This window comes from Nocardioides eburneiflavus (assembly GCF_004785795.1).
Classification (GTDB): domain Bacteria; phylum Actinomycetota; class Actinomycetes; order Propionibacteriales; family Nocardioidaceae; genus Nocardioides; species Nocardioides eburneiflavus.
On the sequence record NZ_SRRO01000001.1, the window covers coordinates 2,151,172 to 2,208,171 of the forward strand.

A 57,000-nucleotide genomic window follows, 5' to 3' on the forward strand; every position below is an offset into this window, starting at 1 on the left:
TCGACGAAGGACTGCGAGTCGTCGTGGCGCAGGCCGGGGTAGTCCAGGGCTACGTACGCCCCCCGGAACGGGTCGATCGGGTCGACGGGCGCGACCCGCACGAGGTAGGTGTCGCCCGCGAGCCGGGCGGAGAGCTGCGGGGCGACGCCCAGCCCGACGAGGACGAGCTGGCTCACGGCGATGACGCCGGTGGTCACGGTGCGGTTCATCGGTCGGTTCCCTTCGGGGATGCGGAGCCAGTGGCAGGGTCGGAGTCGAGCGCCGAGGCGAGCTCGCGGCGCGCGCGGTCGAACAGGAAGCCGGTGCCGAGGAACACGGTGCCGAGCACCACGAACAGCCAGGCGCCGGTGACGATCGGCGCGAAGACCGCGAAGCTCTGGAAGGTCGTGAAGACCACGAGCCCGACCATCGCCATCCAGGTGAGGGGCGGGTGGTCACGCACGGTGCCCAGGGCGACCAGCGCGACGGCGAGGACGACGTAGGCGAGGACCGAGACCGCCGCGTGGGCCCAGTCGCCGGCATCGATGTCGGAGGTGTCGGTCCCGGTCGTCCAGAGGCCGAGGAGGGTGGCGGCGACCAGCACGACGGCCGCGCCCAGCGGCTCGAGGATGCGCGTGCCGGGCCTGGTGAGGGCCGCGGCGACGGCGGCGGCAGCGGCGACGCCCAGCGCGCCGAGCAGCCAGCCCGACCAGGTGATCCCGTCGCCGCCGATGTCCGGCACGGCCGCGACGAACATCGCGAGGAGCGCCATGCCGCCGGCGACGGTGCGCCAGGTCCAGGCGAAGGCGTCGATCCACCGGTCGTGGAGCACGGCGAGCGCAGCGGCCAGGACCGACGCCGCGCCCATCAGCACCACCACGCTGAGTCCGTCCTGCGAGTCCCACATGGGCTGCATGAACCACCAGGCGACACCCGTGACGACGCCCACGGCGAACGGCATGTACGCCCGGGTCAGGTAGGCGTGCACGAGGGCGCCGGCGGCCCAGAGGCCGACCAGGCGGGGCTCGTACGCCGGCACCTGCAGCGACTGGGCGGCCTGGAACACGACGGCGCCGGCACCGAGGGCGGCGAGGAGGCGTACGGCTCCGACGAGCGGGGCGGACGCGCGGCGCGCGGCGAGCACCTCGCCGCCGACGAGGAACGCGAGCCACAGGGCCGCGATCGCGGCGAAGCGGGTGACGGGCGACAGCTGGTCGAGGTTGGCGGCGACGAGCCAGATGAGGCCGACGCCGACGAACCCGGCGCCGAGGTAGAGGAAGACGCGGCCGATGCTGGTGCGGGTGTGCTGCTCGGCGGGGTAGCGGGACGAGACGCGCGTCGAGATGCGGGTCGCCTGCTCGTCGCTGATGATGCCCTGCGAGGTCCAGTCGGCGAGCTCGGCACGCAACCAGTCGAGCTGGCGCGGGGTGACGGGGCGGGTGGCGAGGGACGTGCCCCGGGCAGAGGTGTCGGTCATCGCGGGGTCCCCTCGAGGTTGTCGGGGGAGCGCAGCGGAGGAGAACAACGTCGTGGGGTGCTCATGCTTCTAGCGTTCTCCTGCCGGGCCGGCTTGTCCTGAGTACATCGACCCATCTGTGCCGTGCCGTTGGGCCACGCGTCGCGCCCGGTTGCGCAGGCGTTCAGGTCGCTGTGGTCTACAGGTGGGGTGGCGAGCAAGCACCTGACCCGGGCCGGCGTCGCGCTGGCCGTCCTCGGCATCGTCGCGGGAGGCACGGCGTACGGCGCACACGAGCTGCTGCACCGCCAGGCCGCACAGGCGCGGCGCCGGATCGGCAAGCCGCTCGGCGAGGACCCCCCGCCAGCTGACCGGCACTGGAAGAAGAAGTACGGCGCGCCGGTCGACCTGCTCCTCCTCGGCGACTCCGTCGCGGCCGGGCTCGGGGCGGAGAAGCCGAAGCACACGCTGGGCGGGCGGCTCGCCCGCGGGATCGCCGTCGGCGCCGAGCGCTCGGTGCGGCTGCGGACGGCGGCGGTCGTCGGCTCCGAGAGCAGCGTGCTCGCCGCGCAGCTGGCCTCCCTGCCCCCGGCGTACCGCCCGGACGTGGCGGTGATCGTCGTCGGTGGCAACGACGTGACCCACCGGGTGCCCGTCGCGGAGTCCGTACGCCACCTCGCCGAGGCGATCGACCACCTGCGCGCGCGAGGGGCGGAGGTGGTGGTCGGCACGTGCCCCGACCTCGGTGCGCTGCGCCCGGTGCCGCAGCCCCTGCGTGCCCTGGGGTCGCGGGCGTCCCGCCAGCTCGCGGACGCCCAGCGTGCGGTCGCGCTGGAGCGCGGGGCGCGCGTGGTCTCGCTCGGGGACGTGGTCGGGCCGTTCTTCATCACCAACCCCGACGAGATGTTCAGCCTGGACCGGTTCCATCCGAGCGCCCACGGCTACAAGCGCACCGCCAAGGCCATGCTGCCCTCGGTCCTCGCCGCCCTCGGCGTGGTGGAGGAGGTGCCGTTCGGGCACCACGCGCCGGGGGTCCGCGGGTCAGGCTAGGGTTCCCGGGTGCGCACCACTGCTCGACGAGCCGGCCAGGCCGTCAAGAAGGCGGCCCGCAAGGCCGGCCGGATGCAGGCATCCTCGGGGGCCGAGGTCGTCGAGCCTCCCGCCGATCCCAGGGCCGAGCGTCGCCGGCGCCTGCTCGCGAGCAACCTGACCGAGCTCGCCATCGAGTTCCGCACCGACAAGTGGGGCGTCCACCGCTACACGCCCCACTACGAGCGCCACCTCGAGCACCTGCGCGGTGAGTCGTTCACCCTGCTCGAGCTCGGCATCGGCGGCTACAAGAAGCGCCGGAGGAGCGGTGCCTCGATGAAGATGTGGCGCTGGTTCTTCCCCAAGGCCCGCATCGTCGGCCTCGACATCGAGGACAAGACCTGGCTGACCCGGGGGCACATCCACGCCTACCACGGCGACCAGACCGACCCGGAGGTCCTCCGGCGGATCATCGACGAGCAGGGCGCGCCGCTGGTGGTCATCGACGACGGCAGCCACATCCCTGCCCATGTGCGCGAGTCGTTCAGGATCCTCTTCCCGCTGCTGCCCGACGGCGCGATCTACTGCATCGAGGACATCCAGACCTCCTACTGGCCGGCCTGGGGCGGAGAGCTCGACCCGCGGGCACCGGGGACCTCGATGGACCTGGTGAAGGACCTCGTCGACGGCCTCAACCACGAGGAGTTCCTCCTCGAGGGCTACGAGCCGACCTACACCGACCAGTGGGTCCGTGCCGTCCACTGCTACCACAACCTCGTGATCATCGAGAAGGGCGACAACCGGGAGGGCAGCAACCGCGACGACGTCGCGCACGAGCTCTACGGCTCCTCGGAGCTCCCCGAGGGATGACGGTCCTCCGTCGCCGCGCGGAGGCGTACGCACGCCTGAACCGGCCTGTCTAGACAGGTCGGCAAACAAATCCCCACAACGTCGATAAGGGTGGCCTCACCCCCGCTAGGTTGCCCCTGTTCTGCCTGCGCTGGGGGGTGCGGGCAGGGCCGGTGATCCGACATCCGTGCCGGGTCACCGTCACAACCTTCGCGACGCCTCGAGGGCGTCGCACCTGCGGGAGGAAATAGTCATGCCCTTTTCACGCCCACGCGCGGAGCGCGGAGCGGCGGCTGTGGAGTTCGCACTCGTCGTGCCGCTCCTGCTGGCGATCGTGTTCTCGATCATCGACCTCGGGTTCGCGATCAACCGCTACACCGTGCTCAACAACGCCACCCGGGAGGGAGTGCGCGCCGCCAGCCTCAGCGCCAGCAGCAGCGAGGTCGACGCGGTCGTCAACGACTCGCTGGCCGACCTCGAGGGGACGGTGACGGTCCAGGTGTCCTGCGAGACTCCGCTGGGCGGCAACTGCGGGTCCTGGGACGCCGACCACACGACCGGCGGTGTCGCCGTGGTGACCGCGACCTACGAGCATGCGTGGCTGACGCCGATGGGCAAGGCGCTGTCCTCGAGCCTCACGCTGTCCAAGACCAGCAAGATGAGGATCGAGTGAGCGCGCTGCGGGCGCGCAGGAGCGGCGAGCCGGACGAGACCGGCGCGGTCGCGATCGTCGTCGCCCTCCTCGCCGTCGTGATGTTCGGCTGCGCCGCCCTCGCCGTGGACATCTCGTCCCTCGCCATGGAGCGCCAGCGACTCCACGACCACGTCGACTCCGCCGCGCACGCTGGAGCCTTCGAGCTGCCGGCGAGCGGCACCAGCGCCAAGACGTGGGCGGTCACCATGGCCAAGACCCAGGACGCCGGGATGACGCCGGACACTGAGCTCTTCTGCGTGGTCGCCTCGACGGGGGCCAGCAGGCAGGTCGCCTCGGGGCAGATCCCCGCGACGTGCGACCCGGGGACCTACTCCAGCTCACAGGTGCGGTGCAACACGAAGATCTGCTCGATCCCGTGCCCCGTCACCGCCCGGTGCAACACCATCACGGTGAGCGACTCCAAGGTCGTCGACTTCGACTTCGCGCCGGTGATCGGGCGCGACGAGGGCTCGACCGGCTCGGTGTCGTCGTCGGCGTGCCGGGGCTCGTGCGGCGAGACCCTGCCCAACCCGATGGACATCGTCTTCATGGCCGACCGCACCACCAGCATGGCCGAGGACGACCGCGAGGACATGCAGGCCGCGATCATCGACAGCCTGGGGGTGATGGACCCGACCCTGCACTACGTCGCGTTCGGGGCGATGCACAAGAGCAAGGCCACCTCGTCGTGTGCCACGGCGGCCACGACCGCCTCGGACGGGCCCAAGGGCGGCAAGTGGATCGCGATCGACTTCAGCAACGACTACAAGGCCAACCGCGACGCGCCGATCAGCTCGAGCAGCAAGCTCGTCACGGGCGTCAGGTGCATGCCGAACGGTGCCGTGCCCGGCCTGTCCACCGGCAGCTACGGCACCCACCTCGCCTCGGCCCTCAAGGGGGCCTCGCGCTACCTGCTCGGCCTCGACCCCAACAACCTCGGGTCGTTGCCCAAGCGCCCGGGGACGGCGAAGAAGGTGCTGATCTTCGAGACCGACGGTCAGCCCGACGAGCTCCTCGAGGAGGGCAGCACGTCGATCACGAGCTCGGGCGACATCGGGGCCGGGCGCAACTCCTACGGCAACGGCAAGGGCAAGAAGGGCTGCGACAACCTGACCGCGGTGGCCGAGCAGGCCAAGGCGCGCGGCGTCACGGTGCTGGTCATCGGCTTCGGTGACGCGCGGTCGGCGTCGTGCGAGAAGCCCGGCGGCCGTACGCCTCGCTCGCCCTGGGTGCGCGACTACCTGGCCGCTGCCGCCTCGCCGACGCCGTCCGGCACCCCGAGCAAGGCGGACAGTGACTGCTCGACCTCCGCCGAGCGCGTGGCCGAGAACAAGGACGGCGACTACTTCTACTGCGCCGCCAGCGGCACCGAGCTGGGGCCGATCTTCGCGACGGCGGTCAACGCCGTCACGGAGAGCATCAAGCTCATCCAGATGCCCTGACCGGGAGGGGCCGGGGAGGGACCGCGGGAGGGGGGTGGAGCAGCGCCGACACGGGGCGGTCGCTGCTCCACCCCGGGTTCGTGGACGCGTTTGCACTCTCATGGTGCGAGTGCTAAACATGACGCTGGCACTCTCGTCATGAGAGTGACAACGACCCAGGTGACGCTGAGGTCCGCAGAAGCCGACGGGAATGGATCGCCGGCGGAGCGGATCGTCCGTCGCGGGCAGCCCGCCGGGAGTCGTACCCACAGAACTCACGTCGACAGGAATCGCGAAGAGTTATGCCGAAGCTGATTGCTTTCAACGAGGAGGCCCGCCGCGGCCTCGAGCGGGGTATGAACACCCTCGCCGACGCGGTCAAGGTCACCCTGGGCCCCAAGGGCCGCAACGTCGTGCTGGAGAAGAAGTGGGGCGCCCCCACGATCACCAACGACGGTGTCTCGATCGCCAAGGAGATCGAGCTGGAGGACCCCTACGAGAAGATCGGCGCCGAGCTGGTCAAGGAGGTCGCCAAGAAGACCGACGACGTCGCCGGTGACGGCACGACGACGGCCACTGTCCTGGCCCAGGCCATGGTGCGCGAGGGTCTGCGCAACGTCGCGGCCGGCGCCAACCCGATGGGTCTCAAGCGCGGCATCGAGGCCGCCGTCGCCGCCGTGTCCGAGCAGCTGCTCAGCATGGCCAAGGACGTCGAGACCAAGGAGCAGATCGCCTCCACCGCGTCGATCTCCGCCGCTGACACCACCGTCGGCGAGATCATCGCCGAGGCGATGGACAAGGTCGGCAAGGAAGGCGTCATCACCGTCGAGGAGTCCAACACCTTCGGGCTGGACCTCGAGCTGACCGAGGGCATGCGGTTCGACAAGGGCTACATCTCGGCCTACTTCGCCACCGACCTCGAGCGCATGGAGGCCGTGCTGGAGGACCCCTACGTCCTCATCGCCAACTCCAAGGTGTCGACGGTCAAGGACCTGCTGCCGCTGCTGGAGAAGGTCATGCAGTCCGGCAAGCCGCTGCTGATCATCGCCGAGGACGTCGACGGCGAGGCGTTGTCGACCCTGGTCGTCAACAAGATCAAGGGCACCTTCCGCTCCGTGGCCGTCAAGGCCCCGGGCTTCGGTGACCGCCGCAAGGCCATGCTGCAGGACATCGCGATCCTCACCGGTGGCCAGGTGATCTCCGAGGAGGTCGGCCTCAAGCTCGACACCGCCGGTCTCGAGCTGCTCGGCCAGGCGCGCAAGGTCGTCATCACCAAGGACGAGACCACCATCGTCGAGGGTGCCGGCGACCAGGGCCAGATCGAGGGCCGGGTCAACCAGATCCGCGCCGAGATCGAGAAGTCGGACTCCGACTACGACCGCGAGAAGCTCCAGGAGCGCCTCGCCAAGCTGGCCGGCGGCGTGGCCGTCATCAAGGTCGGCGCGGCCACCGAGGTCGAGCTCAAGGAGCGCAAGCACCGCATCGAGGACGCCGTCCGCAACGCCAAGGCAGCGGTCGAGGAGGGCATCGTCGCCGGCGGTGGCGTGGCGCTCGTCCAGGCTGCGGCCACCGCGTTCGACAAGCTGGACCTGGTTGGCGACGAGGCCACCGGCGCCAACATCGTGCGCGTCGCCACCTCGGCCCCGCTCAAGCAGATCGCCATCAACGCCGGCCTCGAGGGCGGCGTCGTGTCGGAGAAGGTCGCCAACCTGGAGCCGGGCCACGGCCTCGACGCCGCGACCGGTGAGTACGTCGACATGATCGCCGAGGGCATCATCGACCCGGCGAAGGTCACCCGCTCGGCGCTGCAGAACGCTGCGTCGATCGCCGCGCTGTTCCTCACCACCGAGGCCGTCGTGGCCGACAAGCCCGAGAAGGCGCCGGCCATGCCCGGCGGCGACATGGGCGGCATGGGCGGCATGGACTTCTGATCGGCCAGCCGGGCGCGCTTGCGCGACCGGATCGTCCACGCCCCACACAGCACCACCAGCAGGGTCCCCGCTCCGGCGGGGGCCCTGCTGCCATGTCGGGGCGATGGGGGAGGCGTACGGTCCGGGCCGCCGCGCGTGCGGCGGGTCTGGTCCCTGGATCGCGCGTACGAGGGCCACGACCGCCGCACGTGCGCGCGTCGCGCCCGCGGACCCACTGGTAGGAATGCCGCATGCGCCTTCCCGTTCCCGGCCCCCGTGACGTGCTGTCCGCCCTCGAGCGAGGCGGTGACCAGGTCGAGGCCCTGCTCGGTGCGGTCCCGCGGGCACTGGCGCTGCTCGACGACGCCGAGCGGCTCCTCGTCCGTGCCTCGGCCGCGATCGAGCGGGTCCGCGAGGTCACCGAGGCGGCCAACGTCGTCGTCGTACGGGCCGGCGGCGTCGTGGACGACGCAGGCGTCCAGATTGGTCGCGTCACCCACCTGGTCGACGAGCTCGAGCCGTCCCTGCTCCGGCTGCAGCCGACGCTCGAGACCCTGGCCGACACGACGCACCCCGACGAGGTGAAGGCGCTCGTCCGGCTCGTCGACCACCTGCCCGAGCTGACCGCGCGGGTGGAGGGCGACGTGATCCCCGTGCTCACGACGCTTGGCACGGTGGCGCCCGACATGCACGACCTCCTGACCGTGGCGCGCGAGCTCAACGACATGCTCGCCAAGATCCCGGGGATGGGGCGCATCAAGCGCCGCGTCGACGAGGAGGAGGGCGAGGACCTCACCGAGGAGACGGTGAAGTGAGGGGGGTCGAGCAGCGGAACCCGCCCAGTGCCCCACCCGTCCCACTGATGGACGACCCGGGCACCACCTGCCCGACGCACGCCGACTGACGAAGGGACGCCAGCCATGAGCCGACACGAGAGCCGATTCCGCACCTCCCGCCTGCTCCCGGGCCTCGCAGCAGTCGTCGCCCTCGCGGTCTCCGGCTGTGGATCGGCCGAGGACACGGCGATGCCCGCCGACCCTGCCGCCAGCGACACCTCGAGCCCGTCGGGCGACGAGACCCTCGCCCTGACCGCCGACGGGTCGGCGACCGCCAAGTGCGCGATGCCGTCCGCGGAGATCCTCGCCACCTTCGACACCGCCTTCGAGGGCACGGTGACGTCGATCGACGACGGCACCGTCACCCTCGAGGTCGATCGCTGGTACGCCGGCGACGAGGCCTCGACGGTGACCGTCGAGGCGCCGAGCAAGGCCCTCGAGGACCTCCTGATGGCCGTCGACTTCCAGGAGGGCCGGACCTACCTGGTCAGCGCCGACGACGAACGCGTCACCCTGTGCGGGTTCACCGCCGAGACGTCGCCCGAGCTCGAGGCGCTGTACGCGGAGGCGTACGAGCAGTGACCTCCGTCGTCGGCCTCCTCCTGGCCGCGGGCGCGGGCGAGAGGTTCGGCGGCCCCAAGGCCCTGGCGCGCGATGCCGACGGGACCTCGTGGCTGCTGCGGTCGGTGCACGCCCTGCGACCGTGCGCGGAGATCGTGGTGGTGCTGGGCGCCGAGGCCGCCCGGGCGTCCGCGCTGCTGCCGATGTCGGTCTCGCGCATTCGCTGCGACGACTGGGCCGAGGGGATGGGTGCCTCGCTGCGCTCGGGGCTCGAGGCGATCGCGTACACGGACCACGACGCCGTGCTCGTCTCCCTGGTCGACCTCCCCGACGTCGGCGGTGCCGTCGTGGCCCGGGTGCTCGACGCGGACCACGGACGGGCGACCCTCGCGCGGGCGGCGTACGACGGGGTGCCGGGGCACCCCGTGCTCCTCGGGCGCGACCACTGGGCGGGTGTCGTCGAGACCGCGACCGGTGACCGCGGAGCCCGTGACTACCTCGCCACCCACGACGTCGAGCTGGTCGAGTGCGGTGACCTCGCGACCGGAGCCGACATCGACCACCGGTGACCGCCTGGGTCGAGGTGGCCGGTCCAACGTGCGACCAACGTGCCGGGTCGTAGCCTGACGACATGCAAGGCATGGACTCCGCCGCAGACGTGGCCACCCGGCTGGGGGCGACCGGTTACCTCGCCGACGACGAGCTGGCCACGGTCGTGTTCCTGGCGTCGCGGATGCAGCGCCCGCTGCTCCTCGAGGGCGAGCCCGGCACCGGCAAGACCGCGCTGGCCGAGGCGCTGGCGCAGAGCCTCGACCTGCCGCTCGTACGGCTCCAGTGCTACGAGGGGATCGATGCCAGCCAGGCGCTCTACGACTGGGACTTCCCTCGCCAGATCCTGCACCTCAGGGCGCTCGAGGCGGCCGGGGAGGTCGACTCCGACGAGGCCGAGAAGAGCCTGTACGACGAGCGCTTCCTGCTCTCGCGCCCGGTCCTCGCCGCGCTGCGGCAGGCACCGGCCGTGCTGCTGGTCGACGAGGTCGACCGCGCCGACGACGAGTTCGAGGCGTTCCTGCTGGAGGTGTTGTCGACCTGGCAGGTGACGATCCCTGAGTTCGGCACGGTCACCGCGCCGGAGCCGCCGCTGGTCGTGCTCACCTCCAACCGCACGCGCGAGCTGCACGACGCGCTCAAGCGCCGCTGCCTCTACCACTGGATCGACCACCCCGGGCTCGAGCGCGAGGTGGAGATCGTCCGCTCGCGCGCCCCCGAGGTGAGCGAGGCGCTGGCGCGTCAGGTGGTCGGGCTGGTCCAGCAGCTGCGCCAGCGCGACGACCTGCTCAAGCCGCCCGGCGTCGCCGAGACCCTCGACTGGGCGCGGGCGCTCACCTACCTCGGGACCGCCGAGCTCGACCTGGCGTCGGCCGCGGCCACCCTCGGCGCGCTCCTGAAGTACCGCGAGGACGCCGACCGGGTGAAGGCCGCCCTGGACAGGATGCTGTCGAGATGAACGCCGTGCTCCACGAGGCCGACGAGGTGCTGCTCGGCTTCACCCGCGCGCTGCGCGCCGCCGGCGTACCGGTCACCCAGGACCGCGCCCACGGGTTCCTGGCCGCGGTCGCGGCCGTCGGCGCCGATGACCGCCAGGCCACCTACTGGGCCGGCCGCGCGACCCTGTGCGGCTCGCCGGACGACCTGGCCCGCCACGACGAGGTCTTCGCAGCCTGGTTCGACCCGCGCGACGGCCTCCCGCGGGCGCGGCCGCGCGAGGCGTCGAGGCCCTCCACCGCCCAGCTGCTGCCCGACGCCGAGGGCGCAGGTGGCGGCGACGAGGCGGGCGAGGAGGACCTCGTCCGAGCGAGGGCCTCGGAGGCGGAGGTGCTCAAGCACCGCGACGTGGCGACGTTGGACGCCGCGGAGAAACGGCGCCTGGCCTCGATGTTCGTCCGGCTGTCGCTGCGCCCGCCCGCGCGGCGTACGGCTCGGCACCAGCGCTGGCACCGCGGCGAGCTCGACGCCTCGCGGACCCTGCGGAACTCGCTGCGCCACCTCGGCGAGCCCGGCGAGATCGCGTGGCGCCGGCGCGGCACCCGGCCGCGGCGGGTGGTGCTGCTGGTCGACGTCAGCGGGTCGATGAGCCCGTACGCCGACGCGCTGCTGCGGCTCGCCCACCGGCTCACCCAGTCGGCGCGCTCGGTGGGCGGCGGCGTCGAGACCTTCACCGTCGGCACCCGTCTGACGCACGTCACGCGCGCCCTGCGCTCGCCGGACGCGGACCGCGCGATCGTCGCCGCCGGCGAGGTCGTGCCCGACTGGTCGGGCGGCACGCGGCTGGGCGAGACGCTGCGGGTGTTCCTCGACCGGTGGGGCCAGCGCGGGATGGCCCGCGGCGCGGTCGTGGTGGTCTTCAGCGACGGCTGGGAGCGCGGGGACGCAGAGCTCCTCGGCGAGCAGATGGCCCGCCTCAAGCGGGTCGCGCACCGGGTGGTGTGGGTCAACCCGCACCGCGGCAAGGCGGGGTACGAGCCGCTCCAGGGAGGTGTGGTGGCCGCGCTCCCGCACTGCGACGACTTCCTCGCCGGCCACTCGCTGGCGACCTTCGCCGACCTGACCGAGGTGATCTCCCGTGCGTGACGTGTTGCCCGAGCTGATGCAGTGGTGGGAGGCCGGCGAGACCATCGGCGTCGGGACCGTGGTCGCGACCTTCCGCTCCGCGCCCCGCCCGGCCGGCGCCTCGATGCTGGTCGGGCCCGACGAGACGGCCGTGGGATCGGTGTCGGGCGGCTGCGTCGAGGGCGCCGTCTACGAGCTGGCGCAGTCGGTCGTGGCCTCGGGGGAGCCGGTGCTCGAGCGCTACGGGGTCTCCGACGACGACGCCTTCGCGGTCGGCCTCACCTGCGGCGGCATCCTCGACGTCTTCGTCGAGCAGGTCTCGCGCGAGACCTTCCCGCAGCTGGGCGAGGTGGCCGCCGACATCGAGGCAGGACGCCCGGTCGCCCTGGCCACCGTCATCGAGCACCCGGACCCCGCGTGGCTCGGCCGCCGGATGGTGATCCGCCCCGACGTCGCCGCCGACGGCAGCCTCGGCTCGCCGCGCGCCGACGCCGCCGTCCACGACGACGCCCTCGGCCTGCTGGCCGCCGGCACCAACGCCACCCTGACGTACGGCCCGGACGGCGAGCGTCGCGGCGAGGGCATGCGGGTGTTCGTGTGGGGCTTCGCCCCCAAGCCGCGGATGCTGGTGTTCGGCGCCATCGACTTCGCCGCCGCTGTGGCCAAGGTGGGCTCGTTCCTCGGCTACCACGTGACGGTGTGCGACGCGCGCCCCGTCTTCGCGACCAATTCGCGATTCCCGGGCGCCGACGAGGTGGTCGTCGACTGGCCGCACCGCTACCTGCAGGCCGAGCTCGACGCCGGCCGCATCGACCGGCGCACCGTGCTCGCGGTGCTGACCCACGACCCCAAGTTCGACGTGCCGCTGCTCGAGGTCGCGCTGCGCCTCGACGACGACGTACGCCCGGGCTACATCGGCGCGATGGGGTCGCGCCGCACCCACGACGAGCGGTTGGCCCGGCTGGTCGAGGCGGGTCTCGGAGAGGACGAGCTGTCCCTGCTGTCCTCGCCCATCGGGCTCGACCTCGGCGCCCGTACGCCCGAGGAGACGGCCGTGTCGATCGCGGCCGAGATCGTCGCCCGGCAGTGGGGCGGCTCCGGCGAGCGGCTGGCCACGACGCGGGGCCGGATCCACCACGACGACTGACCGAGCCGGCCCGCGTCGGCCCGAATTGGCCCGTACGGGCGGGTCCACCTATGGTCTTCGGGATGTTTTTTCCCGCCGCGCCGCCCCGTGACCGTGCCCGATCGACCGCTCTGCTCGTAGCCATCGTCCTGCTGCTCGCGGTCCTGACCCCCAGCGCCTCGGCAGCGGAAGCCCGCGAGGAGGGCCGGTCCCAGGCCGGGTCAGCAGGGCCTGCCGGCCGCTTCAGCGTGGCGACCCTCAACCTGCGCAAGGGGATGCGGGTCGCGGGCATGCGGCACGACATCGGGCGGGTCCTCGACGGCGGCGCCTCGGTCATCGGCTTCCAGGAGCGCCTCTTCAGCCGGCCCGCCCTGCGCGCGTCGCTCCCGAAGTCGTGGACCCTGCTGATGCCGAGCGGTCCGACCGGCACGGACGACAACCCGATCGCCTTCGACAAGGACGTCTGGAAGCTCGAGAAGACCTGGTCCGCCCTGCTCACCGGCAAGACCTGGCGACGCCAGACCGGCCGGGTCGCGCACGACCAGTACGGCGTGGTGGCGGTGCTCCGTCACCGCGCCAGCGGCCACGTCGTCCGGGCCGTGAGCTTCCACCTGCCCAACCACCTCCACAACCGGCGTACAGGCGGGCCCAACTACGCCAACCGCGGTGGTGTCGAGGCGATGTGGCGGATGGCGTACCGGGTGCGCGCTCTCAAGGAGAACGCGCCCGAGGAGCACCAGTTCGTCGCGATGTGCGACTGCAACGTCACCGAGAACCGGGACACGACCGACCACCTGGTGAAGGGGCGAATCACCAGGCCGTTGCGCCTGGAGACCAACTACAGCGGCCGCAAGGGTGGGTCGGGGATCGACTACGTGATGGGCGAGCGCGCCTCGGCCTTCCGCATCGACTCCTTCAGGTCCTACCGCCACCTGGTCACCGACCACCCCGGCATCGTCGCCACCTTCACGCGCAAGCGCTGAGCAGCGGTCGGGCCGGCGGTGGGGGCGTCAGTGAAGCGGCCGCCCGCATCGGTGGCCATACTCGCGACGTGCACATCACGTGGCGAGCCCTCGTCCTCCTTGTGGCGATCACTTCGGGCATGCTCGCACTCAGCGGCTGCGAGCAGGTCGACCCTTCGGCCGCCTCCGGTGCGAAGCCCGCTCCATCCTCGGCGACCACACAGTCCGAGTCGGCCGGTGCCACCGCCACCGCAGTCCCCGCCAACCTCCTGCATGTCTGCGACCACGTGCAGGACGCCTTCCGGTCGGGCAGCCTCGACGACGCCGCGCAGAACCGCGCACTCGCCTCGGAGCTGCAGGGGATGATCGATGTCGCTGACCCTGACGCAGCACAGATGCTTCGCCCGATGGCCGAAGCCGCCGCGGCCATCGGCGCTGACGGCCGGTCGCGCGCGGCGCCACGTCTGCAAAGAGCCCAAGGCAGGGCCTACCGGGCGTTGCGCCGCACCTGCATCAGCGCAGGCTCGCAAGCCTGGAACCAGCACTAGAGGGCATGCAGGGATGCAGGGGTCGCGGCATGCGCGGATGTGCTGATGTGGCTCCCTGCGACGATGTGGAGTGACCAGCAGATTCCCAGACCAAGTCGTGTGGGTCCATGGTGCAGGCGCCCGGTTTGCGAGCGGGTCTTCGTAAAAGAAGAACAAGCGATGGAGTCGATTGGGCGTCATCGGCTCACCGGCCTCCGAACCGAGTACCCCGGGGGGGGGGGGGACCGGCGCCTACGACGATGCGATAGGCGCGGTCTGTTCAGGCCCAGCCGGGACCATCACGGCACCCCTGAGCATGTTGCCCAGTTCTCCCCTGGGTGGACGCGGCACCTGCACGTGTTTGACGGTAGGGAGGACTCGTCCTGAGGTTGGTGAGCGTCCGACATCGGCATGAGCGGACGCAACTCGGTGGGTCTGCAGACCGACGCCGACGTGGCTCAGCGATTGTCCCTGGCACGCCTGCACCCCCGCCGGCGTCAGGTTCGGCGGGGTGCGGGGCTGGGTCATCGTCGGCGTGGTCGCGGGATGCCGGGGCCCGGTGGATCTGGTGGGTCGAGGTCGGTGGTGCCGGTGTGGTCGCGGCGGTAGCGGTGGCCGTGGGGACTCGTCCACGCGAAGACGCCGGGCTCGACCATGGCGTAGCGCCAGGGTGAGTGGGTCTTCAACCGGTGGTGGAACCGGCACAGGCAGGCGAGGTTGCTCGTGGTCGTCGGGCCGGGTTGCGGTCGGCCCTCGGCGTGGGCGTCGTTGTCCCACGGGATGATGTGGTCGACGTCGCAGCGCCGGGCGGGGCGGGAGCAGAACGGGAACACGCAGGTGCGATCCCTCAGGATCACGTGTTCGCGGATCGTTGCCGGGACCTTCCGCGTCTGCGCGGTGAGCGTGGTGTTGAGGTCGATGACGGGCTTGATGGTGACCTCGGTGCGGGTGTCGGCGCACCAGGACTGGACCTGCTCGAGCAGGACCAGGCGTTGACCGTTCTCCATCCGGCCGGTGGGACCGAAGACCGTGGTGTCGCCGGAGAAGGAGGCGTCGACGTGGGCGTGGATCACGACCGCGCGGGCGGCGGGCAGGTGCGTCTCGTCGGCGTCGTCGCCGCCAGCGCCGGTGTCCTCCAGGTCGGCGCCGCCGCCGGCGAGATCCAGAGCAGTCTGGGTCCTGGCGAGGTCCCCGAGGGCCTTGGCTCGTCGGGCGTCGAGTGGCAGCAGGGATCCGAGGGCCTGCTGGGTGGCGGCGTGGTGGGCGAGGGCGCGGTCGAGGTCGAGGGCGTCGGCGATGTCGACCTCGGCCTCGATCCGCAGGGTGCCGGCGTAGTGCACGTCGTCGGTGTCCACGGTGACGTGGCGCGGGTCGACGTGCAGGTAGCCGTCCTCGGGGTCCGCAGCGGGGTCGGCGGTGGCGAGGTCGTAGCGCCTGATGGTCTCCGCGACGAGGCGGTCGAGCTGCGCGGTGCGGATGCGTCCGGCGACGGCGGCGACCTGTGCGTCGACGAACCCGGCCGCCTCACGAGTCAATGCGGGTGAGGAGTGGATGGTGGTGTCCGCGACCGCCCGGGCCCGCCACGCGGGCACCTGCCCGGCGTGGACCTGTGCCCAGAGCCGGGGGAGGCGGTGGCGCAGCTCGAGGGCGTGGCCGATGAGCTTCTTCGCCGCGGTGGTGGTGATCCCGAGGACGGTGCCGAGCTCGGCGCAACAGAACTCCGCCACCAGCGGGGCACCCTCGCCGGCGATGGGTTCCTCGTGCTGCGACCCGGGCACCGTGAACGACGCCGCGGAGTGGATCGACTCCGGCGGGTGCAGGTCGGCCCACCTGGCGGCGAGGACCAGCTGGTCGGCTGCGGCCCGGTCCTCGGCGGCCTTGCGGTCACGGATCGCGGACAGCAACTCGGCGGGTGAGAGGTCGTCCGCGACCCCTCGCGCCCCGGCTGCCAGTGTCTCGATCATGCGTTTGATTGTAGTCGTGGGGTCCGACAACGGCCCTCGCGCGGACGAAGGCCAGCAGGGTCTCGTGACGGGACTTCGTCCCTCCTCGACCAGCGGGGGACGGGTGTGGTTTCGAGGCTCGCTGCGCTCGCACCTCGACCACCGAACAGCTGCGCTCGCACCTCGACCGCCGAAGGTGATGGGGCGCCTCGCCAGTCACTCGGCCTCCGACGGGGAGCGACTTCCCACCCGCGACCGGCAGGCAGTGTCGTGACGATACCCGTGACCGACCTCCTGGCACACTGCCTGTCGCCGTCATCACACTCGGGCTAGGTTTGCGGTGACCGACCAGGAGCCGTCATGACCAGCGAGGACCTGCACGCCCGCCGCGTGAGTGCCGTGCGCGCCTGGACACGCTTCGTGTCCGAGGGCGAGGAGCAGGCCGAGGCCGTCCGTCCCGAGATCCTGCGCAGCTGGCAGCTCTCCGGCGTCGTGTCGCCGACGGTGACCGAGGCGCCCCTGGACGACGAGGCGGACACGGCCGACTTCTGGAAGCAGTCGCCGCTCCAGACCGCGGTCGAGCGCGTGCAGGACGAGCTGCGGCGCACGGCCGAGGACGGCGACCTGGTCATCGCGGTGACCGACGACCAGACCCGGATCCTGTGGACCTACGGGGGCCGGGTGATGCGCCGCAAGGCCGAGACGGTCAACTTCGTGCCCGGCGGCCGCTGGGACGAGCGCAGCGTCGGCACCAACGCGCTGGCGATCGCCGGCCGGACCGCGCGGCCGTCGATGGTCTTCAGTGCCGAGCACTACGCCGAGGTCGTGCACAACTGGGTGTGCTGGGCGGCCCCCGTGTTCGACCCGGTCACCGGGCGCTCGCTCGGGGTCATCGACCTGTCGACCACGTGGGACCGCACGCACCCGATCGGGCTCGCGACCGCACGCGTGATGGCCCGGCTGATCGAGGCCGCCCTGCCGTCCGACCGGCGTACGACCCTCGCCGGCGACGCCGGCCCCGCCGACCCCGGACTCACCCTCACCCTGCTCGGCACCGCCGAGGTGTGGCTCGACGGGCAGCGCCTCCTGCTCAACCGTCGCCAGACCGAGATCCTCGCGTTGCTGGCGATGCATCCCGCAGGCCTGTCGGTCGAGCACCTGCACTCCCTGCTCTACGGCGACTCGTCGGTGACGACCTCGACCCTCAAGGCGGAGGTCTCGCACCTGCGGTCCGCCCTGGCGGGTCAGCTGTCCTCACGCCCCTACCGCCTCACGATGCCGGTTGCCACCGACGTCGAGGAGGTCCAGCGGCTGCTGCGTCGCGGCGACGTGCGCGCGGCCGTGCGGGCGTACGGCGGGGACCTGCTGCCCGGCACCGACTCGCCCGCGCTGGTGCAGATGGGGGACTACCTCGCGGTGAGCGTCCGCGAGGCCCTGCTCGCCAACCCCGACGCCGACGCGGTCCTGCGCTACAGCGAGCTCGCGCCCTACGACACCGCCGTGGTCGAGGCATGCCTCGCGACCCTGCCGGTCCACCACCCGGTCGCGCCGCTGCTCAAGGGCAAGCTGGCCGCCTCCGACGGATGACCGACCTGCGGAGCACGATCGCGTTCGTCGCTGCGCTCGCGACCGCGCTCGCGCTGGCGGCGTGCAGCCGCGGTCCGGACGGACCGGCTCCCGACCCCGTGACCGCGTCCAGCGAGGCCCCTGACGCCGGCCCCTGGCAGACGGTCGTCGACGAGGAGACGGGGATCCGGTTCGACTTCCCCGTGGCGGCGACGCCGGTCGAGGAGGAGCAGGTCGTGGCCGGACGCCGCTTCCCGACCTACACCTACGCGCACCAGACCGGCGGCACCGAGCTGGTCGTGGTGCTCGAGGACGTCGGGCTGCGGCTCCGGCTGGTCCCCAAGGACATGGTCCGCATGATCACGGGCACGCTCGAGGGCGCAGGCGACGAGAGCATCCGGTGCGGACGGGTGCGCGGCGGCGCGCGGCGACTGCGTACGACGTGCCGGTCGGTGGACGAGTCGGGCAACGAGCGGATCTGCATGGGCATCGCGCTGGCCTTCCGCGAGGTGGTGTCCACCTCGATCGTCGCCCACACCGCCGGCCCCGACGAGGGGGTGCACGCCTACCAGGTCAACGGCGCCGCCAAGAAGATCGCCGACAGCATGCGGGCCGGCGGCGAGGTGGTCTGAGCCGCTCACCCAGCCCCAACCATCTCCCAACCACGGCGACCTAGGTTCGGCACCAGGAGTGACCCACCTCACACTGGAGCGGCCAGATGACGAAGATCGAACTCACCGTCGACGGGGCTGCGGTCTCCGACGACGTCGAGCCCCGGATGCTGCTGGTGCAGTACCTGCGCGAGGAGCTCGGCAAGACCGGAACCGTGATCGGGTGCGACACCTCGAACTGCGGCGCCTGCACCGTCCACCTCGACGGCACGAGCGTGAAGTCCTGCAACGTGCTCGCCGTCCAGGCCAACGGGCGCACGGTCACGACGATCGAGGGGCTCGCCGACGCTGCCGAGGGTGAGCTGCACCCCGTCCAGGAGGCGTTCCGCGAGTGCCACGGCCTGCAGTGCGGCTTCTGCACCCCCGGCATGATCATGCAGGCCGTCGACCTGCTCGCCGAGAACCCGGACCCGACCGAGGAGGAGGTGCGGCTCGGCATGGAGGGCAACCTCTGCCGCTGCACCGGCTACCACAACATCGTCAAGAGCGTGCTCCACGCAGCCGAAGGAGCCAAGGCATGACCGCCACCCAGGACCGACCAGCTGCGGAGATCGGCAAGGACCGGCGCCGCAAGGAGGACCAGCGGCTGATCACCGGCCGTACGCGCTGGACCGACAACATCACCCTGCCCGGCATGCTGCACCTGGCGATGGTGCGCAGCCCCTTCGCCCACGCCACCATCACCTCGATCGACGTCGAGGCCGCCAAGGCCTCGCCCAACGTGGTCGCGGTGCTGAGTGGCAAGGACTTCGGCGACGAGCTCGGCGTGTGCATCAACGCCTGGCCGATCACGCCGGACCAGAAGACGCCCGGACACTCGCCGATGCCCGCCGACCGGGTCGCCTTCGCCGGAGAGATCGTCGCCGTGGTGGTCGCGCGCAGCGCGGCCGAGGCCCGCGACGCGGCCGAGCTCGTCGACGTCGAGTACGAGGAGCTGCCCGCCGTCGTCGGCATCAAGAAGGCCCTCGAGGACCAGGTCCTCGCGCACCCCGACCTCGGCACCAACAAGTCGGCGCTGTGGGTCTTCGACTCAGGCGACGCCGGCACCGGCGGCGACGTGGAGGCCGCGATCGAGGAGGCTCGCGCCAACGGCATCGTCATCGAGCGGGAGTACCGCCAGCAGCGGCTCATCCCCGCGTTCATGGAGCCGCGCAGCGTCGTGGTGGACCCCACCGGGGAGCAGATCACCATGTGGTCCGCGACCCAGATCCCGCACATCCTGAGGTTCGCCCTGGCGGCCACCACCGGCGTGCCCGAGTCGAAGATCCGGGTCATCGCCCCCGACGTCGGTGGTGGCTTCGGCGGCAAGCTCCAGACGACCCCCGAGGAGTGGATCGCCTGGGCCGTCGCGCGACGCCTGTCCAAGCCGGTGAAGTACACCGAGACCCGCAGCGAGAGCCTGCTGGCAGCCCACCACGGTCGCGACCAGGTGCAGACGCTGACGCTGGCGGCCGACAAGGACGGCAAGGTCACCGGGTTCAAGGTGCACCTCGACGCCGACCTGGGTGCCTACGTCGCGATCGTCGGCGGCGGTGTCCCCGTCCTCGGCGCCTTCATGTTCAACGCGATCTACAAGTTCCCCGCCTACCGCTTCGAGTGCCAGACCGTGCTCACCAACACCACGTTCACCGACGCCTACCGCGGCGCCGGCCGGCCGGAGGCGACCTACGCCGTCGAGCGGCTGATGGACGAGCTCGCCGCTGAGGTGGGCGTCGACCCGCTCGAGATCCGCGAGCGCAACTGGATCACGCACGAGGAGTTCCCGTTCACGACCGTCGCCGGCCTCGAGTACGACACCGGCAACTACGAGGCCGCCACGGCCAAGGCGAAGGAGTCCTTCGGCTACGACGCACTGCGCGCCGAGCAGAAGGAGCGCCGAGAGCGTGGTGACCGCGTCCAGCTCGGCATCGGCGTCTCGACCTTCACCGAGATGTGCGGCCTCGCGCCGAGCCGGGTGCTCGGCAGCCTCGACTACGGCGCGGGTGGCTGGGAGCACGCGACCGTCCGGATGACCCCGCTCGGCAAGGTCGAGGTCGTCACGGGCGCGAGCGCCCACGGGCAGGGCCACGAGACGGCGTTCAGCCAGATCGTCGCCGACCGGCTGGGCGTCCCGTTCGAGGACGTGGAGGTGCTGCACGGCGACACCCAGGTGTCGGCGAAGGGCCTCGACACGTACGGCTCCAGGTCACTGGTGGTCGGCGGCGAGGCGCTGGTCCGCGCGGTCGACAAGGTGATCGACAAGGCCAAGGTCCTCGCCGCGCACCTGCTCGAGGCCAACGCCGACGACCTCGACTACGCCGACGGGAAGTTCACCGTCCGCGGCACCGACCAGGGCAAGGCCATCCAGGAGCTCGCGACGGCCACCTTCGCGGGGCACGACTACCCCGAGGGAATGGAGCTCAGCCTCGACGCCGACGCGACGTACGACCCCGTCAACTTCAACTACCCGCACGGCACGCACCTGTGCGCCATGGAGGTCGACACCGAGACCGGTGCGGTGAAGATGCGGAAGTACACCTGCTGCGACGACATCGGCGTCATCGTCAACCCGCTGATCGTGGCCGGTCAGGTGCACGGCGGGCTGGTGCAGGGCATCGCGCAGGCGCTCTGGGAGGAGGCCGTGCACGACGAGGCCGGCACGCTCGTGAGCGGGTCGTTCGTCGACTACCTGCTCCCCACGGCGGCCGACACGATCTCCTTCGACGTGGTGCACACCGACGAGCCGAGCGTCTGCACGACCAACACGCTGGGCACCAAGGGGGTCGGCGAGGCGGGCACCATCGCCTCGACGCCGGCGGTCGTCAACGCCGTCGTCGATGCCGTACGCCACCTCGGCGTCCACGACATCCAGATGCCCTGCACGCCCGAGCGGGTGTGGCGGGCGATCCACGCCAACGACGGCGACGCGCCGACCCCCGAGGCGGCGATGCCGCACTTCGAGGAAGGCGCCCTCAACCAGGACAGCACGGACGGAGCAGGCCAGTGATCCCGGTGAAGTTCGACTACCTCGCACCCACGTCGGTCGAGGAGGCCATCTCGGCGCTCGGGCAGCACGGCGACGACGCGAAGATCCTCGCCGGCGGGCAGAGCCTGCTGCCGGTGCTGCGGATGCGCCTCAACGCCCCCGAGGTCGTCATCGACCTCGGCCAGATCCCATCCCTCCGGGGCATCCGCGACGACGGCGACGCCATCGTGATCGGCGCGATGACGACCCACCACGACGTGCGCGACGACGACCTCGTCAAGGAGCACGCGCTGCTGCTGTCCAAGGCGGCGGCCGAGGTGGCCGACTCGCAGATCCGGCACCGCGGCACGTTCGGTGGGGCGCTCGCCCACGCCGACCCCGCGGGCGACCTCGGCGCGCCGGCGCTCGCCCTCGGCGCGCAGTTCGTGATCGCGGGGCCCGGCGGGACGCGTACGGTCGAGGCGTCCGACTTCTTCGTCGACCTCTTCGAGACCGCGATCGGCGACGACGAGATCCTCACCGAGGTGCGCATCCCCAAGCACACCGGGTGGGGCGCCCACTACGAGAAGTTCGTCCGCGTCGCCCACCAGTGGCCGATCGTGGCGGTCGCCGCCACCGTGAGGGGCTCGATCGACGAGGCACGCATCGGCCTGACCAACATGGGCTCCACCCCGCTGCGGGCCACCGCCAGCGAGCAGGCCCTGGTGGGTGCGAGCGCGACCGAGGACGGCGTACGCGCCGCGGCCGACCTCGCCGCCGAGGGCACCGACCCGCCCTCGGACCTCAACGGGGCGGCCGACTACCGCCAGCACCTCGCCCGGGTCCTCACCGGGCGGGCGGTCCTCAAGGCCGCGGGGGTGCAGTAGTGGAGCTGAACCACCGGTTCACCGTCCCGATCGGCGTCGAGGAGACCTGGGCGCACTTCAACGACATCGCCTCGGTCGCCGAGTGCTTCCCGGGCGCCCAGGTGACCGAGGCCGACGAGAGCTCCTTCTCGGGGTCGGTCAAGGTCAAGCTCGGGCCCATCGCCCTCCAGTACAACGGGAGCGGCACCTTCGTGGAGAAGGACGCGGACGCCCACCGGTTCGTCGTCGACGCCAAGGGCAAGGACAAGCGCGGCAACGGCACGGCCGGCGCGAAGGTCACCGTCTCCATGAGCGACGCGGGCGGGTCGACGGACGTCTCGGTCGAGACCGACCTGGCGATCACCGGCAAGCCCGCGCAGTTCGGGCGCGGTGTCATGCAGGACGTCTCGGACAAGCTGCTCGGCCAGTTCGTGGCGTGCCTCGAGCAGCGCCTCGCGGCGCCCGAGCCCGCGCCGGAGGAGGAGACCCCGGTGGGAGCGGCCGCCGCGGCCTCCGTGGCCGCCTCCGCCCCGGCGGCGCCCGGGGCACCGGCGGCGCCGCCCGCCGCGCCACCCCCACCACGGCCCGCGCCGGAGCCCGAGGCGCTCGACCTCGGCAGCGCGGTGCTGCCAGTGCTCCTCAGGTCGTACTGGAAGCAGGCGGCGGTCGCGCTCGTCGTGCTCGTGGTCCTGAGGAGGCTGCTCAGAAGACGTTGAGGGGGCGGAACTGGACGGAGATCCGCGGCCCGGCGTTGGCCACTTTGGGAACGGCGTGCTCCCACGTGCGCTGGCAGGAGCCGCCCATCACCACCAGGTCGCCGTGCCCCATCGTCAGCGCGATCGACGCCCCGCCGCCCCGAGGCCGCAGCAGCAGGCGGCGCGGGTCGCCGACGCTGACGATCGCGACCATCGTGTCGGCGGTGCGGCCGCGACCGATCGTGTCGCCGTGCCAGGCGACCGAGTCGCGACCGTCGCGGTAGAAGCAGCAGCCGGCGGTCACGAACGGCTCGCCGAGCTCGGGGAGGTAGTGCCTGCTCAGGGCCGTACGCGCCTCGGTCAGCGCGGGATGGGGTAGCGGGGCGTCGGCGAGGTAGGTGTGGACCAGCCGGGGGACGGCGACGACAGAGTCGTACATCTCGCGTCGCTCGGCACGCCACGGCACCTCGTCGACGAGTGCGGAAAACACGGCGTCGGGGTCCGGGAGCCAGCTGCGTTGCACGTCGACCCACGCTCTGCGGGCCAGCAGGCGACGCTCAGGCGACAGTGCCACGGAATCCGTGGTGCCGTCGGCGAAGAGGGACGTCTGGTAGTCCACGACAGCAGCCTACCCCATCGATCGAACGTGCGTTCGAACATCGAACATCAAGATTTGGTCAAGTCAGCACCACAGAGTTGGTCAATTTGCAGACGCCGGTCCAGCCCAGTCCTAGCCTCGATGCATGGATCCGGTCGATGTCGTCGTCCCGCGGCAGCGGGCGCTGAAGCACGTCCAGGTCCGCGAGCACGTCCGCAGCCTCATCGAGGCGCAGCCGCCGGGCTCCGCGGCCCCGTCCGAGCGCGAGCTCGTGGCCCGTTTCGGCGTGGCGAGGATGACCGTACGACAGGCGCTCGACGCCCTCGTTGCCGAGGGCCTCCTCGAGCGCATCCCCGGCCGCGGCACCTTCGTCGCGCAGCCCCCCAAGACCGCCGGTCGCCTGACCTCCTTCACCGAGGAGATGCGCCGACGCGGGATGCTGCCCGAGTCGCAGACCCTGCTCGCCCGCGTGGAGCAGGCCGGCCCCGGTGTGGCCCGCGCTCTCGACATCTCGCCCGGCGACCCGGTGCTGCACTGGCGACGGCTGCGCCGCGCCGACCAGGCCGTCGTCTGCGTCGAGGACGCCTACCTCAACGAGGTCCTGCTGCCGGGGTTCCTCCAGCACGGCACGCCCACCAGCCTCTACGAGGCGCTCGCCGCTCGAGGCCTGCGACCGACCGAGGTCGAGGACTCCATCAGCGCCGACCGTGCCAGCGCGGACGAGGCGGCGATCCTCGAGATCGCCGAGGGCGACCCGGTGCTGCGCCACGCCCGTCGTGCGGTCTCGGACGGCCGCATCGTCGAGGTGTCGCGCACCTGCTACCGGCACGACCGCTTCACCGTCTACCTCCAGCTCAACGACCGCTGACCCTCACCCGCGGCCGAGCCCGGTGAGCTCGCGCTCGAGGTTGGCCCGCGCCTGCGCCTCCCACAGCCCGCGCCCCTGCGCGGTGTGGAACAGGTGCGGCTTCGCCGCGAGGTCGGCGAGGACGGCCGCCCGGCCTGCCCGGAAGTCGGCGTCCCCGACGTGCGCGAAGTCGGCCCGCACGCCCGCGACGTAGGCGTCGTAGCGCTCGCGCGGTGCCGCCAGGACGGCGAGGTCGGCGTCGCTGAGCGCGCAGCCCGCCGGGTCGCCGTCGTCCGGCCGGTGGTGCGCCGTCATCCGCACCAGCCGTGCCACCTCCTCGGCGTACATCGGCGGCAGCGCCCGCTCGGCCCAGCGGGCCGAGCGCTCCTCGTCGTCCTCCGCCCCCTGGTAGACCGCGTCGTGGAACCACGCGGCGAGCCCGACGACGGTCCGGTCGAACCCGGCACCCGCGGCGGCCAGCTGGTCGAGCCGGTCGAGGACCTCCGACAGGTGCAGGAGGTCGTGGTAGCCGGGGCGGTCCCAGGCGACGAGCAGGTCGTCGCGGAGGTCGTGGTGGTCGGGGAGCGGCCACCGCCGGGCGAGCGTCACCGGCGCGCGTCCTGGAGCTCGCGCGCCTGCGCGTGCCCGGACGCCATCGCCCACCGGATCGCACCGGTCGAGACCTTGCCCAGCGCGCGGCCGACGGTCCGGTCCAGCGTGGCGTCGAGGACCCGCGGGTGGGGAAGGCCCAGCTCGCGCCGCTGCCACTCCGGCGTCAGCGACACGGCCGCGCCGACGAGGGAGAGGTACGCCGGGCGCGCGGCGAGCGGCAGGTCGGGGTGCCAGACCAGGAACGAGATGGCGTCGCGCGCGGCGGGGGTCCCGGCGAGCTCGGGCCGGTACGCGTCGAGGGTCGCGCGCAGGCCGGCCTCGGTGATGGGCGGGTCCGTCACGCCGAGCAGGCCCGCGACGTGCGCGGTCTGGGCGAGGTACTCGTCGCGCTCGGCCCCGACGAGCGGCTGGTGGCCGAACCGGTCGTGCGCGAGCAGGAAGCTGTCGACCTCGGCGGCGTGCACCCAGCCGAGGAGGTGCGGGTCCGAGGCGGCGTACGGGGTGCCGTCGGGCAAGGTGCCGGTCACCGACTCGTGCGCGCGCTGCACCGCGCGGATGACCTGGCGGGCGTCCTGCTCGGCTCCGAAGGTGGTCATCGCGATGTAGGTGGAGACCTGTGCGAGGCGCCCCCACATGTCGCCGCGGTAGCCGGAGTGGTCGGCCACGCCCTGCATCGCCGCCGGGTGCAGCGACTGGAGCATGATCGCTCGGATGCCGCCGACGAACATCGACGCGTCGCCGTGCACGCGCGTGATCGGCGAGCCCGGCGCGAACCACCGCGGGCCGGGGGTGCCGTGCACGCGCTCGCGGTTGCGGGGGCCGTCGGGGCCGGCGACCTTGCGGAACAGCTCAGCGCCCACGCGTTCGCGGAGGGTCACGCTCCCGAGGCTAGCGAGGGACGCCAATGCAGGTCAGGCCTCGGCGGCCAGGTCCCCTGCGTCGACGATCCGGTAGGCGTACCCCTGCTCGGCGAGGAACCGCTGCCGGTTCTGCGCGAAGTCGGCGTCGACGGTGTCGCGCGAGACGATCGTGTAGAAGTGCGCCGTACGGCCCTCGGTCTTGGGCCGCAGCAGCCGACCGAGCCGCTGCGCCTCCTCCTGGCGTGAGCCGAAGGACCCGCTGACCTGGATCGCCACCTCGGCCGAGGGCAGGTCGATGGAGAAGTTGGCGACCTTGCTCACCACGAGCAGGTCGATCTCGCCGGCGCGGAACGCCTGGAAGAGGCGCTGGCGCTCCTTGACCGTCGTCTCGCCCTTGATCACCGGGGCGTCGAGCAGCTCGCCGATCTCGTCGAGCTGGTCGATGTACTGGCCGATGACCAGCGTCGGCTGCCCGGCGTGCTGGCGCACGAGGTCGCGCACGACGTCGATCTTGGCGTGGGTGCAGGAGGCGAGTCGGTAGCGGGTGTCGGGGTCGCTGGTGGCGTACGCCAGCCGCTCGCCGTCGGGCAGGGTGACCCGCACCTCGACGCAGTCGGCCGGTGCGATCCAGCCCTGGGCCTCGATGTCCTTCCACGGCGCGTCGTAGCGCTTCGGGCCGATGAGGGAGAAGACCTCGCCCTCGCGGCCGTCCTCGCGCACCAGCGTCGCGGTGAGGCCGAGCCGGCGGCGGGCCTGGAGGTCGGCGGTCATCCGGAAGATCGGCGCCGGCAGCAGGTGCACCTCGTCGTAGACGATGAGGCCCCAGTCGCGCGCGTCGAGGAGCTCGAGGTGCGGGTAGACGCCCTTCCGCTTGGTCGTCAGCACCTGGTAGGTCGCGATGGTGACCGGGCGGACCTCCTTGACGGCGCCGGAGTACTCGCCGATCTCGTCCGCGGTCAGCGACGTGCGGGCGACCAGCTCGTCCTTCCACTGGCGCGCGCTGACGGTGTTGGTGACGAGGATCAGGGTGGTGGCCTGCGCCTGCGCCATCGAGGCCGCCCCGACGATGGTCTTGCCCGCGCCGCAGGGGAGCACGACGACGCCCGAGCCGCCGTCCCAGAAGGACTCGGCCGCCTCGCGCTGGTAGGGCCGCAGCGTCCAGCCGTCCTCGGCGAGGTCGATCGCGTGCGCCTCGCCGTCGACGTAGCCGGCGAAGTCCTCGGCCGGCCAGCCGAGCTTGAGCAGCGCCTGCTTGAGGTTCCCGCGCTCGCTCGGGTGCACCGCGACGGAGTCGTCGTCGAGGCGCGAGCCGACCATCCCGGCGATCTTCTTGGCGCGCAGGACCTCCTCGAGCACCGGGCGGTCGGTCGAGGAGAGCACGAGTCCGTGGACGGGGTGCTTCTCCAGGCGGAGCCGGCCGTAGCGGCCCATCGTCTCGGCGACGTCGACGAGCAGTGCGTGCGGGACGGCGTACCGGCTCCAGGTCAGCAGCGCGTCGACCACCTGCTCGGCGTCGTGGCCGGCCGCGCGCGCGTTCCACAGGCCCAGCGGGGTCAGGCGGTAGGTGTGGATGTGCTCGGGCGAGCGCTCGAGCTCGGCGAAGGGCGCGATGGCCTTGCGCGCCTCGCCGGCCGAGGGGTGGTCGACCTCGAGCAGGAGAGTCTTGTCCGACTGGACGATGAGGGGGCCGTCGTTCACCGAGTGGCCGCCTTGGCGTCCGGCTCGTTCCTCGCCTGCTCAGCCCGGCGCTGCCGGGCGCGGAAGGCCGCGACGTTGGCGCGCGAGGAGCACCGGTCCGAGCAGTAGCGACGCGACTGGTTGGGCGAGGTGTCCACGAAGACGTGGTCGCAGCGCGCCTCGGAGCAGATCCCGAGACGGGTCGCGCCGAGGTCGCACACGAGGTTGGCCAACCCCATCAGCGCCTCGCCGATGAGCAGCTCGGCCACCGAGGCGGCGCGGTTGGCCACGTGCATGTGCAGGTTGTCGGGGTCGTGGTCGGAGATCATCGGCGTCACCGGGTGGCGCTCGAGCAGGCCGTTGAGCGAGCTCACGACCAGGGACACGTCGTCGACGTCGGAGGCCTCGAACACCGCCCGCAGCTCGGAGCGGAAGGCCTGCAGGGCCTCCACGTCACCCTCGACGACCGAGCGGTGCAGCCACGAGCGGTCCGCGAGGTGCGCGCGCAGCGCGTCCTCGTCGGGCAGCTCGGCGTTGACGAGCGCCGCCGAGCGCTCGGCGTACCGGATGAAGTCCATCCGTCAAGGTTACTGGCCGAGCATCGGAGTGACGGGGGCCCCGCGGCGTTGTGCGGGGGAGCGAAGCGGAGGAGCAGAACGTCGTGGGGTGTTCTTCACGCTTGTCGGACGCCGGTGATCCGGTGCACCGCGAACTCGCGCACGTCGTCGGCGCGGTGGTCGTACGCCGCGAGCCGCCCGCCGTCGAGGCGGCGCGGGTCGACGACCCGCTCGCCGGTCGCCCCGTGGTTGTCGACGTAGCCGATGACGACGGTGCTGCGCGCCTCGATGGCCTCTCGCAGCGCCGCCAGGGCACCCGAGGGCGTGGTCGTCTCCGCGGTCGCCGGCCGCGACGACCGGGCCCGGTCGCCGGCGCGGATCGCGGTGGCCACCGCCTGCAGCTCGGCCGTCCGGCGGGCCTCGACGGCTCCGGCCGGGCGACGACCGCGGCGGGTGCGTGCGCGTCGCAGGTCCGGCCGGCTCACCCGAACGGTCCCGTCGGCGGCTTCGACCACGGGTGCGGCGCCGAGCTCGCGCACGCGGGGCAGGAGCACGTCGAGGGGAGAGGTGGCGATCGCCACCGTCGGCGCCAGCAGCCGCAGGCCGAGGCTGCGGGCGCGCGGGTCGTGCACGAGGGCGGCGAGTGCGGCCTCGTCGTCGGAGCGCAGGAACGCCTCGGCGTGCCCGACCCGGACGCTGCCGAAGGTGCGGGCGACGTCGTCGACGAGGAACTCCAGCGGCTGCGGCACCGGGGTCTGCGACACCGCTGCCAGGAAGTCGCGCACCTCGGCGGCCGACCAGCCCGCGTCGAGACCGCGGCGCACGGATCCGGCCGTGAACCGGTAGACGGTCGCCCCGCCGCGGGACTCCACGTCGGCGAGCAGGTGCAGCCGGCGCGCCACCTCGGTCTCGAGGGGGCCGGGGGCGACGGCCGTGAGGTCGGCCTGCAGGAGCACGTGGTCCACCGGCCGCGGCAGGTGCGGGTCGAGCGCCGCGGCGGCGGCCGCGAGGTCGTCCCCGGCGACGTGCCGACCGCTCGGGGGGAGCCCGCCGGCACCGCCCACGCCGAGCACCGCCGCCTCCGACACGGCGGCCGCGACCAGGTCGGCGAAGATCGTGGGCCGCCGTGGACGCAGCCAGCGCACCCGCTGCACGAGCGAGGCGATGCCGGTGCCGGCGGCGAGGACCTCGCCGTCGGGCAGCTCCGCCAGCACCCGCAGCGCCAGGCGCCGCGCCTCCTCGGCGAGCCCGCTCGAGAGCTCCGGGGCGAGGGCGTTCCAGGCCTTGCCGGCCGGGTCGCGCGAGCCGACGAGCGACGGCACCCGGCTGCTGGCGAGCCAGCCGCCCACGAGCCGCGCCCACCGCTCGGAGATCGGCTGCCCGGACCAGACGTCGAACTCGTCGGTCGGCAGCCACGCCGGCGTGCCGTCCGAGTCGGCGGCCTCGGCGATCAGCCCCGACGCGAGCGCGACCTCGACGACGAGCGCCGCTCCCGGCTCGTCGACGTGCAGGTCGCGAGCGACGGCCCTGAGGTCGCGGACCGCCAGTCCTCCGGAGCGCAGCACGCTCGGAGGCTGCACGCCCCAGTGGTCGAGCAGCAGCTCGACCCGGCGTACGACGTCGAACGCGGCGCCCGCGGCGCTGCGAGCCACGAGCGCGGGGTCGCGCGTCGAGGTGGCAAGCGCCGGCACGTCGTCGACCGGCTCGGTGGTCGTACGCCCTCCCCGGAGCGCCAGGCCCACCTCGCCGGGCAGCACGACCGAGTCGCCGTCCCGCGGCACGAGCAGGCGGCGGCTGAGCAGCTCCTCGGCGGGCGAACGGGCCTCGGCCGGCGTCACCGTGCGCCGGGCCGCGCCGGTCGTTCCCTCCCCGCCGTGCTCGTCGACGTGGCGCAGCAGGGCCGCCGCGGCGGGGGAGAGCTCCGCGATCCGCGCCGCGACCTCGGCGGGAGCCGCGGGGTCGGGGCTCGAGGGCCGCAGGCCGCTCACGAGGCCGGGCATCCCGCGCATCGCGTCGGCCACACCGGTCAGCGGCCGCACGCCTCCGGGCGCCTCCCACGCGAGCGCCAGGTCGAGCAGGTGCTGGAGGGCAGCCGCGGTCCGCGCCTCGTCGGCCCGCACGATCGAGACAAGCCCCTCGGAAGTGGTTTGACCTGCAACCAGCAGGGCATCAAGCACCGAGAGCTCCAGATGGTCCAGGCCGTCGAGGGCGCGGTGGATCGACGAACGCGTGGCGGCCCGAGAGGCCAGCTGTGACGAATCTTGAGGGGCGGGTGTGGCGAGATCCGGACGGGCCCGCAGCAGCGCCACGAGTCGCTCGTCGGGCCAGCCGCGCAGCTGGTCGGCGAGGGTGCGTGCGGGTGTCGTCCGCCCTGAACTGGACATCCCTCTTACGCTACTCGCCGGGTCGCCACCGCGACCCCACATCTCGACACGGGGCGAAGAGGGCTGGGCATGAGGGACGTTGACCTGCACCACGGGGCGTCGACCGACGTCGGACTGGTGCGCAAGGTCAACGAGGACTCCTACCTCGTCGCACCCCCGGTGTTCGTCGTCGCCGACGGCATGGGCGGCCACTCGGGCGGCGACGTCGCCAGCCGGATGGTGGTCGAGGAGTTCCAGCGGCTCGCGGAGGCCTACGACCCGCGGCGCGGGGCCGAGCTGGTCTCCGACGCCCTGGCACGCGCCCAGGCGCGGATCCTCGACTACGGCGAGGCCCACCGCGCGCTCCAGCCGGGATGGCACGCGGGCACGACGGCGGTGGCCGCCGTCCTGGTGGACGACGAGGGCGTGACCAAGTGGCTGCTCGTCAACCTCGGCGACTCGCGGATCTACCGCATCGTCGGCGGCCGGCTCGAGCAGGTCAGCGTCGACCACTCGGTCGTGCAGGAGCTCGTCGACGCCGGCCAGATCACGCCCGAGGAGGCCTCGGTGCACCCCGAGCGGCACGTGATCACCCGCGCTCTCGGCAGCCCCGGGGGCATCCAGCCCGACTTCTTCCTCCTCCCACTCGGGTCGGTCGAGCGCCTGCTGCTGTGCAGCGACGGCGTGACCGGGATGATCGACGACAAGGAGATCGAGGAGGTCCTCGAGTCCGTCGCCGACCCCCGCGACGCCGCGGACCAGCTCGTGCGGGCAGCCGTCGCCGCCGGGGGCCGCGACAACGCGACGGCCGTCGTCGTCGATGTGGTGGGATTGGTGAAGGACGCGACCTACGACTCGCAGCGCCAGCTGCAGAGTCTCGAATCGAAGCTGGGGGGACGACTGTGAGCACTGAGGCCAGGTTCGCCGCAGGGGACTGGTACGCCGTGGTCGGTGACCAGGTCACGGTCCTGCTGCCGGGCAGCCAGCGTGGCCGGGTCGCCGGCTTGTGGGACCTCGCCGACTCCGGGGCGGGTGCCGACGCGATCCTCGACGCCTTGCTCGCCGACGGACTGTCCACGCTCGACCACTTCGCCCTCGTCGCCCACGACGACGACCGCATCCGGCTCCTCGTGCGCGGCGCGCCCACCGCGGCCGTCCGCGCCACCGAGGGCGACGAGGTCGTCAGCGCCGCCCCGGGCACCGCCTGGGCCGAGCGGCTGGTGACCGGCGTGTCCAGCGTCCGGGTCACCCTCACCGGCGACGCGACCGCCGAGCACCTCCTCGCACCCGGCCTGGCGCGGGTGTCGGTGGTCGAGTTCGGTACGCCGGTGTCCGCCGCCGAGCCTGCCGCCGCCGAGTCGCTGGCAGTGGAGTCGGTCGAGGAGCCTGTCCCCGACCTCGCGGAGGCGGACCCCGAGCCCGTCGTCGTGCCCGAGCCGGACCCCGAGCCCGCTGTCGAGCCCGAGACGGCAGCCGTCGCGGAGCCCGCTCCCGAGCCGCCGGCCGATGCACCCCTGCACTTCGGCGAGCCCGCGGACGACCCGACGCCGACGGGGGAGACCCCTGTGGTGGCCGACGAGTGGTCCGACCGAGACGGCCAGACCCAGATCGGCGCGCCGGTGCCCGACTTCGACCGTCCGCCGATCCCCGGACAGGAGATGGCCCCGGAGGTGGTCTCGCGGCCCGTCGCCGCGCTCGTCTTCTCGACCGGCGACGTCATCGCCGTCGACCGCACGGTCCTCGTCGGCCGCGCGCCGGAGGCGCGACGCTTCGCCTCGCACGACCAGCCCCACGTGGTGACGGTGCCGAGCCCGCACCAGGAGATCTCGTCCACGCACCTCGAGATCCGGCCCGGTGCCGGGGCCGACCACGGCTCCGCGATCGCCACCGACCTCGGCTCGACCAACGGCACCGTGCTCGCCTTGCCCGGCCTCGACGCCGAGGAGCTCAAGCCCGGCATCGCGGTCAGCCTCGTCCCCGGCGCGGTGCTCGACCTCGGCGACGGCGTCACCATCCAGGTCACCAACCCCTGAGCCGCACGCCGTGACCCAGCACCCCCCGTCCCTGACCTATCCGATCGCCCAGCTCGAGCGGCGGTTCGTCGCGTTCGCCGTCGACCGCCTGCTCGCGTGGAGCCTGCTCGCGGCGGTCGGCGTCGGCACGGTGATGTTCGTGTCCGACGAGGTGTGGACCGTGGTCGGTGCCGTGGCGGGTGCCATGGTCCTGCTCTGGCTGGTCCTCGCGGTCGTGCTCGGGATCAGCGGCACCTCGCCCGGCAAGGCGATGGCCGGACTGCGGGTGGTGCACCACGGCACGGGCACCCCGATCGGCGTGGGGCCGGCCCTGCTCCGCTCGTTCGTGCTCGGCGCCTCGGGCCTGCCCACCTTCGGGATCGGTGTCGCGACGCTGGCGTGGACGGCAGTGGAGGACCGCGGTCGCCAACGCCGTGGCTGGCACGACCACCTGGCCCACACCGTCGTGGTCGACGTACGCCCCGTCGTGGAGGTCGCCGACACCGACTCCGGCGACGGTCCGCGGCACATCGTGAACCTCACCGCCATGCGGCTGGTCCCGGCGCCGCCGGTCGAGGTGGTGAAGACGCCGGAGCGCTCGGAGCACTCCGTACGCCGCCAGCCGTTGCCGGCCGACCTCGCCGCGCCTCCCGCGGCCACGGCGCCACAGCCCGCTCCGCAGCAGCAACAGCCCCAGCAGGCGCCCTTGCCGGCCCCGGCCCCCGCGCCGATGCCCCAGCCCGCCCGGCCCCACCCGCAGCGGTCCCCGCAGCAGGCCCCGCAGCAGTCGTGGCCCCAGCCGCCGTCGCCGCAGCAGCCTGCCCCGCGGCAGCCGCCGCACCACCAGCAGCCGCACCACCAGCAGCCGCACCACCAGCAGCCGCACCACCAGCAGCCGCCGGCCCGCCCGCCGGCGGCAGCGCCCGCGCGCTGGCGCGTGCACTTCGACAACGGCGAGAGCTTCGTCATCGCCGGCCTCGCGCTCGTCGGACGACGACCGGAGGCCCGCTCGGGGGAGAACGTCGCCCACCTGATCCCGCTGGCCTCGGCCGACATGTCGGTCTCCAAGACCCACGCCCAGTTCGGACCGGCCTCCGACGGGACGATCGTCGTGATGGACCGCGGTTCGACCAACGGCACCGTCCTGGTCCGCCAGGGCGTCTCGCGGCAGCTCGCGCCGGGCAAGCCCGCCGCCCTCGTCGAGGGTGACAAGGTCGTCTACGGCGACCGCGAGATGACCATCTCCCGCGAGCACTGAGCGGTCGGCGGCGGCGCTGCCGCGGCGCACGCGGCAGGATGTGACCGTGCCGACCTTCCTGGACCTGCTCTACGACGAGGCGCCGCTGTCGGCCTTCGACGAGCACCTCGCGGCTGCCGAGGCGGGTCTCGACGAGGCCGAGGCCGCGGTGCTGCGCTCGGAGTACGACGTCGCCGTCCGCCTGCGCGACCTGATGGGGCGGATGCGCTCGCGCGAGGCCGAGCTCTCCGCGCTCTACGAGACCGCCTCCGACCTCACCGCCATCCGCGACGTCGACACGATCCTGGCCGCGATCGTGCGTCGCGCGCGCCAGCTGCTGCACTGCGACATGACCTACCTCTCGCTCAACGACGAGAGCGACGGGGCGTCCTACATGAAGGTCACCGACGGCGCCCTCACCCGCGAGTTCCAGACGCTCCGCCTGCCCCTCGGCACCGGCCTGCTCGGGCTCGTCGCGCAGACCGGAGCCGCCTACTTCACCGAGGACTACTCGACCGACCAGCGGTTCGTGCACCAGGGTTACATCGACGAGGCCGTCGCCGGCGAGCAGATCCGGGCGATCCTCGGCGTGCCGCTGGTGCTCGACGGGGTGGTGATCGGTGCCCTGCTCGCGGTGCACCGGTCCGTACGCCGCTTCCCGCAGAGCGAGGTCAGCCTGCTGACCTCCTTCGCGGCCCACGCCGTCGTGGCACTGGAGAACGCCCGGCTCTTCGCCGAGCTCGACGAGGCCAACCGTTCCCTGACCCGCCACACGGAGGCGGTGGACGCCGCCGCGCTGGCGCACGACCGGCTCACCGATGTGCTCATCGGCGGCGGTGGGGTGGCCGAGGTCGCCGAGGTGCTGTCGGGCGTGCTCGACGGCAGGGCATCGGTGTGGACGCCGTCGGGCGAGCTGCTCGCGGGCGAGGACCCCGGCCTGGACTGGCGGGAGGTCGTGCCCGGTGCCGTCGCGTCCGGACGATCGGTGGTCGTCGGCTCGGGGATGGTGGCCGCGGCGCTCGCCGGCACCGAGCACGTCGCGACCCTGGTGCTGCGCCGCGATGATCCGTTGGACCTCGCCGGCCGGCGCACGCTCGAGCGCGGCGCCCTCGTCACCGCGCTCGTCCTGCTCTTCGCCCGGTCCGTCACCGACGCCGAGGAACGACTCGGCGGCCAGCTGCTCGCCGACCTGCTGGAGGCAGGCCCCGAGTCCCGGGAGCGGCTGCGCGAGCGCGTACGCCGGCACGGCGTCAGCCTCGACGGCCCCCTCGTGGTCGCGACCGCGACGGTGGACGGCGCCGACCGGCACCGCGCCAGCCGCGCCGCCGTCGCTCTTGCACGGCGCGGCTCCGGCCTCGCCGGCGAGCACCGCGGCGCCATCGTCCTGGTCCTCCCCGGCGAGGACCCGTTGCGGGTGGGGGCCGACCTCCAGTCGGCCATCGCCGAGCTGGGCGGCGTCGGCACCGTGGGCGTCGCCGCGACGAGCGACGGCCTCCGCGGGGACCGGCTGGTCTCGGCCCACCGCGAGGCGCGGCGCTGCCTCGACACGCTCGTACGACTCGGCCGCGGCGGCGAGGTGAGCGACCCCGCCGGGCTCGGCGTGGCCCGGCTGCTGCTCGGCGACAACGACCCCGAGCACGTCACCGCCTTCGTGGAGACCATGATCGGGCCGGTCCGGGCCTGGGACGAGCGACGCGGCACCGGGCTCGTGGCGACGCTCGAGGCGTGGTTCGCCACCGGTGGCCACCTCAAGGACACGGCGAGCGTCCTGCACGTCCACCCCAACACCGTCACCCAGCGCCTGGAGCGGGTCGGCGAGCTGCTCGGCGGCGGCTGGCGGGAGCCGGGACGGGCCCTCGATCTCCAGCTCGCCCTCCGGTTGGCGCGGCTGCAGGGGTAGTCCAACGGCGAGAGGTGTGGCGAGCGCACACGACCGCGACCGAAGTGTGGCTCAACGCCATATGTGCCGAGCGTCACGGCTCTCCCTACGGTGTCGGACATGAGCACCGTCACACACCACGACCGCGCTGTCCTCGCCGGACGTCGCGCGCTGGTGACCGGAGCCGCCAGCGGCATCGGCGCAGCCGTCGCCGCGCGGCTGGCCGAGGCGGGAGCGGAGGTCCACCTGATAGACCGGGACGAGGAGGGCGTGGCCAAGGTCGCCGCCCTGGTCCACGGCACCCCGCACGTCGTCGACCTCACCGACGAGGCGGCGATCGGGCGGCTCGACGTCGAGGCCGACATCCTCGTCAACAACGCGGGCATCCAGCACGTCGCACCCATCGAGGACTTCGACCCCGAGCGGTTCCGCACGATCCACGCCGTGATGCTGCACGCCCCGTTCCTGCTGGCCCGTCGCGTCCTGCCCGGCATGTACGCCCGTGGCTGGGGCCGGATCGTGCACGTGTCCAGCGTCCACGGCCACCGCGCGTCGGCGTACAAGTCGGCCTACGTGAGCGCCAAGCACGGCCTCGAGGGACTCTCGAAGGTCATCGCGCTCGAGGCTGCCGACAAGGGCGTGACCAGCAACACCGTGTGCCCCGGCTACGTCCGTACGCCGCTCGTCGAGGGCCAGCTCGGCGACCAGGCGCGCTCCCACGGCATCCCCGAGGACGAGGTCCTCGACACCGTCCTGCTCGCCCGCACCCCGCTCAAGCGGCTGGTCGAGCCCGAGGAGGTCGCCGACGCGGTCGCCTTCCTCTGCGGCCCGACCGGCACCTCCATCACCGGCAGCTCCCTCTCCCTCGACGGAGGCTGGAGCGCCGCCTGAGGCGCCCGGGCCCGTCACCGCACCCCCCACGAAAGGCACGTCATGACCACCGACACCTCCACCGCGACCGGCAGCGGGTCACCGGGCACCCAGCCCGAGCGCACCAGCATCGTCAAGGTCGTCTTCGCGTCCCTGATCGGCACCGCCGTCGAGTGGTACGACTTCTTCCTCTACGGGTCGGCGGCGGCGCTCGTCTTCGGCACGCTGTTCTTCCCCGAGAGCGAGCCGGCCACCGCGACCCTGCTGGCCTTCGGCACCTACGCGCTCGGCTTCGTCGCGCGGCCCCTCGGCGGCATCGTCTTCGGCCACTACGGCGACAAGGTCGGCCGCAAGAAGATGCTGGTCCTCTCGCTGTTCCTCATGGGCGTGGCGACCTTCGCGATCGGTCTGCTGCCGACGTACGCCTCGATCGGCGTCGCCGCCCCGCTGCTCCTGCTGACCTGCCGCCTGCTCCAGGGCTTCGCGGTCGGCGGCGAGTGGGGCGGCGCGGTCCTCATGGCGGCCGAGCACGGCGACGACTCGCAGCGCGGCTTCTGGTCCTCGTGGCCGCAGGCCGGTGTGGCGCTGGGCAACCTGTTCGCCACCGGTGTCCTCTGGGTGCTGGCGGCCGTCCAGTCCGACGCGGCCTTCGAGTCGTGGGGCTGGCGCATCCCGTTCCTGCTGAGCGCCGTGCTGGTGGTCGTGGGCCTGTGGGTCCGACTGTCCATCGAGGAGTCGCCCGTCTTCGCCGAGGCCAAGGCCGAGCTCGAGACCAAGGAGACCGCCCACCTGCCCCTGGTCGAGGTCTTCCGCAAGTACCCCAAGGAGGTCCTCGTGGCCATGGGGATGCGGATGGCGGAGAACATCTCCTACTACCTGTTCACGATCATCTCGATCTCGTTCCTCACGCTCTACGCCGGCACCGCCGACGACAAGTCGCTCATCCTCAAGGCGCTGCTGATCGGCTCGGTCGTGCACTTCGTGACGATCCCGCTCATCGGTGCGATCAGCGACCGCGTCGGCCGCCGACCGCTCTACCTCGCCGGCGCGGTGGGGGTCGCGGCCTGGTCGTGGATCTTCTTCGACCTGATCGCCTCGCGCTCCGAGGGCAAGATCATCCTCGCGATCGTGGTGGGCCTGGTGCTGCACGCCCTGATGTACTCGCCGCAGGCGGCGTTCTTCTCCGAGCTGTTCGGCACCTCGGTTCGCTACACGGGGGCCTCGGTGGGCTACCAGCTCGCCTCGATCTTCGCCGGCGCCCTCGCCCCGATCATCGCGATCGAGCTGCTCGGCGACGCCAGCGCCGGGGTCAGCAACGTCCCCAAGGTCGCGATCTACATGACGATCGCGTCGGTGATCACCGTCGTCGCGGTGCTCGTCGCCCACGAGACGAAGGCCAGCTCGCTGCGCCACGACCGCGTGCTCGACTGACGCGACCTGCCTCGCGTACGGGCCGTCGTCCCTCCGGGGGCGGCGGCCCGTCGGCGTCGTGGAGGGATCAGCGGGTCAGCGCGACGGGGACGCGGGTGACGCCGCCTCGTGCGCCGAGCCAGACGAGCACGCCGTCGTCGAGGACGCCCGGGCCCGTGGGGCCCGAGACCGTGACGGTGAAGTCGGCCGACTCGCCCGGCGCGAGTCGTACGGCGAGCGGCTGCACGCGGACCCGGTGCGAGGCGAACCCGCGGGCGGTGACGGAGAAGTACTCGGGGCGGCTGCTCACGTTGGTCACGGTGCGCACGGCCCGCGACTGCCGCGCCGACAGCAGCAGGGAGGTGGTGTTGAGGCGGGCGAGGGAGCGCGTGCGCAGCGCCCGCCGCCACGCGCGGGGCGAGACGTCGAAGGCAAGGTGCGCGGTGGGCGCGCGGCCGGGCAGGGCGCCCGAGCCCTGCTCGAGGACCGACGACCCGCGGATCGGGCGGCCCGACGTCACGACGAGCGACCGGACCCTGGCCGCCGACCAGTCGTCGTGCCGACCGAGGAGCAGCGCGGCGAGGCCGCTGGCGTGGGCGGTGGCGGCCGAGCTCCCGCTGAACACGCCCCAGCTGCGCCCGGTGGACTCCGGCAGGGCGCCGAGGACCGCGTCGCCGTCGGCCACCGCGTCGGGCTTGAGGGTCGCCCCGCGCGGGTCGCCCGCGGCGCTCCACGGAGCCGTACGCCGGGTGCCGGGGTCGCCGAGCACCCGGGACATCTGCAGCCGGTCGTCGGGGTGGCGGGCCACCCAGCGGCTGAAGGTCCGGCCGTCCGCCGCGGACAGGTGGACCGTCGGCACGGAGTGGAAGTCGGCGCTGACGGCACCCGGGCCGCGGTTGACGAGCACCATGGCGCGTCCGCCGGCCCGCGCGACCGACTCGGACTTGTCGATGCGACCGATCCCGCCGCGCCGGCACACCACGATGCGGTCGGCGACCTTCCGGGCGTCGAGGGCGTCGGCCCGACACTCGGCCGCGGCCCGGCGCGAGGCACCGGGAGCCGCCGCGTCCTGGGCCAGGACCGCCCGGCCGCGTACGTCGCCCGGCCGACCGCCGCCGGTCCACGACCGGCCGCCGGGCAGCGTCACGCGTCCGCGCGACATCCGGCCCACGGCCGCGCCGACGGTGGTGACCCACGGCCCGGCGTGGGAGGCGTACGCCGAGGCGCCGGCGTTGCCCGCGGCGCCCATCACCACGACGTCGGCCTCGGCGGCGCCCAGCAGGGCGACCTGGAGGGTGTCGAGGCGGTCGCCGCCGGCCAGCGCGAGGGTCAGGACGTCCACTCCGTCGGCGACGGCGGCGTCCACGGCGGACACCACGTCGGCGGTCGAGCAGCCGTCGTCGGACGGGTCGGGCGCTCCCCAGCACGCCTTGTAGGAGGCGATGCGGGCCTGCGGTGCGACGCCGCCGAACCTGCCGGCCGGACGGCCGTCGACTCGTACGCTGACACCGGCGTTGCCGGCCGCGACCGAGGAGACCTGGGTGCCGTGCCCGAGCACGTCGAGCGGCGAGAGCGACTCGGAGGAGCGGATCCGGTCGGTGCCGAAGCCCTCGACGTACCACCGTGCACCGACGACCTTGCGCGTGCAGTCGTCGGCCGCCCACCCGTCACCCTCGGCGCAGGCGCCGGCGAAGTCCTCCGGGTCGGCACCGAGGCCGGGGACGTCTGCGAGGGCCGGTGACTCCGGCGCGATGCCTGAGTCGACGACGCCGATCACCACGCCGGCCCCGCCCCGCAACCGCGGGCTCGCGACGGCACCGCGCACCGTGGCCAGGGACGTGCGGCCGGCAAGCGGGCGCACCGTGTCGGCCTCGAACGAGGCGACCGTCTCCTGGTCGTCGAGCGCCGCGAGCTGCGCGTCGGTCAGACGGGCGGCGAATCCGTTGAGGGCCGTGGTCCACCGGTAGACGGGCTGGTCGGCGCCGACAGCGGCGAGCACGGCGTCCTGTCGAGCGAGGAGCTCCTCGGCGTCGGCGCGTCCTGCGGCGGTGCCGGCGCCCGTCAGGGTGACGAGGGTCAGCGGCGGGAGCGCGCCCTGCGCCGGGGTGTCGTCGGCACTCGCGACGCCACCTGTCGGCAGCCCGAGGGCGAGCGCGAGCAGGCCGCACCCGAGCACGGTGCTCGCTCGTCGTGCCCGCACGTCGTCCTCCCGCTCGTGATCGCCCTGGTGATGTGGCCTGGTGACCGTCTTGGTGACCGGTGTGGCCGCCGCGCCCCCGCGCGGTGGACCTCCGAGTGTCCCATGCTCCCACCAGTCACGGGAATGATCCCGGGTGGGTGCCCGGCCCACGAGCACAACCCGTTGGTCGACGGGCCGGGCGGCCGCCTATCCTGTGCCGGGCCGCGATCCGCGCGGCGGGCGCAGATTCGCGCGCAGAGCTGAGTGGGGTGGACCGTGCCGAGTGGCAAGGTGAAGTGGTACGACGCGGAGAAGGGCTTCGGCTTCCTGTCGCAGGAGGACGGCCCGGACGTCTACGTCCACTCCGACGCGCTCCCCGAGGGGACCACCACCCTCAAGGCCGGCACGAAGGTCGAGTTCGGCATCGCGCAGGGTCGCCGTGGCGAGCAGGCGCTGCAGGTGCGCGTCCTCGACGCGCCCGCCTCGGTGTCCCGCAACCAGCGCAACGCCCAGCGCAAGCAGCCCGAGGCGATGGTGACCATCGTCGAGGACCTCATCAAGATGCTCGAGGGCGTCGAGGAGGGCTACCGCCGCGGTCGGCACCCCGAGCGTGCGGCCGCCCGCGGGACGGCCAAGGTGCTGCGCGCGCTGGCCGACGAGCTGGAGATCTGAGACCCGACCCGGGACCCGGTGCCGTCAGGCGCGAGCCGGTGCGGCCGAGCCCCGCCGGCTGACCAGCACGAAGGTCGCCCACGCCCCGAGCACGCCGGCGGCGACGCCGAGGCCGAGCTGCGGCATGAGCGGCATCGCGATCCCGACGAAGCCACCGATCACCCAGGCCAGCTGGAGCGTGGTGTCGGAGCGGGCGAAGGCGCTCGCCTGGATCCGGCTCGGGACGTCACGCTGGATCGTCGAGTCGAGCGACAGCTTGGCCAGCGACTGCGCCAGTCCGGCCGTGAGGCCGAGCAGCACCAGCGTCACCAGGCCGTAGAACAGTGCGGCCAGGGCTGCGACGGCGACGTCGGCGAGGAGGGCGAGCACCACGGTCACTGCAGGGTTGAGGCGCTTGAGCACCGACCCGACCGCGATGCCGAGGGTGTTGCCGAGCCCCGCCGCTCCGATCACCAGCCCGAGCAGGACCTCGGGCCGCCAGTCCCCGATGGGGTTGTCGCGCAGCAGGAACGCCATGAACATCGTGAGGAACCCCGAGAGCCAGCGGGGACCGCAGTTGGCCCGCAGGGCGAACGCGACCGCGCCCGGGATCCGGGTGCGGGGCCGGCGGGCCGTGCCGCCCTGGTCGGTCGAGCCGGTCAGCACGAGCTCGCCCTCGCCCTGGCTGGCGTCGACCTTCTCCGGGAGCCGGATCGCCCAGATGGTGGCGAGCACGAACACGACGAAGCCGTAGCGCAGCGACCACTCCGGGCCGAACGTCGAGGCGAGGATGGCCAGGGGTGCCGAGATGCCGGCACCCACCACCCCGGCCAGCGAGACCCGCGCGTTGGCCTTGACCAGGGTCAGGTCGGGCGGCAGGAGCCGGGGCACGGCCGCGGCTCGCGTCACGCCGTACGCCTTGGACGCCACCAGGCAGCCGAGCGCCGCGGGGAACAGCCAGCCGGACTCGGTCACCACGGCGGTGGCGAGCACCCAGCACAGGAAGCAGCGGATCGCCATCGTCGCGCCGACGGCCCAGCGGCGTCCGTGGCTGAAGCGGTCGAGGAACGGCCCGATCAGGGGCGCCACGATCGCGAACGGGAGCATCGTCAGGCCGAGGAACAGCGCCACCTGGCCGCGCGCCTCACCGGTCGGGACCTGGAAGAAGAGCGTGCCGGCGAGCGAGATCGCCACGGCGGCGTCTCCCGCGGCGTTGAAGGCGTGGAGCTCGATGAGGCGTGAGAGCCCCGAGTCGCCGGCGCCCTCCGCCCGCGCCGCCCGCCTGGCCTGCGAGACCGCGTAGTGGCCGGCGCTGCCGGCGCCGCGGCCGGCCACGCGCGCCCCGCGACCGGCCGCCCGGACCCCGCGGGCGGCACCGGACAGCGACCGGCGTACGGCGCTGCCGCGCGGAGGCTGCGCGGCGCGGTCCGACGCCCGCCCCGACGTGTGGCCCGAGGTGCGGGGCGGCTCCTGCGCCTGTCCCGCGGTCGTGTCGGGGCGCTCGGAGGTCACGGGCACCATCTTGGCCTACGCGCCCGACAGCCCGGCGTACGCCGTCCCGGCAGGCGTCCCGACGGGACAGGACGACCGACCATTTGCGATGATGCGCAGGTGATCGCTCTCCCCACCCGTGCCGGCAAGCCGGACGCGGCCCTCGCCAAGGCCGTGGACCTCGCCCGCACCGTCGTCCTCGAGGTCGCCGAGCCCGGCGACGTCGGTGACCACCTGGGGGTGCGGGCCGACGGCGAGCGCGTCGTCACCCACCACTTCGCGTGCCTTCGCGCCGGCTACCCCGGCTGGTACTGGTCGGTGACGCTGACCCGCGCCAAGCGAGGCAAGGACCTCACTGTCAACGAGGTCGTGCTGCTGCCCGGCGACGAGGCGATCGTGGCGCCCGCGTGGGTGCCCTACAAGGAGCGGCTCCAGCCCGGCGACCTCTCGCCGGGCGACCTGCTCCCCGTCGAGGACGAGGACGTCAGGCTGGTCCCGACCTACCTCGTCGGCGACGACCCGCTCGACACCCCGCTCGACGGCGACGCGCGTGCGCAGGTGCGTCGGGTGGCCGAGGACCTCGGCCTGGGTCGCGTGCGGACCCTGAGCCGCGAGGGCATCGACATGGCCGCCGAGCGGTGGCACGCCGGACCTGGTGGCCCCGAGGCCCCGCTGGCCAAGAGCGCGCCCGAGCACTGCTGGTCGTGTGGCTTCCTGGTGCGGCTCAACGGCTCGCTGTCCGAGCGGTTCGGGGTCTGCGCCAACGGCAACGCCAACGACGACGGCAGGGTGGTCACGCTCGACCACGGCTGCGGCGCGCACTCCGAGGTCAAGCTCGCCCGCAAGCAGCAGCCGCTGCCCATGCCGGACCACGTGTTCGACACCCTCACCGACGACGAGGTCGAGGCGCTCTGAGTCGAACAGTCGCGACCGAGGTCAGCCGTCGGTCGCGCCGATCGGGTTCGGGTGCCCGAGGCTCGTCATGACGTGCGGGGCGTCGTCTCGCGAGAGCACCCACACCCCGTAGCCGTCGTCGGGCGGGTGCAGCTCGTAGGAGCCGGCTCGCAGGTCCACCCGCAGACCGCTGGCCCCGACGTCCGCGACGAACTCCTCCACGGGGTACGCACGTGCCGTCGGCGGCCCTCCGCGCAGGTGGAAGCCGACCAGCACGCGACCGCCGGGCGCGAGGAGGCTGCGTACGCGCTCGAGCACCTCGCGCTCGGTCCCGTCGGCGAGGAAGACCATGACGTTGCCGACGAGGACGACCAGGTCGTAGGAGGTCGGGCTCCCGTGCCCGGCCAGTGCGTCGGGGTCCAGCGACCGGGCGTCGAGAGGGAGCACCTCCAGGTCGGGATAGGTGCGCCGCGACTGCTCGGCGAGCGTCGCGTCGGGCTCGACCGCGACCACGTGGTGCCCGCGCACGGACAGGGCCGCCGCGACCCGACCCATCCCCGACCCGATGTCGAGGACGCGACCGTGCCGGGGGAGGAGGGTGTCGGCCAGGCGGGCCTCGCCGTCGACGTCCTCGCCGGAGGCCACGAGCTCGGCGAACTTCCGGCCGTACCCGTCGTTGGCCTGCCCGCCGAGCTCCCAGCGGGTCGGGGGCAGGGTCATGCTCCGGCCTGCAGCGCGGCGCGCTCCTTGCGGCGGCGCCGGCAGTACTCCAGGCCGCACAGGCCGAGGCCGAAGCCCGCCAGGCAGGTCCACAGCCACCACGTGCGACCGCTCTCCTGGAGGGCACCCCAGAACGGCAGCAGCCCGAGGAAGCCCAGCAGCCAGAGCGCGGTGCCGACCTCGGTGGTGCGTACGCCGTCGACGTCCAGCGGCTCGACCTGCGCGACGATGTAGGTGCGCCGGCCGATCTCGTGCCGCGTCGGCTGCTCGTCACCCAGGTCCACGGCCGTCACGCTACACGCGGGCACCGGGACGAAACACGGACGTAGCACGCTTCTGACACACTGCGGTTCCGTGAGCGACCGGACGCAGACCACAGCGCAGCCGCCGCGGGCCAACGGCCTCGACGGGTACTTCGAGATCAGCAGGCGAGGCTCGACCGTCGGTCGCGAGGTGCGCGGCGGGGTCGTGACCTTCCTGACGATGGCCTACATCATCGTGCTGAACCCGCTCATCCTCGGCTTCGTGCCCGACTCCACCGGCGCCTTCCTCGGCGGCGGCGCCGAGGCCGGCAGCGGCATCCCGGCGATCGCCGCGGGCACCGCGCTGGTGGCGGGCGTGCTCACGATCGCCATGGGCGGCTTCGCGAACTTCCCCCTCGCACTCGCGACCGGGCTCGGGCTCAACGCCTTCGTCGCCAACTCGATCGCGCGCCAGTCCACGTGGGAGGCCGCGATGGGACTCGTGGTGCTCGAGGGCATCATCATCCTGCTCCTGGTCCTCACGGGCTTCCGCAAGGCCGTCTTCCACGCGGTGCCCCCACAGCTCAAGGTCGCGATCTCGGTGGGCATCGGCCTGTTCATCGCGCTGATCGGCTTCGTCGACGCCCGCGTCGTCACGCGCATCCCCGACGCCTTCAACACCACCGTGCCGGTCCAGCTGGGTGTCGACGGACACCTCGGCGGCTGGCCGGTGCTGGTGTTCTGCATCGGCCTGGTGCTGACCATCGCGCTGTGGGTGCGTCGGGTGCGCGGCGCGATCCTGATCTCGATCGTCGTCACCACGGTCGTCGCGGTCGTCGTCGAGGCGATCGGCGACCTCGACGCCGCCTCGGCGGACAACCCGACAGGCTGGTCGCTCAGCGTGCCGACCCTGAGCGGGGACGTCGTCGGCCTCCCGTCGTTCGACACCCTCGGCGACGTCGACCTGTTCGGCGCCTTCGGCAGCGCCGGCACCGGCGTGCTCGCCGCGCTGCTGCTGGTCTTCTCCCTCCTGCTCGCCGACTTCTTCGACACGATGGGCACGATGACCGCGATCGGCGCCGAGGCCGGCCTCAACGACGAGGAGGGCACCCCGCCCAACGCCCAGCGCATCCTGGTCGTCGACTCGGTCGCCGCCATGGCGGGTGGTGCAGCCGGTGTCTCGTCGAACACCTCGTACATCGAGAGCGCCTCCGGCGTCGGCGAGGGCGCCCGCACGGGCCTCGCGTCGATCGTGACCGGCGTGCTATTCCTGCTCGCGACCTTCTTCACGCCGCTCGTCTCGGCCATCCCGTCGGAGGCCGCCGTCCCGGCCCTCGTGCTCGTCGGGTTCCTGATGATGCAGCAGGTCGCCGACATCGACTGGCGCGACCTCGAGGTGGCCATCCCGGCGTTCCTCACGATCGTGCTCATGCCGTTCACCTACTCCATCTCGGTCGGCATCGGGGCGGGCTTCGTGGCCTACGTGCTGATCAAGGTCGTCGTCGGCAAGGTGCGCGACGTGCACCCGCTCATGTGGGTCGTCGCCGCCCTCTTCCTCGTCTACTTCGCCTACACGCCGATCAGCGGCTGGGTCTCCTGACGGTTCTCCGACGTCGCCTGGGGGGACCACGCAGGCCCGACGCCGACTCGTAGGGGGAGTCCGACTCTTCGAGGCCGTTGCAACCCCCTCCGAGTGATGGACTCCCCGCTCGAGCGGGGAGTCCACGACGGACGGCGCGATCCGGAATAGTTAGCACAGGTAATGAGTTATGCTAACGACATGCCGACCGCCGACCTCCGCACCGACGCCGGGCTCGCCTCCGAGCTCCGGGCCGGTGTGATGCGCCTGCGCCGCCGCCTGATCTCCGAGCGCCACCCCGACAACGACCTGAGCATCAGCCAGATGGTCGTCCTCGGCCTGCTCGTACGCACGGGCGAGCAGACCGTCGGCGACCTGGCCCGCGCCGAGCGGGTGCAGCCCCCGTCGATGACCCGCACGGTCAACTGCCTCGAGGCCGACGGCTACGTCGTACGCCGTCCGCACGAGACCGACGGCCGCCAGGTCGTGGTCTCGCTCACCGACGCCGGCCGCGCCGCGGTCCTCGCCGACCGCCAGCGGCGCGACGCCTGGCTGGCCCGGCAGCTCGGCAGCCTCACGCCCGCCGAGCGCGCTGCCCTCCGCGACGCGGCACCGATCCTGGCCCGCCTCGCGCAGGCCGACTGACCCACCACGAACCCACCTGACCACCTGACGACCGAGGAGTCACCACGAGTCCCACGTTCCGCTCCCTCGCGAACCCCAACTACCGCCGCTACGCCGCCGGCGGCGTCGTGTCCAACACCGGCACCTGGATGCAGCGCGTCGCCCAGGACTGGCTGGTCCTCGAGCTGGCCGTCGGCTCCGGCGCGACCGCGCTCGGCATCACGACCGGCCTGCAGTTCCTCCCCTTCCTGCTGCTGACGCCCTTCGCGGGCCTCGTCGCCGACCGGATGCCCAAGCAGCGGCTGCTCCAGCTGACCAACATCGGCATGGCCCTCCCGGCCGCCGTGCTCGGCATCCTCGCCGTCACGGGAGTGGCCGAGGTGTGGCACGTCTACGTCCTCGCCTTCCTGCTCGGCTCGGCCTCCGCCTTCGACGCGCCCGCGCGCCAGTCCTTCGTCTCCGAGCTCGTCGACCCCGGCGACCTGACCAACGCCGTGGGCCTCAACTCCGCCAGCTTCAACGCCGCCCGCCTCGTCGGGCCCGGCCTCGCCGGCGTGCTGATCGCCGCGTTCGGCGGCGGCTCGGTCGCCACCGGCTGGGTGATCCTGCTCAACGCCCTCTCGTACGCCGCCCCGATCTGGTCGCTGCGCCACCTCGACGCCAGCCGGATCGACGCCGCCGCGCCGGCCGACCGTGGGCCCGGCGCGATCCGCGAGGGCGTCGCCTACGTCCGCGCCCGCCCCGACCTGCTGCTCGTGCTGAGCCTGGTCTTCTTCGCCGGCACGTTCGGCCTGAACTTCCAGATCACCTCCGCTCTGATGGCGACCGAGGTCTTCGGCAAGGGGCCGGAGGAGTTCGGGCTGCTGGGCACCTTCCTGGCGGTCGGCTCGCTCACGGGCGCGCTGCTAGCGGCCCGCCGTCCGCTCGTGCGGCAGCGCCTCGTCGTCGGTGCGGCCCTGGCCTTCGGCACCAGCGTCGTGCTGGCCGGGCTGATGCCGTCCTATCTCACCTTCGCGCTGCTCGCGCCGGTCACCGGTCTCACCGCGCTGACCTTCATCACCAGTGCCAACACCTACATGCAGCTGCACACCGACGCGGGCGTGCGCGGGCGGGTGATGGCGCTCTACCTGATGATCTTCATGGGCGGCACGCCCGTCGGCGCGCCCATCATCGGCTGGATCGGCGAGGAGTACGGCGCCCGCTGGACGCTGCTCGGCGGAGGCATGCTCACCATCGCAGGCGTGGCGGTCTCGGCACTGGTCCACCTGAGGCTCGACCGGGCCCGTTCGGACAGGGCCGCTACGCTGGGGACGAGGCTCGCCGAGCAGGCCCCGGCGGCATTTTGACCCTGCCGTAGCGCCCGAGTAGCCTCATTCCTTGTGTCTGGTCCGTCCAGACCCATGCGCATGCTCGGACCTCGCTGGTTCGACAGGATGGCCCGTCGAGGCGCCGCCCGCCCGCAGTCGCACAGGCACACCGCAACAACGCACGACACCCGAGTCCGGCACCGCGTCGGACCGTGATGAGCAGACAGAGAGAGGGAACCACCCGGTGCCCACCATCAACCAGCTGGTCCGCAAGGGCCGCCAGGACAAGGTGTCCAAGAACAAGACGCCTGCCCTGAAGGGATCCCCGCAGCGCCGTGGCGTCTGCACCCGCGTCTACACGACCACCCCGAAGAAGCCGAACTCCGCCCTCCGCAAGGTCGCCCGCGTGCGCCTGAGCAGTGGCGTCGAGGTCACCGCCTACATCCCGGGTGTCGGTCACAACCTGCAGGAGCACTCGATCGTGCTCGTCCGCGGCGGCCGTGTGAAGGACCTTCCCGGCGTCCGCTACAAGATCATCCGCGGCTCGCTCGACACCCAGGGTGTCAAGAACCGCAAGCAGGCCCGCAGCCGCTACGGCGCGAAGAAGGAGAAGTAATGCCTCGCAAGGGTCCCGCTCCCAAGCGCCCCCTCGTCGTCGACCCGGTCTACGGCTCGCAGCTGGTCACCCAGCTCGTCAGCAAGGTCCTCCAGGACGGCAAGAAGGCCGTGGCGCAGCGCATCGTCTACACCGCCCTCGAGGGCTGCCGCGAGAAGACCGGCACCGACCCGGTCGTCACGCTGAAGCGCGCGATGGACAACGTCAAGCCGGCCATCGAGGTCAAGTCCCGCCGCGTCGGCGGCGCGACCTACCAGGTCCCCGTCGAGGTCAAGGCCAACCGCTCCACCACGCTGGCCCTGCGCTGGCTCGTGGGCTACGCCGCCGACCGCCGTGAGAAGACCATGGCCGAGCGCCTCATGAACGAGATCCTCGACGCGAGCAACGGCCTCGGTGCCGCTGTGAAGAAGCGCGAGGACACCCACAAGATGGCCGAGTCCAACAAGGCCTTCGCCCACTACCGCTGGTGACGCCGGGAGGTCGTACGCCCCGCGACCCGCGGCGTACGACCTCCCGCACCACACCCAACTGACTTCCGAGGGACTGAGACACAACAGTGGCTGTCGACATCACCACCGACCTCAAGCAGGTCCGCAACATCGGCATCATGGCGCACATCGACGCCGGCAAGACCACCACCACCGAGCGCATCCTCTTCTACACCGGCATCACCTACAAGATCGGTGAGGTGCACGAGGGCGCCGCCACGATGGACTGGATGGAGCAGGAGCAGGAGCGCGGCATCACCATCACGTCCGCCGCGACGACCTGCTGGTGGAAGAAGCACCAGATCAACATCATCGACACGCCCGGCCACGTCGACTTCACCGTCGAGGTCGAGCGCTCGCTGCGCGTCCTCGACGGCGCCGTCGCCGTCTTCGACGGTGTCGCCGGTGTCGAGCCGCAGTCCCAGACCGTGTGGCGCCAGGCCAACAAGTACGCCGTCCCGCGGATGTGCTTCATCAACAAGCTCGACCGCACCGGCGCCGACTTCTACAAGTGCGTCGACTCCATCGTCGAGCGCCTCCACGCCACCCCGCTGGTCCTGCAGCTCCCGATCGGTGCCGAGTCCGACTTCATCGGCGTCGTCGACCTGGTCGAGATGCACGCCAAGGTGTGGCGCGGCGAGACCGAGATGGGCGAGGACTACACGGTCGAGGAGATCCCGGCCGACCTCGTCGAGAAGGCTGCCGAGTACCGCGAGAAGCTCGTGGAGACCGTGGCCGAGGCCGACGACGACATCATGGAGGCCTACCTCGAGGACGGCGACACGTTCGACGTGCCGACCCTCAAGGCCGCCATCCGTCGCGCGACGCTCGCCGACAAGCTCAACCCGATCCTCACCGGCACGGCGTTCAAGAACAAGGGCGTGCAGCCCCTGCTCGACGCCGTCGTCGACTACCTCCCCTCGCCGCTCGACGTCGACGCGATCGTGGGCCACAAGCCCAACGACGAGGACACCGAGATCCTGCGCAAGCCGAGCGACGACGAGCCCTTCTCCGGCCTGGCGTTCAAGATCGCCTCGGACCCGCACCTCGGCAAGCTGATCTACGTGCGCGTCTACTCCGGCAAGCTCGAGGCCGGCTCGACCGTCGTCAACTCGGTCAACGGCCGCAAGGAGCGGATCGGCAAGGTCTACCAGATGCACGCCAACAAGCGTGAGGAGATCGCGTCGGTCGGCGCCGGCCAGATCGTGGCCGTCATGGGCCTCAAGGACACCAAGACCGGCCACACCCTGTCCGACCCGCAGAACCAGGTCGTCCTCGAGTCGATGACGTTCCCGGCCCCGGTGATCGAGGTCGCGATCGAGCCCAAGACCAAGGGCGACCAGGAGAAGCTCGGCACCGCGATCCAGCGGCTCACCGAGGAGGACCCGACCTTCACCGTCAAGACGGACGAGGAGACCGGCCAGACCATCATCGCCGGCATGGGCGAGCTCCACCTCGAGGTCTTCGTCGACCGGATGAAGCGCGAGTTCAAGGTCGAGGCCACCGTCGGCAAGCCGCAGGTCGCCTACCGCGAGACCATCCGCCGCAAGGTGGAGAACCACTCCTACACCCACAAGAAGCAGACCGGTGGTTCGGGCCAGTTCGCCAAGGTCGTCATGACCATCGAGCCGAACATCGACCCCGAGACCGGCACCGGCGCGGGCTACGAGTTCGTCAACGCCGTGTCCGGCGGTCGCGTGCCGAAGGAGTACATCCCCTCGGTCGACCAGGGCGCGCAGGAGGCACTGCAGTTCGGCGTGCGGGCCGGCTTCCCGATGGTCGACGTCAAGGTCACCCTCGAGGACGGCGCCTACCACGACGTCGACTCCTCGGAGCTCGCGTTCAAGATCGCCGGCATCCAGGCGTTCAAGGAGGCCGCGCAGAAGGCCCAGGCCGTGCTGCTCGAGCCGATGTTCGCCGTCGAGGTCACCACGCCGGAGAGCTTCCTCGGCACGGTCATCGGCGACATCAACTCCCGCCGCGGCCAGATCCAGGCACAGGAGGAGCGTCACGGCGACCTCGTCGTCAGCGCCCTCGTGCCGCTGTCAGAGATGTTCGGGTACGTTGGCGACCTGAGGTCCAAGACCTCTGGCCAGGCGTCGTACTCGATGGAGTTCGACTCGTACGCCGAGGTTCCGACGAACATCGCCGACGAGATCGTGAAGAAGGTCCGCGGCGAGTAACCGCGTCCGGATCCTCGGCACCAGCACCACCCCACACCCACGAGTCACCAACTCTCACACGCAGAGAACAACAATCAGGAGGAGCCCCAGTGGCTAAGGCGAAGTTCGAGCGGACCAAGCCGCACGTCAACATCGGCACCATCGGTCACATCGACCACGGCAAGACGACGCTGACCGCGGCGATCACCAAGGTGCTGCACGACAAGTACCCGAATCTGAACGAGGCCTCGGCCTTCGACCAGATCGACAAGGCTCCCGAGGAGCGTCAGCGCGGCATCACGATCTCGATCGCGCACGTCGAGTACCAGACCGAGGTGCGCCACTACGCGCACGTCGACTGCCCCGGTCACGCCGACTACATCAAGAACATGATCACCGGTGCGGCGCAGATGGACGGCGCCATCCTCGTGGTCGCCGCCACCGACGGCCCGATGCCGCAGACCCGCGAGCACGTGCTGCTCGCCCGCCAGGTCGGCGTCCCCGCCCTGGTCGTGGCGCTCAACAAGTGCGACATGGTCGACGACGAGGAGCTCATCGAGCTCGTCGAGATGGAGGTGCGCGAGCTCCTCTCCGAGTACGAGTTCCCGGGCGACGACATCCCCGTGGTCCGCGTTGCCGCCTTCCCGGCGCTGCAGGGCGACGCCAAGTGGGGCGACTCGGTCGCCGAGCTCATGCAGGCCGTGGACGACTACATCCCGACCCCCGAGCGTGACACCGACAAGCCCTTCCTCATGCCCGTCGAGGACGTCTTCACGATCACCGGTCGTGGCACCGTCATCACCGGTCGCATCGAGCGCGGCATCGTCAAGGTCAACGAGGAGGTCGAGATCATCGGCATCCGCGAGGGCTCGCAGAAGAGCACCGTCACCGGTGTCGAGATGTTCCGCAAGCTCCTCGACGAGGGCCAGGCGGGCGAGAACGTCGGTCTGCTCCTCCGTGGCACGAAGCGCGAGGACGTCGAGCGCGGCATGGTCGTGATCAAGCCGGGCACGACCACCCCGCACACCAACTTCGAGGCCTCGGTCTACATCCTGTCGAAGGACGAGGGTGGCCGTCACACGCCGTTCTTCAACAACTACCGTCCGCAGTTCTACTTCCGGACCACGGACGTGACCGGTGTCGTGACCCTGCCCGAGGGCACCGAGATGGTCATGCCGGGTGACAACACCGAGATGTCGGTCGAGCTCATCCAGCCCATCGCCATGGACGAGGGCCTGCGCTTCGCCATCCGCGAGGGCGGCCGCACGGTCGGCGCCGGCCGCGTCACCAAGATCACCAAGTGATCTGAGCGCCCCCGGGCGCACCCGCACCACCCGAGACCCCGTCTCCCGCAAGGGAGGCGGGGTCTCGTGCGTGCGGACCACCGGGCATGATGGCGCGCATGGGGTTCACCAGGACCGAGCTGGAGTCGTTCCGCGACGTCGAGGTCCCCGACCTGCTCCCCGCGGCCGACCAGACGCTGCGGCTGCTCTTCGTCGGCATCAACCCCGGCCTGTGGACCGCCGCCACGCAGACCCACTTCGCCCACCCGGGCAACCGCTTCTACCCCGCGCTCCTGCGGGCCGGGATCCTGACCCACGCCGTCGACCAGGCAGCGGGCATGACACCGGCCGACCGCGACGAGCTGCGGCGTCGGGGGATCGGCATCACCAACCTGGTCGCGCGGGCCAGCGCCCGCGCGGACGAGCTGACGTCCGAGGAGCTGCGGGAGGGCGGGGAGCGGCTGCGAACCCTGGTGTCCGAACGGCGTCCGGCCGTCGTGGCGGTCGCCGGCGTCACGGCCTACCGCACCGCGTTCGGCGAGCGGCGGGCGAGGGTCGGCGAGCAGCCCGGCCGCTGGGGCGCCTCACGGGTCTTCGTGGTGCCCAACCCGTCGGGGCTCAACGCGCACGAGACCGTGGACACCCTCGCCACGGCGTACGCCGAGGCGGCCCTCGCCGCGGGTGTCGTGGACCGGCTCCCGGAGCGCTGACCGGCTCCGTCGCGCAGGAGGGGGCCGCGTCGTCAGGCGGCGTACGGCGGGAGCAGCCCGTGGTGGCGGAGCAGCAGCTCGACCCGGTCGCGCTCGTGGTCCAGCTCGGAGCCGGGGGCCAGGACGCCGAGCAGGTGGGCGACCCCGGCCATGTCGGCTGCCTCGGCGAGGACCCGGTCGTAGGCCTGGCGGCACCCCTCGTACTTCGCGAACCGCATGCCCCCGCGGTGGAAGGCCGCGTGCAGCCTGTTGAGGTCGGTGCCGACCTGCTCGATCGGTCGACGCAGGGGCAGCACCTCGGCGCGGTGCCGACGGCGCCTGATGCGCTGGACGAGCGCGGCTGCGAGCCGGTAGCTGCGCCACTCGGCGATGTCGCCGAAGCAGCACGCGAGCGCCAGCCGGGTGGTCGCACCGGTGAGCAGAACCAGGCCGACGACCTGGAGCCAGAGCCGCATCGCTCCACGGTACTCCGGTGCGGAGGCCCCCGGCAGCCCCTCAGCCCAGGTCCACGCCCTCGAAGTCCTCGGGGTGTAGTCGCGCTTCTCGACCAGCACCATCCAGTTGCCCGAGTTGTCGCGCATCAGCGCCTCGACGCCGTACGGCCGGTCCTCGGGCTCCTGGAGGAACTCGACCCCCTTGGCCCGCAGCTCCTCGTACGTCGCGCGGCAGTCGTCGACGTTCATCCCGACGCCGGGGAGTCCGCCCTCGTCCTGCGCGCGGTTCATCGCCTCGATGAGGTAGTCCGGCAGGGGACCGCTCGGCGTGGTCAGGTGGAGGTGGATCTCGGGCTGCTTCGGGTGGAAGACCGTGCACCAGCGGAAGTCGGGCCCGAGCTGCAGGTCGTCGCCGACCTCGAAGCCGAGGACGTCGGTGTAGAAGGCGAGGGACTCGTCGATGTCCTTGACCCAGACGGACAGGAGGGAGATGTTCGTGATCATGTGACGAGCCTAGGAAGGCGGAGCACCGTCCGGCTTCTCCTGTGTTGCTGTCCTCTCGCTCCGCTCCACCCTCTCCGCCCTCTCGACCAGCCCCGCCATGAAGACGTAGCAGCCCGGGATCCGCGGGTTGCCGGCAGCGGCGTAGCGCCGCTGGAAGTCGCTGGGGCTCTCCCCGACGATCTCGCGGAACTTCGAGCTGAACGAGCCGAGGCTGCTGTAGCCGACCGCGTGGCACACCTCGGTCACCGTGAGGTTCGCCGCGCGCAGCAGGTCCTGGGCACGCTCGACGCGGCGCTCGGCCAGGTAGGCGGCGGGGGTGGTGCGGTAGGTGATCGCGAAGGACCGGATGAAGTGGAACCTGCTCATCCCGGCGAGCGCCGCGAGGTGGTCGAGGTCGAAGGGCTCGGCGAAGTGCCGGTCGAGGTGGTCGCGTGCGCGACGCAGGTGGACCAGCACGTCGCCGGGGACGCGACGCGGCTGGCTCATCCGAGCAGCGCCTCCACGGCACCGCGGAACGCCGAGGTGTGGGCGTCGACGTCGGACCGGTCGTGGAACGGCGAGAACAGCGACATGTTGTGGAAGGGCGCCAGCAGCACGCCCCGGTTGACCGTCCACAGGTGGAAGAAGGCGTCGAGCTCCTCGTCGACCGCGGCCGCCGCCTCGGCTCCGTTGCGCGGCGGCGGGCAGAACCAGTACTCCGCACGGCAGCCGAGGCGCTGCACGTGCCACGGCAGGTCGTGCTCGTCGATGACGCCCCGGATCCCGGCGGCGAACGACTCGGCGAGCGGGACCGAGACGTCGAAGTCCTCCTGCCGCAGCGCCGTCGACAAGGTCGCGCGCACGGCCGCCATCGCGAGCGCGGATCCCGACAGGGTGCCGCCGACGCCGGCCACGTCGATGTCGTGGCCCAGCATCGGACCCTCCAGCCGGGCCGCGACGTCCTCGGTCATGCCGTACGCCGCGACGGGGATGCCGCCGCCGATGGGCTTGCCGATCACCACCAGGTCGGGCTCGAGGTCCCACGCGGCCGTGGCGCCGCCCGGACCGGCGCAGATCGTGTGCGTCTCGTCGTTGACCAGCAGGACGCCGTGCCGACGGGTGATCTCGCGGACACCGGCGAGGTAGCCGTCCTCCGGCAGGACGATGCCGATGTTGGTGAGCGCCGGCTCCATGAGCAGGCAGGCGACGTCGCCCTCCGCGAGCCGGGCGTCGAGCGACTCGAGGTCGTTGAAGGGCACGACAGCGGTGGTCGTCGCCACGTCGACCTGCGGCCCGAGGGCGCCCGGGCGGGCCACGACCCGATCGCCGGCCCGGCCGTGCTCGAGGACGCCGAGCGTCTCGTCGACCGTGCCGTGGTAGCACCAGTCCATCACCGCGATCCGGGGCCGGCCGGTGAGGTGGCGGGCGAAGCGCAGCACGAACCGGTTGGCGTCGGTGGCGGTCATCGCCGTCTGCCAGCGGGGCAGGCCGAAGCGCCGGCTCAGCTCGCCCGCCACCCAGGTGGCGTCGGTCGACGGCAGCATCGTGGTGATGCCGCGCTCGGTGCGCTCGCGCACGGCCTCGGCGACCGCGGGCAGGCAGTGGCCGGTCATCGAGCCGGTGTCACCCAGGCAGAGGTCGACGTAGGTGATGCCGTCGACGTCGGTGAACCGGCCGCCGCAGGCCGACTCGACGAACAGCGGGAACGACCCTGGCCACCGGGTCATCCACGGCATGGGCACGCCGGCGAGCAGGTGCTCACCGGCCTCGGCGGCGAGCCGCGCGGACGTGGGGTGCAGGTCGACGAAGCGCTGCTCCTCCTCGGCGTGGAGGGCCGCCAGTCGCCCGCGGTCGACGGGGGAGGGTGCGGGGGCGGTCACAGGGCGCTGCCGACGTACTTGGTCTCGAGGTACTCCTCGATCCCCTCGAACCCGCCCTCGCGGCCGAACCCGGAGTGCTTCACGCCGCCGAACGGGGCGGCGGGGTTCGACACGATGCCGGTGTTGACGCCGACCATCCCGAACTCGAGGGCCTCGCTCACGCGGAGCACGCGGGCGTGGTCGCGGGTGAAGAAGTAGGCGACCAGCCCGTACTCGGTGTCGTTGGCGCGCGCGACGACCTCGTCCTCGTCCGCGAAGGTCGAGATCGGTGCGACGGGCCCGAAGATCTCCTCGCGGAACACCCGCGCCGAGGCGGGTACGTCGACCAGCACGGTCGGTGGGTAGAAGTGGCCCGGGCCCTCGGGGACCACGCCGCCGGTGAGCGCGCGGGCGCCGGCGGAGACGGCGTCGGAGACCAGCTCGTGCACGCCGGCGCGGGCCGTCTCCGTGATCAGCGGGCCGACGTCGACGCCGTCCTGGGTGCCGTCGCCGACCGTGAGGGAGCCCATCCGCTCGGCCATCCGCGACGAGAAGTCCGTGGCGACCGACTCGTGCACCAGGAACCGGTTGGCCGACGTGCAGGCCTCGCCGATGTTGCGCATCTTGGCGAGCATGGCGCCGTCGACGGCCGCGTCGAGGTCAGCGTCCTCGAAGACGATGAACGGCGCGTTGCCGCCCAGCTCCATCGACACCCGGAGCAGCTGGTCGGCGGCCTGGCCGACGAGGACCTTGCCGACCCCGGTGGAGCCGGTGAACGTGAGCTTGCGCAGCCGGGCGTCGCGGATCAGCGGCTCGCACACACCGCCGGAGTCGGTGGTGGTGACGACGTTGAGCACGCCGCGCGGGAGGCCCACCTCCTCGAGCAGCGCGGCCAGCGCGAGCATCGTCAGCGGCGTCTCGTGCGCGGGCTTGACCACCATCGTGCAACCGGCCGCGATCGCCGGGCCGATCTTGCGGGTGCCCATCGCGAGCGGGAAGTTCCACGGCGTGATCATCAGCGTCGGCCCGACCGGGCCCTTCATCGTGATGAGCCGGGTGTTGCCGGCCGGTGCGGCCGAGTAGCGGCCGTGGATGCGTACGGCCTCCTCGGAGAACCACCGGAAGAACTCGGCGCCGTAGGCCACCTCGCCCTTCGCCTCGGCCAGCGCCTTGCCCATCTCGAGCGTCATCAGGCGGGCGAAGTCGTCGGCCCGCTCGGTGAGCAGCTCGAACGCAGCGCGCAGGATCTCCCCGCGCACGCGCGGCTCGGTGCGCGCCCAGTCGCGCTGGGCGGCGGCCGCGGCCGCCAGCGCTCGGTCGCCGTCGGCCGGCGTCGCGTCGGCGATCCGGGCGAGGACGTCGCCCGTGGCGGGGTTGGTGACCTCGAAGGTGCCACCCCCGGTGGCGTCGACCCACTGCCCGTCGACGAGCAGCTGGGTGGGAACGGTCTCGATCACGGTCTCCATCACTCCACCTTGCCACCGACCGCGTCGTCGAAGGCGGCCTCGAACACGTCGAGCCCCTCCGCGAGCAGGTCGTCACCGATGGCCAGCGGCGGGAGGAAGCGGAAGACGTTGCCGAAGGTTCCGCAGGTCAGCGTCACCAGCCCCTGCGCCGAGCACGCCCGGTGCACGGCCCCGGCCAGCGCGGCGTCGGGCGTACGCCCCGGACCGTCGCCGACGAGCTCGACGGCGAGCATCGCCCCGCGTCC

Annotated in this window: 54 protein-coding genes and 1 pseudogene (2 of these 55 cut by a window edge); 37 read left to right on the plus strand and 18 right to left on the minus strand. The window is 72.4% G+C overall.

Annotated elements, in window-relative coordinates; genetic code table 11:
• Together EXE59_RS10095 and EXE59_RS10100 are read right to left on the minus strand one after the other, a co-directional pair.
• Window positions 1-209, minus strand: the 5' portion of a protein-coding gene (locus EXE59_RS10095; RefSeq protein ID WP_135838790.1) for a GDYXXLXY domain-containing protein. It extends 289 nt beyond the left edge of the window; the window shows 209 of its 498 coding nt (coding positions 1-209); it begins with the start codon at window positions 207-209; its stop codon lies beyond the left edge, outside the window.
• The gene (locus tag EXE59_RS10100) at window positions 206-1,456 is read right to left on the minus strand and encodes a DUF2157 domain-containing protein (RefSeq protein ID WP_135838791.1); all 1,251 of its coding nucleotides are present in this window, start codon (window positions 1,454-1,456) and stop codon (window positions 206-208) included. Before EXE59_RS10100 ends, EXE59_RS10095 begins: the two co-directional genes overlap by 4 nt.
• 189 nt (window positions 1,457-1,645) lie before the next feature.
• Here EXE59_RS10100 and EXE59_RS10105 point away from each other — a divergent pair, with 189 nt between their 5' ends.
• The 14 genes from EXE59_RS10105 (at window position 1,646) to EXE59_RS25080 (ending at window position 14,347) form a co-directional block, all read left to right on the plus strand.
• A complete protein-coding gene (locus EXE59_RS10105) occupies window positions 1,646-2,485 on the plus strand; it encodes an SGNH/GDSL hydrolase family protein (protein ID WP_210428952.1) in 840 nt (279 codons plus the stop codon).
• Between the two features lie 9 nt (window positions 2,486-2,494).
• Complete coding sequence (locus EXE59_RS10110; RefSeq protein WP_135838792.1) at window positions 2,495-3,334, plus strand: class I SAM-dependent methyltransferase; 840 nt, start codon at window positions 2,495-2,497, stop codon at window positions 3,332-3,334.
• A gap of 232 nt (window positions 3,335-3,566) precedes the next feature.
• Window positions 3,567-3,986 carry a TadE/TadG family type IV pilus assembly protein gene (locus tag EXE59_RS10115; RefSeq protein WP_135838793.1) on the plus strand — a complete coding sequence of 140 codons (420 nt, stop codon included), beginning with the start codon at window positions 3,567-3,569 and terminating at the stop codon, window positions 3,984-3,986.
• A complete protein-coding gene (locus tag EXE59_RS10120) occupies window positions 3,983-5,449 on the plus strand; it encodes a pilus assembly protein (protein ID WP_135838794.1) in 1,467 nt (488 codons plus the stop codon). The genes EXE59_RS10115 and EXE59_RS10120 overlap by 4 nt, the downstream gene beginning before the upstream one ends.
• A 281-nt stretch (window positions 5,450-5,730) precedes the next feature.
• Window positions 5,731-7,359, plus strand: coding sequence for a chaperonin GroEL (gene groL, locus EXE59_RS10125; protein WP_135838795.1), 1,629 nt, complete (start codon window positions 5,731-5,733; stop codon window positions 7,357-7,359).
• A gap of 230 nt (window positions 7,360-7,589) precedes the next feature.
• A complete protein-coding gene (locus EXE59_RS10130; RefSeq protein WP_135838796.1) occupies window positions 7,590-8,153 on the plus strand; it encodes a hypothetical protein in 564 nt (187 codons plus the stop codon).
• Window positions 8,154-8,258: 105 nt separating this feature from the next.
• The gene (locus EXE59_RS10135; RefSeq protein WP_135838797.1) at window positions 8,259-8,756 is read left to right on the plus strand and encodes a hypothetical protein; all 498 of its coding nucleotides are present in this window, start codon (window positions 8,259-8,261) and stop codon (window positions 8,754-8,756) included.
• Window positions 8,753-9,304, plus strand: a complete 552-nt coding sequence (locus EXE59_RS10140; protein ID WP_135838798.1) for a nucleotidyltransferase family protein — start codon at window positions 8,753-8,755, stop codon at window positions 9,302-9,304. Before EXE59_RS10135 ends, EXE59_RS10140 begins: the two co-directional genes overlap by 4 nt.
• A gap of 62 nt (window positions 9,305-9,366) precedes the next feature.
• Window positions 9,367-10,242 (plus strand): AAA family ATPase, encoded by an 876-nt coding sequence (locus EXE59_RS10145; protein WP_425464512.1) that lies wholly within the window; start codon window positions 9,367-9,369, stop codon window positions 10,240-10,242.
• Complete coding sequence (locus EXE59_RS10150; protein ID WP_135838799.1) at window positions 10,239-11,366, plus strand: vWA domain-containing protein; 1,128 nt, start codon at window positions 10,239-10,241, stop codon at window positions 11,364-11,366. Before EXE59_RS10145 ends, EXE59_RS10150 begins: the two co-directional genes overlap by 4 nt.
• A complete protein-coding gene (locus tag EXE59_RS10155; protein ID WP_168218475.1) occupies window positions 11,359-12,492 on the plus strand; it encodes an XdhC family protein in 1,134 nt (377 codons plus the stop codon). Before EXE59_RS10150 ends, EXE59_RS10155 begins: the two co-directional genes overlap by 8 nt.
• Window positions 12,493-12,554: 62 nt before the next feature.
• Complete coding sequence (locus tag EXE59_RS10160) at window positions 12,555-13,454, plus strand: exonuclease/endonuclease/phosphatase family protein (RefSeq protein WP_135838800.1); 900 nt, start codon at window positions 12,555-12,557, stop codon at window positions 13,452-13,454.
• Window positions 13,455-13,522: 68 nt separating this feature from the next.
• A complete protein-coding gene (locus tag EXE59_RS10165; RefSeq protein ID WP_135838801.1) occupies window positions 13,523-13,981 on the plus strand; it encodes a hypothetical protein in 459 nt (152 codons plus the stop codon).
• Between the two features lie 63 nt (window positions 13,982-14,044).
• Window positions 14,045-14,347: a DUF7710 domain-containing protein gene (locus tag EXE59_RS25080; protein ID WP_425464533.1), complete on the plus strand. Its 303-nt coding sequence runs from the start codon at window positions 14,045-14,047 to the stop codon at window positions 14,345-14,347.
• Between the two features lie 137 nt (window positions 14,348-14,484).
• On the opposite strand, the gene EXE59_RS10170 is transcribed toward EXE59_RS25080, so the two are convergent.
• A complete protein-coding gene (locus tag EXE59_RS10170; protein WP_135838802.1) occupies window positions 14,485-15,924 on the minus strand; it encodes an HNH endonuclease signature motif containing protein in 1,440 nt (479 codons plus the stop codon).
• Window positions 15,925-16,263: 339 nt separating this feature from the next.
• On the opposite strand from EXE59_RS10170, the gene EXE59_RS10175 reads away from it, so the two are divergent.
• From EXE59_RS10175 to EXE59_RS10200, 6 genes are all read left to right on the plus strand, one after another.
• Window positions 16,264-17,490 (plus strand): transcriptional regulator, encoded by a 1,227-nt coding sequence (locus EXE59_RS10175; RefSeq protein ID WP_135838803.1) that lies wholly within the window; start codon window positions 16,264-16,266, stop codon window positions 17,488-17,490.
• On the plus strand, window positions 17,487-18,101 hold the full coding sequence (locus tag EXE59_RS10180) for a hypothetical protein (protein ID WP_135838804.1): 615 nt from the start codon (window positions 17,487-17,489) through the stop codon (window positions 18,099-18,101). The genes EXE59_RS10175 and EXE59_RS10180 overlap by 4 nt, the downstream gene beginning before the upstream one ends.
• Window positions 18,102-18,187: 86 nt before the next feature.
• Entirely contained in the window at window positions 18,188-18,661 is a 474-nt protein-coding gene (locus EXE59_RS10185) for a (2Fe-2S)-binding protein (protein ID WP_135838805.1), read from the plus strand.
• Window positions 18,658-21,126, plus strand: a complete 2,469-nt coding sequence (locus EXE59_RS10190) for a xanthine dehydrogenase family protein molybdopterin-binding subunit (RefSeq protein WP_135838806.1) — start codon at window positions 18,658-18,660, stop codon at window positions 21,124-21,126. Before EXE59_RS10185 ends, EXE59_RS10190 begins: the two co-directional genes overlap by 4 nt.
• Complete coding sequence (locus EXE59_RS10195; RefSeq protein WP_135838807.1) at window positions 21,123-21,971, plus strand: FAD binding domain-containing protein; 849 nt, start codon at window positions 21,123-21,125, stop codon at window positions 21,969-21,971. Before EXE59_RS10190 ends, EXE59_RS10195 begins: the two co-directional genes overlap by 4 nt.
• Window positions 21,971-22,666, plus strand: coding sequence for an SRPBCC family protein (locus tag EXE59_RS10200; RefSeq protein ID WP_135838808.1), 696 nt, complete (start codon window positions 21,971-21,973; stop codon window positions 22,664-22,666). The genes EXE59_RS10195 and EXE59_RS10200 overlap by 1 nt, the downstream gene beginning before the upstream one ends.
• Here the strand turns inward: EXE59_RS10200 and EXE59_RS10205 are convergent.
• A complete protein-coding gene (locus EXE59_RS10205; RefSeq protein ID WP_135838809.1) occupies window positions 22,653-23,264 on the minus strand; it encodes an alpha-ketoglutarate-dependent dioxygenase AlkB in 612 nt (203 codons plus the stop codon). The genes EXE59_RS10200 and EXE59_RS10205 overlap by 14 nt on opposite strands.
• A 124-nt stretch (window positions 23,265-23,388) precedes the next feature.
• Here EXE59_RS10205 and EXE59_RS10210 point away from each other — a divergent pair, with 124 nt between their 5' ends.
• Window positions 23,389-24,111, plus strand: a complete 723-nt coding sequence (locus EXE59_RS10210) for a GntR family transcriptional regulator (protein WP_135838810.1) — start codon at window positions 23,389-23,391, stop codon at window positions 24,109-24,111.
• A 3-nt stretch (window positions 24,112-24,114) separates the two neighbouring features.
• Here EXE59_RS10210 and EXE59_RS10215 read toward each other — a convergent pair whose 3' ends face one another.
• The 5 genes from EXE59_RS10215 to EXE59_RS10235 all read right to left on the minus strand — a co-directional run bounded on the left by EXE59_RS10215 (window position 24,115) and on the right by EXE59_RS10235 (window position 30,180).
• Entirely contained in the window at window positions 24,115-24,699 is a 585-nt protein-coding gene (locus tag EXE59_RS10215) for an HD domain-containing protein (protein ID WP_135838811.1), read from the minus strand.
• On the minus strand, window positions 24,696-25,580 hold the full coding sequence (locus tag EXE59_RS10220) for an oxygenase MpaB family protein (RefSeq protein WP_210428953.1): 885 nt from the start codon (window positions 25,578-25,580) through the stop codon (window positions 24,696-24,698). Before EXE59_RS10220 ends, EXE59_RS10215 begins: the two co-directional genes overlap by 4 nt.
• 33 nt (window positions 25,581-25,613) lie before the next feature.
• A complete protein-coding gene (locus EXE59_RS10225; RefSeq protein ID WP_135838813.1) occupies window positions 25,614-27,260 on the minus strand; it encodes a DNA repair helicase XPB in 1,647 nt (548 codons plus the stop codon).
• The gene (locus tag EXE59_RS10230; protein WP_135838814.1) at window positions 27,257-27,817 is read right to left on the minus strand and encodes a CGNR zinc finger domain-containing protein; all 561 of its coding nucleotides are present in this window, start codon (window positions 27,815-27,817) and stop codon (window positions 27,257-27,259) included. Before EXE59_RS10230 ends, EXE59_RS10225 begins: the two co-directional genes overlap by 4 nt.
• Before the next feature lie 95 nt (window positions 27,818-27,912).
• Window positions 27,913-30,180 (minus strand): helicase C-terminal domain-containing protein, encoded by a 2,268-nt coding sequence (locus tag EXE59_RS10235; RefSeq protein ID WP_135838815.1) that lies wholly within the window; start codon window positions 30,178-30,180, stop codon window positions 27,913-27,915.
• A gap of 69 nt (window positions 30,181-30,249) precedes the next feature.
• On the opposite strand from EXE59_RS10235, the gene EXE59_RS10240 reads away from it, so the two are divergent.
• The 6 genes from EXE59_RS10240 (at window position 30,250) to EXE59_RS10260 (ending at window position 37,588) form a co-directional block, all read left to right on the plus strand.
• Window positions 30,250-31,065, plus strand: a complete 816-nt coding sequence (locus EXE59_RS10240) for a PP2C family protein-serine/threonine phosphatase (RefSeq protein WP_135838816.1) — start codon at window positions 30,250-30,252, stop codon at window positions 31,063-31,065.
• Window positions 31,062-32,192: an FHA domain-containing protein gene (locus EXE59_RS23740; RefSeq protein WP_168218476.1), complete on the plus strand. Its 1,131-nt coding sequence runs from the start codon at window positions 31,062-31,064 to the stop codon at window positions 32,190-32,192. Before EXE59_RS10240 ends, EXE59_RS23740 begins: the two co-directional genes overlap by 4 nt.
• Before the next feature lie 10 nt (window positions 32,193-32,202).
• Window positions 32,203-33,429, plus strand: a complete 1,227-nt coding sequence (locus tag EXE59_RS10245; protein WP_168218477.1) for an RDD family protein — start codon at window positions 32,203-32,205, stop codon at window positions 33,427-33,429.
• Between the two features lie 46 nt (window positions 33,430-33,475).
• The gene (locus EXE59_RS10250) at window positions 33,476-35,308 is read left to right on the plus strand and encodes a helix-turn-helix domain-containing protein (RefSeq protein WP_246056685.1); all 1,833 of its coding nucleotides are present in this window, start codon (window positions 33,476-33,478) and stop codon (window positions 35,306-35,308) included.
• Between the two features lie 99 nt (window positions 35,309-35,407).
• Window positions 35,408-36,178 carry a 3-hydroxybutyrate dehydrogenase gene (locus EXE59_RS10255; RefSeq protein ID WP_135838819.1) on the plus strand — a complete coding sequence of 257 codons (771 nt, stop codon included), beginning with the start codon at window positions 35,408-35,410 and terminating at the stop codon, window positions 36,176-36,178.
• A gap of 42 nt (window positions 36,179-36,220) precedes the next feature.
• Complete coding sequence (locus EXE59_RS10260) at window positions 36,221-37,588, plus strand: MFS transporter (RefSeq protein ID WP_135838820.1); 1,368 nt, start codon at window positions 36,221-36,223, stop codon at window positions 37,586-37,588.
• A gap of 67 nt (window positions 37,589-37,655) precedes the next feature.
• On the opposite strand, the gene EXE59_RS10265 is transcribed toward EXE59_RS10260, so the two are convergent.
• Window positions 37,656-39,767, minus strand: a complete 2,112-nt coding sequence (locus tag EXE59_RS10265) for a S8 family serine peptidase (RefSeq protein WP_168218478.1) — start codon at window positions 39,765-39,767, stop codon at window positions 37,656-37,658.
• A 255-nt stretch (window positions 39,768-40,022) separates the two neighbouring features.
• Between EXE59_RS10265 and EXE59_RS24825 the strand changes: the two genes are divergently transcribed.
• Window positions 40,023-40,418: a cold-shock protein gene (locus EXE59_RS24825; RefSeq protein WP_135838822.1), complete on the plus strand. Its 396-nt coding sequence runs from the start codon at window positions 40,023-40,025 to the stop codon at window positions 40,416-40,418.
• Window positions 40,419-40,442: 24 nt separating this feature from the next.
• On the opposite strand, the gene EXE59_RS10275 is transcribed toward EXE59_RS24825, so the two are convergent.
• A complete protein-coding gene (locus EXE59_RS10275; protein ID WP_246056687.1) occupies window positions 40,443-41,909 on the minus strand; it encodes an MFS transporter in 1,467 nt (488 codons plus the stop codon).
• A 99-nt stretch (window positions 41,910-42,008) separates the two neighbouring features.
• Here EXE59_RS10275 and EXE59_RS10280 point away from each other — a divergent pair, with 99 nt between their 5' ends.
• Complete coding sequence (locus tag EXE59_RS10280) at window positions 42,009-42,803, plus strand: DUF3027 domain-containing protein (protein ID WP_135838824.1); 795 nt, start codon at window positions 42,009-42,011, stop codon at window positions 42,801-42,803.
• Between the two features lie 21 nt (window positions 42,804-42,824).
• Here the strand turns inward: EXE59_RS10280 and EXE59_RS10285 are convergent, their stop codons facing one another.
• Together EXE59_RS10285 and EXE59_RS10290 are read right to left on the minus strand one after the other, a co-directional pair.
• The gene (locus EXE59_RS10285; protein ID WP_135838825.1) at window positions 42,825-43,502 is read right to left on the minus strand and encodes a class I SAM-dependent methyltransferase; all 678 of its coding nucleotides are present in this window, start codon (window positions 43,500-43,502) and stop codon (window positions 42,825-42,827) included.
• On the minus strand, window positions 43,499-43,786 hold the full coding sequence (locus EXE59_RS10290; RefSeq protein ID WP_246056689.1) for a DUF2530 domain-containing protein: 288 nt from the start codon (window positions 43,784-43,786) through the stop codon (window positions 43,499-43,501). The genes EXE59_RS10285 and EXE59_RS10290 overlap by 4 nt, the downstream gene beginning before the upstream one ends.
• A 70-nt stretch (window positions 43,787-43,856) precedes the next feature.
• Between EXE59_RS10290 and EXE59_RS10295 the strand changes: the two genes are divergently transcribed.
• The 8 genes and pseudogenes from EXE59_RS10295 to EXE59_RS10330 all read left to right on the plus strand — a co-directional run bounded on the left by EXE59_RS10295 (window position 43,857) and on the right by EXE59_RS10330 (window position 52,513).
• Window positions 43,857-45,344 (plus strand): NCS2 family permease, encoded by a 1,488-nt coding sequence (locus EXE59_RS10295; RefSeq protein WP_135838826.1) that lies wholly within the window; start codon window positions 43,857-43,859, stop codon window positions 45,342-45,344.
• A 180-nt stretch (window positions 45,345-45,524) separates the two neighbouring features.
• Window positions 45,525-45,968 (plus strand): MarR family winged helix-turn-helix transcriptional regulator, encoded by a 444-nt coding sequence (locus EXE59_RS10300; protein WP_246056691.1) that lies wholly within the window; start codon window positions 45,525-45,527, stop codon window positions 45,966-45,968.
• Window positions 45,969-46,036: 68 nt separating this feature from the next.
• A pseudogene (locus tag EXE59_RS10305) lies at window positions 46,037-47,293 on the plus strand (MFS transporter); the annotation flags it as partial.
• A gap of 205 nt (window positions 47,294-47,498) precedes the next feature.
• Window positions 47,499-47,870: a 30S ribosomal protein S12 gene (gene rpsL, locus EXE59_RS10310; RefSeq protein WP_056906817.1), complete on the plus strand. Its 372-nt coding sequence runs from the start codon at window positions 47,499-47,501 to the stop codon at window positions 47,868-47,870.
• The gene (rpsG, locus tag EXE59_RS10315; RefSeq protein WP_135838828.1) at window positions 47,870-48,340 is read left to right on the plus strand and encodes a 30S ribosomal protein S7; all 471 of its coding nucleotides are present in this window, start codon (window positions 47,870-47,872) and stop codon (window positions 48,338-48,340) included. The genes rpsL and rpsG overlap by 1 nt, the downstream gene beginning before the upstream one ends.
• A gap of 86 nt (window positions 48,341-48,426) precedes the next feature.
• Window positions 48,427-50,541: an elongation factor G gene (gene fusA / locus EXE59_RS10320; RefSeq protein WP_135838829.1), complete on the plus strand. Its 2,115-nt coding sequence runs from the start codon at window positions 48,427-48,429 to the stop codon at window positions 50,539-50,541.
• A gap of 89 nt (window positions 50,542-50,630) precedes the next feature.
• A complete protein-coding gene (gene tuf / locus EXE59_RS10325) occupies window positions 50,631-51,824 on the plus strand; it encodes an elongation factor Tu (RefSeq protein ID WP_135838830.1) in 1,194 nt (397 codons plus the stop codon).
• 98 nt (window positions 51,825-51,922) lie between these two features.
• Window positions 51,923-52,513 (plus strand): mismatch-specific DNA-glycosylase, encoded by a 591-nt coding sequence (locus EXE59_RS10330; RefSeq protein ID WP_135838831.1) that lies wholly within the window; start codon window positions 51,923-51,925, stop codon window positions 52,511-52,513.
• A gap of 32 nt (window positions 52,514-52,545) precedes the next feature.
• Here EXE59_RS10330 and EXE59_RS24135 read toward each other — a convergent pair whose 3' ends face one another.
• The 5 genes in view from EXE59_RS24135 to gabT are tightly spaced (at most 9 nt apart) and all read right to left on the minus strand, a layout consistent with a single transcriptional unit that may run on beyond the window.
• Window positions 52,546-53,451, minus strand: coding sequence for a VOC family protein (locus EXE59_RS24135; protein WP_210428954.1), 906 nt, complete (start codon window positions 53,449-53,451; stop codon window positions 52,546-52,548).
• 9 nt (window positions 53,452-53,460) lie between these two features.
• Window positions 53,461-53,937: a helix-turn-helix domain-containing protein gene (locus tag EXE59_RS10340; protein WP_135838832.1), complete on the minus strand. Its 477-nt coding sequence runs from the start codon at window positions 53,935-53,937 to the stop codon at window positions 53,461-53,463.
• On the minus strand, window positions 53,934-55,310 hold the full coding sequence (locus EXE59_RS10345) for a transaminase (RefSeq protein ID WP_135838833.1): 1,377 nt from the start codon (window positions 55,308-55,310) through the stop codon (window positions 53,934-53,936). Before EXE59_RS10345 ends, EXE59_RS10340 begins: the two co-directional genes overlap by 4 nt.
• Window positions 55,307-56,755, minus strand: coding sequence for an NAD-dependent succinate-semialdehyde dehydrogenase (locus tag EXE59_RS10350; protein ID WP_135838834.1), 1,449 nt, complete (start codon window positions 56,753-56,755; stop codon window positions 55,307-55,309). The genes EXE59_RS10345 and EXE59_RS10350 overlap by 4 nt, the downstream gene beginning before the upstream one ends.
• Window positions 56,755-57,000, minus strand: partial view of a 4-aminobutyrate--2-oxoglutarate transaminase gene (gene gabT / locus EXE59_RS10355; RefSeq protein WP_135838835.1) — the 3' portion only. Its footprint extends 1,107 nt past the window's final position; the window shows 246 of its 1,353 coding nt (coding positions 1,108-1,353); its start codon lies off the right edge, out of view; it ends in the stop codon at window positions 56,755-56,757. Before gabT ends, EXE59_RS10350 begins: the two co-directional genes overlap by 1 nt.

Bases quoted from the DNA above. Each gene is read 5' to 3' on its own strand.
- EXE59_RS10100 (WP_135838791.1), bottom strand. From the start codon at position 1,456: ATGACCGACACCTCTGCCCGGGGCACGTCCCTCGCCACCCGCCCCGTC.
- EXE59_RS10115 (WP_135838793.1), top strand. From the start codon at position 3,567: ATGCCCTTTTCACGCCCACGCGCGGAGCGCGGAGCGGCGGCTGTGGAG.
- groL (WP_135838795.1), top strand. From the start codon at position 5,731: ATGCCGAAGCTGATTGCTTTCAACGAGGAGGCCCGCCGCGGCCTCGAG.
- EXE59_RS10130 (WP_135838796.1), top strand. From the start codon at position 7,590: ATGCGCCTTCCCGTTCCCGGCCCCCGTGACGTGCTGTCCGCCCTCGAG.
- EXE59_RS10135 (WP_135838797.1), top strand. From the start codon at position 8,259: ATGAGCCGACACGAGAGCCGATTCCGCACCTCCCGCCTGCTCCCGGGC.
- EXE59_RS10145 (WP_425464512.1), top strand. From the start codon at position 9,367: ATGCAAGGCATGGACTCCGCCGCAGACGTGGCCACCCGGCTGGGGGCG.
- EXE59_RS10150 (WP_135838799.1), top strand. From the start codon at position 10,239: ATGAACGCCGTGCTCCACGAGGCCGACGAGGTGCTGCTCGGCTTCACC.
- EXE59_RS10160 (WP_135838800.1), top strand. From the start codon at position 12,555: ATGTTTTTTCCCGCCGCGCCGCCCCGTGACCGTGCCCGATCGACCGCT.
- EXE59_RS25080 (WP_425464533.1), top strand. From the start codon at position 14,045: ATGTGGAGTGACCAGCAGATTCCCAGACCAAGTCGTGTGGGTCCATGG.
- EXE59_RS10170 (WP_135838802.1), bottom strand. From the start codon at position 15,924: ATGATCGAGACACTGGCAGCCGGGGCGCGAGGGGTCGCGGACGACCTC.
- EXE59_RS10175 (WP_135838803.1), top strand. From the start codon at position 16,264: ATGACCAGCGAGGACCTGCACGCCCGCCGCGTGAGTGCCGTGCGCGCC.
- EXE59_RS10180 (WP_135838804.1), top strand. From the start codon at position 17,487: ATGACCGACCTGCGGAGCACGATCGCGTTCGTCGCTGCGCTCGCGACC.
- EXE59_RS10185 (WP_135838805.1), top strand. From the start codon at position 18,188: ATGACGAAGATCGAACTCACCGTCGACGGGGCTGCGGTCTCCGACGAC.
- EXE59_RS10190 (WP_135838806.1), top strand. From the start codon at position 18,658: ATGACCGCCACCCAGGACCGACCAGCTGCGGAGATCGGCAAGGACCGG.
- EXE59_RS10210 (WP_135838810.1), top strand. From the start codon at position 23,389: ATGGATCCGGTCGATGTCGTCGTCCCGCGGCAGCGGGCGCTGAAGCAC.
- EXE59_RS10230 (WP_135838814.1), bottom strand. From the start codon at position 27,817: ATGGACTTCATCCGGTACGCCGAGCGCTCGGCGGCGCTCGTCAACGCC.
- EXE59_RS10235 (WP_135838815.1), bottom strand. From the start codon at position 30,180: ATGTCCAGTTCAGGGCGGACGACACCCGCACGCACCCTCGCCGACCAG.
- EXE59_RS10240 (WP_135838816.1), top strand. From the start codon at position 30,250: ATGAGGGACGTTGACCTGCACCACGGGGCGTCGACCGACGTCGGACTG.
- EXE59_RS10255 (WP_135838819.1), top strand. From the start codon at position 35,408: ATGAGCACCGTCACACACCACGACCGCGCTGTCCTCGCCGGACGTCGC.
- EXE59_RS10260 (WP_135838820.1), top strand. From the start codon at position 36,221: ATGACCACCGACACCTCCACCGCGACCGGCAGCGGGTCACCGGGCACC.
- EXE59_RS10285 (WP_135838825.1), bottom strand. From the start codon at position 43,502: ATGACCCTGCCCCCGACCCGCTGGGAGCTCGGCGGGCAGGCCAACGAC.
- EXE59_RS10300 (WP_246056691.1), top strand. From the start codon at position 45,525: ATGCCGACCGCCGACCTCCGCACCGACGCCGGGCTCGCCTCCGAGCTC.
- rpsG (WP_135838828.1), top strand. From the start codon at position 47,870: ATGCCTCGCAAGGGTCCCGCTCCCAAGCGCCCCCTCGTCGTCGACCCG.
- EXE59_RS10330 (WP_135838831.1), top strand. From the start codon at position 51,923: ATGGGGTTCACCAGGACCGAGCTGGAGTCGTTCCGCGACGTCGAGGTC.
- EXE59_RS24135 (WP_210428954.1), bottom strand. From the start codon at position 53,451: ATGATCACGAACATCTCCCTCCTGTCCGTCTGGGTCAAGGACATCGAC.
- EXE59_RS10340 (WP_135838832.1), bottom strand. From the start codon at position 53,937: ATGAGCCAGCCGCGTCGCGTCCCCGGCGACGTGCTGGTCCACCTGCGT.
- EXE59_RS10350 (WP_135838834.1), bottom strand. From the start codon at position 56,755: ATGGAGACCGTGATCGAGACCGTTCCCACCCAGCTGCTCGTCGACGGG.